At 67.3% G+C, this 55,981-nt stretch carries 53 protein-coding genes and 2 pseudogenes (1 of these 55 cut by a window edge); 33 read left to right on the forward strand and 22 right to left on the reverse strand.

The window, feature by feature from the left end; translation table 11 throughout:
* Positions 1–126: pseudogene (locus KBZ12_RS09705) on the reverse strand (transposase); the annotation flags it as partial.
* 820 nt (positions 127–946) lie between these two features.
* On the opposite strand from KBZ12_RS09705, the gene KBZ12_RS09710 reads away from it, so the two are divergent.
* The 3 genes from KBZ12_RS09710 (at position 947) to KBZ12_RS09720 (ending at position 3,381) form a co-directional block, all read left to right on the forward strand.
* Complete coding sequence (locus KBZ12_RS09710; protein ID WP_254957736.1) at positions 947–2,107, forward strand: Fic family protein; 1,161 nt, start codon at positions 947–949, stop codon at positions 2,105–2,107.
* 61 nt (positions 2,108–2,168) lie between these two features.
* A complete protein-coding gene (locus tag KBZ12_RS18505; protein ID WP_254957737.1) occupies positions 2,169–2,879 on the forward strand; it encodes a response regulator transcription factor in 711 nt (236 codons plus the stop codon).
* Between the two features lie 196 nt (positions 2,880–3,075).
* Positions 3,076–3,381 (forward strand): hypothetical protein, encoded by a 306-nt coding sequence (locus tag KBZ12_RS09720; RefSeq protein ID WP_254957738.1) that lies wholly within the window; start codon positions 3,076–3,078, stop codon positions 3,379–3,381.
* Here KBZ12_RS09720 and KBZ12_RS09725 read toward each other — a convergent pair.
* Positions 3,357–4,019, reverse strand: coding sequence for a cysteine hydrolase family protein (locus tag KBZ12_RS09725; protein WP_396100972.1), 663 nt, complete (start codon positions 4,017–4,019; stop codon positions 3,357–3,359). The genes KBZ12_RS09720 and KBZ12_RS09725 overlap by 25 nt on opposite strands.
* 27 nt (positions 4,020–4,046) lie before the next feature.
* Between KBZ12_RS09725 and KBZ12_RS18510 the strand changes: the two genes are divergently transcribed.
* Both KBZ12_RS18510 and KBZ12_RS18515 read left to right on the forward strand, forming a co-directional pair.
* A complete protein-coding gene (locus KBZ12_RS18510; protein ID WP_254957739.1) occupies positions 4,047–4,307 on the forward strand; it encodes a hypothetical protein in 261 nt (86 codons plus the stop codon).
* A pseudogene (locus KBZ12_RS18515) lies at positions 4,280–4,528 on the forward strand (glutamine synthetase); the annotation flags it as partial. The gene KBZ12_RS18510 and the pseudogene KBZ12_RS18515, both read left to right, overlap by 28 nt.
* 180 nt (positions 4,529–4,708) lie before the next feature.
* Here KBZ12_RS18515 and KBZ12_RS09740 read toward each other — a convergent pair.
* The 3 genes from KBZ12_RS09740 to KBZ12_RS09750 are packed head-to-tail and all read right to left on the reverse strand — an operon-like array spanning position 4,709 to position 6,112.
* Positions 4,709–5,107, reverse strand: coding sequence for a type II toxin-antitoxin system VapC family toxin (locus KBZ12_RS09740; RefSeq protein WP_254957740.1), 399 nt, complete (start codon positions 5,105–5,107; stop codon positions 4,709–4,711).
* On the reverse strand, positions 5,107–5,343 hold the full coding sequence (locus KBZ12_RS09745; RefSeq protein WP_254957741.1) for an AbrB/MazE/SpoVT family DNA-binding domain-containing protein: 237 nt from the start codon (positions 5,341–5,343) through the stop codon (positions 5,107–5,109). The genes KBZ12_RS09740 and KBZ12_RS09745 overlap by 1 nt, the downstream gene beginning before the upstream one ends.
* A gap of 46 nt (positions 5,344–5,389) precedes the next feature.
* Positions 5,390–6,112 (reverse strand): GGDEF domain-containing protein, encoded by a 723-nt coding sequence (locus tag KBZ12_RS09750; protein ID WP_254957742.1) that lies wholly within the window; start codon positions 6,110–6,112, stop codon positions 5,390–5,392.
* Positions 6,113–6,166: 54 nt separating this feature from the next.
* On the opposite strand from KBZ12_RS09750, the gene KBZ12_RS09755 reads away from it, so the two are divergent.
* The 8 genes from KBZ12_RS09755 to KBZ12_RS09790 all read left to right on the forward strand — a co-directional run bounded on the left by KBZ12_RS09755 (position 6,167) and on the right by KBZ12_RS09790 (position 13,272).
* Complete coding sequence (locus KBZ12_RS09755; RefSeq protein ID WP_254957744.1) at positions 6,167–6,586, forward strand: NUDIX domain-containing protein; 420 nt, start codon at positions 6,167–6,169, stop codon at positions 6,584–6,586.
* Between the two features lie 221 nt (positions 6,587–6,807).
* A complete protein-coding gene (locus KBZ12_RS09760) occupies positions 6,808–7,473 on the forward strand; it encodes a hypothetical protein (protein WP_254957745.1) in 666 nt (221 codons plus the stop codon).
* Between the two features lie 4 nt (positions 7,474–7,477).
* Positions 7,478–7,642 carry a hypothetical protein gene (locus KBZ12_RS09765; protein ID WP_254957747.1) on the forward strand — a complete coding sequence of 55 codons (165 nt, stop codon included), beginning with the start codon at positions 7,478–7,480 and terminating at the stop codon, positions 7,640–7,642.
* An 89-nt stretch (positions 7,643–7,731) separates the two neighbouring features.
* The gene (locus KBZ12_RS09770) at positions 7,732–8,559 is read left to right on the forward strand and encodes an MOSC domain-containing protein (RefSeq protein WP_254957751.1); all 828 of its coding nucleotides are present in this window, start codon (positions 7,732–7,734) and stop codon (positions 8,557–8,559) included.
* A 379-nt stretch (positions 8,560–8,938) separates the two neighbouring features.
* A complete protein-coding gene (locus KBZ12_RS09775; RefSeq protein WP_254957752.1) occupies positions 8,939–11,836 on the forward strand; it encodes a diguanylate cyclase in 2,898 nt (965 codons plus the stop codon).
* A 93-nt stretch (positions 11,837–11,929) separates the two neighbouring features.
* The gene (gene moaD / locus KBZ12_RS09780; protein ID WP_254957753.1) at positions 11,930–12,217 is read left to right on the forward strand and encodes a molybdopterin converting factor subunit 1; all 288 of its coding nucleotides are present in this window, start codon (positions 11,930–11,932) and stop codon (positions 12,215–12,217) included.
* 3 nt (positions 12,218–12,220) lie between these two features.
* Positions 12,221–12,682 (forward strand): molybdenum cofactor biosynthesis protein MoaE, encoded by a 462-nt coding sequence (locus KBZ12_RS09785; RefSeq protein ID WP_254957754.1) that lies wholly within the window; start codon positions 12,221–12,223, stop codon positions 12,680–12,682.
* Positions 12,683–12,702: 20 nt separating this feature from the next.
* The gene (locus tag KBZ12_RS09790; RefSeq protein WP_254957755.1) at positions 12,703–13,272 is read left to right on the forward strand and encodes a pyridoxamine 5'-phosphate oxidase family protein; all 570 of its coding nucleotides are present in this window, start codon (positions 12,703–12,705) and stop codon (positions 13,270–13,272) included.
* A gap of 1 nt (position 13,273) precedes the next feature.
* Here the strand turns inward: KBZ12_RS09790 and KBZ12_RS09795 are convergent, their stop codons facing one another.
* From KBZ12_RS09795 to KBZ12_RS09810, 4 genes are read right to left on the reverse strand one after another with little or no spacing between them, the layout of a single operon-like run.
* Positions 13,274–14,509 (reverse strand): molybdopterin molybdotransferase MoeA, encoded by a 1,236-nt coding sequence (locus KBZ12_RS09795; RefSeq protein ID WP_254957756.1) that lies wholly within the window; start codon positions 14,507–14,509, stop codon positions 13,274–13,276.
* On the reverse strand, positions 14,502–15,017 hold the full coding sequence (gene moaC, locus KBZ12_RS09800) for a cyclic pyranopterin monophosphate synthase MoaC (RefSeq protein WP_254957757.1): 516 nt from the start codon (positions 15,015–15,017) through the stop codon (positions 14,502–14,504). Before moaC ends, KBZ12_RS09795 begins: the two co-directional genes overlap by 8 nt.
* A gap of 21 nt (positions 15,018–15,038) precedes the next feature.
* Positions 15,039–15,848 carry a uroporphyrinogen-III C-methyltransferase gene (gene cobA, locus KBZ12_RS09805; protein ID WP_254957758.1) on the reverse strand — a complete coding sequence of 270 codons (810 nt, stop codon included), beginning with the start codon at positions 15,846–15,848 and terminating at the stop codon, positions 15,039–15,041.
* Positions 15,849–15,855: 7 nt separating this feature from the next.
* Positions 15,856–16,491, reverse strand: a complete 636-nt coding sequence (locus KBZ12_RS09810) for a CbiX/SirB N-terminal domain-containing protein (protein WP_254957759.1) — start codon at positions 16,489–16,491, stop codon at positions 15,856–15,858.
* A gap of 40 nt (positions 16,492–16,531) precedes the next feature.
* Between KBZ12_RS09810 and KBZ12_RS09815 the strand changes: the two genes are divergently transcribed.
* Complete coding sequence (locus KBZ12_RS09815; RefSeq protein ID WP_254957760.1) at positions 16,532–17,707, forward strand: anthranilate phosphoribosyltransferase; 1,176 nt, start codon at positions 16,532–16,534, stop codon at positions 17,705–17,707.
* On the opposite strand, the gene KBZ12_RS09820 is transcribed toward KBZ12_RS09815, so the two are convergent.
* Complete coding sequence (locus tag KBZ12_RS09820) at positions 17,652–18,410, reverse strand: type 1 glutamine amidotransferase (RefSeq protein WP_254957761.1); 759 nt, start codon at positions 18,408–18,410, stop codon at positions 17,652–17,654. The two genes, KBZ12_RS09815 and KBZ12_RS09820, sit on opposite strands and share 56 nt — an antisense overlap.
* Positions 18,411–18,473: 63 nt before the next feature.
* On the opposite strand from KBZ12_RS09820, the gene KBZ12_RS09825 reads away from it, so the two are divergent.
* The 5 genes from KBZ12_RS09825 (at position 18,474) to KBZ12_RS09845 (ending at position 23,066) form a co-directional block, all read left to right on the forward strand.
* Positions 18,474–18,695, forward strand: coding sequence for a hypothetical protein (locus KBZ12_RS09825; RefSeq protein WP_254957762.1), 222 nt, complete (start codon positions 18,474–18,476; stop codon positions 18,693–18,695).
* A gap of 3 nt (positions 18,696–18,698) precedes the next feature.
* Positions 18,699–18,998 carry a DUF924 family protein gene (locus KBZ12_RS09830; RefSeq protein WP_254957763.1) on the forward strand — a complete coding sequence of 100 codons (300 nt, stop codon included), beginning with the start codon at positions 18,699–18,701 and terminating at the stop codon, positions 18,996–18,998.
* 8 nt (positions 18,999–19,006) lie between these two features.
* A complete protein-coding gene (locus KBZ12_RS09835; RefSeq protein ID WP_254957764.1) occupies positions 19,007–20,071 on the forward strand; it encodes an oxygenase MpaB family protein in 1,065 nt (354 codons plus the stop codon).
* Positions 20,072–20,142: 71 nt separating this feature from the next.
* The gene (locus tag KBZ12_RS09840; RefSeq protein ID WP_254957765.1) at positions 20,143–21,459 is read left to right on the forward strand and encodes an APC family permease; all 1,317 of its coding nucleotides are present in this window, start codon (positions 20,143–20,145) and stop codon (positions 21,457–21,459) included.
* On the forward strand, positions 21,456–23,066 hold the full coding sequence (locus KBZ12_RS09845; protein WP_254957766.1) for a glycine betaine ABC transporter substrate-binding protein: 1,611 nt from the start codon (positions 21,456–21,458) through the stop codon (positions 23,064–23,066). Before KBZ12_RS09840 ends, KBZ12_RS09845 begins: the two co-directional genes overlap by 4 nt.
* Here the strand turns inward: KBZ12_RS09845 and KBZ12_RS09850 are convergent.
* Entirely contained in the window at positions 23,027–23,545 is a 519-nt protein-coding gene (locus KBZ12_RS09850; protein ID WP_254957767.1) for a universal stress protein, read from the reverse strand. The genes KBZ12_RS09845 and KBZ12_RS09850 overlap by 40 nt on opposite strands.
* 138 nt (positions 23,546–23,683) lie before the next feature.
* On the opposite strand from KBZ12_RS09850, the gene KBZ12_RS09855 reads away from it, so the two are divergent.
* From KBZ12_RS09855 to KBZ12_RS09865, 3 genes are all read left to right on the forward strand, one after another.
* Complete coding sequence (locus KBZ12_RS09855; RefSeq protein ID WP_254957768.1) at positions 23,684–24,292, forward strand: histidine phosphatase family protein; 609 nt, start codon at positions 23,684–23,686, stop codon at positions 24,290–24,292.
* 65 nt (positions 24,293–24,357) lie between these two features.
* Entirely contained in the window at positions 24,358–25,956 is a 1,599-nt protein-coding gene (locus tag KBZ12_RS09860; protein WP_254957769.1) for a glucose-6-phosphate isomerase, read from the forward strand.
* A complete protein-coding gene (locus KBZ12_RS09865) occupies positions 25,953–27,881 on the forward strand; it encodes a transketolase C-terminal domain-containing protein (protein WP_254957770.1) in 1,929 nt (642 codons plus the stop codon). The genes KBZ12_RS09860 and KBZ12_RS09865 overlap by 4 nt, the downstream gene beginning before the upstream one ends.
* A 31-nt stretch (positions 27,882–27,912) precedes the next feature.
* On the opposite strand, the gene KBZ12_RS09870 is transcribed toward KBZ12_RS09865, so the two are convergent.
* Positions 27,913–29,748 carry an alpha-amylase family glycosyl hydrolase gene (locus KBZ12_RS09870; RefSeq protein ID WP_254957771.1) on the reverse strand — a complete coding sequence of 612 codons (1,836 nt, stop codon included), beginning with the start codon at positions 29,746–29,748 and terminating at the stop codon, positions 27,913–27,915.
* Between the two features lie 203 nt (positions 29,749–29,951).
* On the opposite strand from KBZ12_RS09870, the gene KBZ12_RS09875 reads away from it, so the two are divergent.
* From KBZ12_RS09875 to KBZ12_RS09885, 3 genes are all read left to right on the forward strand, one after another.
* Positions 29,952–30,173, forward strand: a complete 222-nt coding sequence (locus KBZ12_RS09875) for a hypothetical protein (protein WP_254957772.1) — start codon at positions 29,952–29,954, stop codon at positions 30,171–30,173.
* 145 nt (positions 30,174–30,318) lie between these two features.
* Positions 30,319–32,751, forward strand: coding sequence for a phosphoketolase (locus KBZ12_RS09880; protein ID WP_254957773.1), 2,433 nt, complete (start codon positions 30,319–30,321; stop codon positions 32,749–32,751).
* Positions 32,748–33,833 (forward strand): acetate/propionate family kinase, encoded by a 1,086-nt coding sequence (locus tag KBZ12_RS09885; protein ID WP_254957774.1) that lies wholly within the window; start codon positions 32,748–32,750, stop codon positions 33,831–33,833. The genes KBZ12_RS09880 and KBZ12_RS09885 overlap by 4 nt, the downstream gene beginning before the upstream one ends.
* 4 nt (positions 33,834–33,837) lie before the next feature.
* On the opposite strand, the gene KBZ12_RS09890 is transcribed toward KBZ12_RS09885, so the two are convergent.
* Positions 33,838–34,581 (reverse strand): succinate dehydrogenase/fumarate reductase iron-sulfur subunit, encoded by a 744-nt coding sequence (locus KBZ12_RS09890; protein ID WP_254957775.1) that lies wholly within the window; start codon positions 34,579–34,581, stop codon positions 33,838–33,840.
* A 155-nt stretch (positions 34,582–34,736) separates the two neighbouring features.
* Between KBZ12_RS09890 and KBZ12_RS09895 the strand changes: the two genes are divergently transcribed.
* A complete protein-coding gene (locus tag KBZ12_RS09895) occupies positions 34,737–36,500 on the forward strand; it encodes an EAL domain-containing protein (protein ID WP_254957776.1) in 1,764 nt (587 codons plus the stop codon).
* Here the strand turns inward: KBZ12_RS09895 and KBZ12_RS09900 are convergent.
* Positions 36,472–38,397, reverse strand: coding sequence for a fumarate reductase/succinate dehydrogenase flavoprotein subunit (locus KBZ12_RS09900; protein WP_254957777.1), 1,926 nt, complete (start codon positions 38,395–38,397; stop codon positions 36,472–36,474). The two genes, KBZ12_RS09895 and KBZ12_RS09900, sit on opposite strands and share 29 nt — an antisense overlap.
* Positions 38,394–39,041: a succinate dehydrogenase gene (locus KBZ12_RS09905; RefSeq protein WP_254957778.1), complete on the reverse strand. Its 648-nt coding sequence runs from the start codon at positions 39,039–39,041 to the stop codon at positions 38,394–38,396. The genes KBZ12_RS09900 and KBZ12_RS09905 overlap by 4 nt, the downstream gene beginning before the upstream one ends.
* Before the next feature lie 991 nt (positions 39,042–40,032).
* Here KBZ12_RS09905 and KBZ12_RS09910 point away from each other — a divergent pair.
* From KBZ12_RS09910 to KBZ12_RS09935, 6 genes are all read left to right on the forward strand, one after another.
* Entirely contained in the window at positions 40,033–40,503 is a 471-nt protein-coding gene (locus KBZ12_RS09910) for a glycosyltransferase (protein ID WP_254957779.1), read from the forward strand.
* A 50-nt stretch (positions 40,504–40,553) separates the two neighbouring features.
* Complete coding sequence (locus tag KBZ12_RS09915; RefSeq protein WP_254957780.1) at positions 40,554–41,813, forward strand: MFS transporter; 1,260 nt, start codon at positions 40,554–40,556, stop codon at positions 41,811–41,813.
* Positions 41,814–41,869: 56 nt separating this feature from the next.
* On the forward strand, positions 41,870–44,011 hold the full coding sequence (ppk1, locus tag KBZ12_RS09920) for a polyphosphate kinase 1 (protein WP_254957781.1): 2,142 nt from the start codon (positions 41,870–41,872) through the stop codon (positions 44,009–44,011).
* 117 nt (positions 44,012–44,128) lie between these two features.
* Positions 44,129–45,136: a sigma-70 family RNA polymerase sigma factor gene (locus tag KBZ12_RS09925; RefSeq protein ID WP_254957782.1), complete on the forward strand. Its 1,008-nt coding sequence runs from the start codon at positions 44,129–44,131 to the stop codon at positions 45,134–45,136.
* A gap of 20 nt (positions 45,137–45,156) precedes the next feature.
* A complete protein-coding gene (locus tag KBZ12_RS09930; protein ID WP_254957783.1) occupies positions 45,157–45,834 on the forward strand; it encodes a diacylglycerol/polyprenol kinase family protein in 678 nt (225 codons plus the stop codon).
* Complete coding sequence (locus KBZ12_RS09935) at positions 45,834–47,297, forward strand: mechanosensitive ion channel family protein (protein ID WP_254957784.1); 1,464 nt, start codon at positions 45,834–45,836, stop codon at positions 47,295–47,297. Before KBZ12_RS09930 ends, KBZ12_RS09935 begins: the two co-directional genes overlap by 1 nt.
* 40 nt (positions 47,298–47,337) lie before the next feature.
* Here KBZ12_RS09935 and KBZ12_RS09940 read toward each other — a convergent pair whose 3' ends face one another.
* A complete protein-coding gene (locus KBZ12_RS09940; RefSeq protein ID WP_254957786.1) occupies positions 47,338–47,691 on the reverse strand; it encodes a hypothetical protein in 354 nt (117 codons plus the stop codon).
* A gap of 125 nt (positions 47,692–47,816) precedes the next feature.
* Positions 47,817–48,890, reverse strand: a complete 1,074-nt coding sequence (locus KBZ12_RS09945; RefSeq protein ID WP_254957787.1) for a 3-deoxy-7-phosphoheptulonate synthase — start codon at positions 48,888–48,890, stop codon at positions 47,817–47,819.
* 192 nt (positions 48,891–49,082) lie between these two features.
* On the opposite strand from KBZ12_RS09945, the gene acnB reads away from it, so the two are divergent.
* A complete protein-coding gene (acnB, locus tag KBZ12_RS09950; protein WP_254957788.1) occupies positions 49,083–51,704 on the forward strand; it encodes a bifunctional aconitate hydratase 2/2-methylisocitrate dehydratase in 2,622 nt (873 codons plus the stop codon).
* 60 nt (positions 51,705–51,764) lie between these two features.
* Here the strand turns inward: acnB and KBZ12_RS09955 are convergent, their stop codons facing one another.
* From KBZ12_RS09955 to KBZ12_RS09975, 5 genes are all read right to left on the reverse strand, one after another.
* On the reverse strand, positions 51,765–52,490 hold the full coding sequence (locus KBZ12_RS09955; protein ID WP_254957789.1) for a hypothetical protein: 726 nt from the start codon (positions 52,488–52,490) through the stop codon (positions 51,765–51,767).
* A 243-nt stretch (positions 52,491–52,733) separates the two neighbouring features.
* Entirely contained in the window at positions 52,734–54,146 is a 1,413-nt protein-coding gene (locus KBZ12_RS09960) for an ATP-binding protein (protein WP_254957790.1), read from the reverse strand.
* 979 nt (positions 54,147–55,125) lie between these two features.
* Positions 55,126–55,497 carry a HEPN domain-containing protein gene (locus KBZ12_RS18415; RefSeq protein WP_261359962.1) on the reverse strand — a complete coding sequence of 124 codons (372 nt, stop codon included), beginning with the start codon at positions 55,495–55,497 and terminating at the stop codon, positions 55,126–55,128.
* On the reverse strand, positions 55,484–55,903 hold the full coding sequence (locus KBZ12_RS09970) for a nucleotidyltransferase family protein (RefSeq protein ID WP_254957791.1): 420 nt from the start codon (positions 55,901–55,903) through the stop codon (positions 55,484–55,486). The genes KBZ12_RS18415 and KBZ12_RS09970 overlap by 14 nt, the downstream gene beginning before the upstream one ends.
* A 69-nt stretch (positions 55,904–55,972) precedes the next feature.
* Positions 55,973–55,981, reverse strand: the 3' portion of a protein-coding gene (locus tag KBZ12_RS09975) for a calcium/sodium antiporter (protein WP_254957792.1). The gene runs 1,083 nt beyond the window's last position; only the last 9 of its 1,092 coding nucleotides appear in the window; the start codon falls outside the window, past its right edge — the gene reads right to left on this strand; the stop codon is at positions 55,973–55,975.

Below are 55,981 nucleotides of genomic sequence, written 5' to 3' on the forward strand. Positions count from 1 at the left end.
CGAATACCACTGCTGCAGGAGATGAACCCGCAGCATGGTGGCCAGCGGATAGGGAGGCCTGCCGCCCTTCTTGCTGGTCTTGGGGTAAAAGGGCTCGATCAGAGCGATCAAGGCGTCCCAGGGAACGGTGATGCACTGCGCACTCTCAAGGCTCTTCCTCAGAAGCTGGCCTACCAGGCCTTTCTTGCTGCCCACCAGATCGGGCCAAGAGAGGCTTCGCTCTACCTCCGTCTCTCTACGGCACCTGAAACGATCTATCGTGAAGGCCCTGCTGGTAGCAGCCTCAAAGACATCGCCAACCAGCTCAGCAGCGTCAATACGAAAAAAGCCGACGAGCATTCAGCTTTCGTCCAACGTCTGGTCGGCACCCCAGCCAAGCCGGTCCAGCAACGTTCAACGGCGGTCTACACCCGTGACGATGACGACGACCAGGTCGAGGCGATGCGTGAAAGGGCCAGATTTGGGTATCTGACCTGACTACCCAGCCCTTTCGGACGTGCCGGATCCTGCCCCCCCAGTCCGCCGGTTGTCCGTTGGGCTGGCTTCTGCTCAGCTTCATCAGGTAAGGCGTGCTGCTTGTTGGGCCTGTCCTGCTTTGTCTGGACGATCCCTGAAGCGGCAGTCGCCGGATGCTGGAAGACCTGGTCAGGGATGGAATCCCGATCAACTGCCGACCACACGCGAAACCCCGTGTGACGCAGGGCTTGGAGCTGCCAAGCAGGGCCATGCCTTATCAGATCTGCGCTAGAAAGTGCGCTAGACCTGACCGGTCACCAGCCAGTTTGCTTGCACAGCAAGGGAAGTGGGCTGCCTGACCTTTTGCCTTACAAGCAGGATGTCGCTGGTTCGAAATCGGCATCGGGCATTCCGAGACAGGCTTGCTAAAGGAAGTGCCGGTTCGCTTGAATAGTCCTGGCGCTTATTCAAGGTTGGGGCGTCTCCAGCGATGCAACGGGACACCACAGGCCACTACGAGATCACCAGCACCGCCGGAGAGGCCGTCAGAGCCTTCGTGCCGGAGCCGCTGCCACCCCATCCCCCGCTCGACCTTGGCCGGCTGGGGCTGGCCCTGAAGGATCGCGCCCTCCTCGCCTGTGGGCGTCTCGATGGCGTTTCAAGCCTCCTGCCCGATCCAGACCTCTTCCTGTATGCCTACGTCCGTCGGGAGGCCCTGCTCTCGTCCCAGATCGAGGGAACCCAGTCTTCCCTGTCAGATCTGCTGTTGTTCGAGCTTGAAGAGGCTCCCGGGATTCCCTTCGACGATGTGGTGGAGGTGTCGAGCTACGTGGCGGCCCTTGATCACGGCCTGGCCCGGCTCGCCAGCGGTTTCCCCCTCTCGTCCCGCTTGCTGAAGGAGATCCACGCCGTGCTGCTGGCCCGCGGTCGGGGGGCCGATCGGCAGCCGGGGGAGTTCCGTCGCAGCCAGAACTGGATCGGCGGGACCCGGCCGGGCAATGCCCGCTTTGTGCCACCACCTCCGGGACAGGTGGAAGGCTGCATGGCCGAGCTGGAGAGGTTCCTCCATGCCGAGGACGATCTGCCCCTCCTGGTGAAGGCAGCCCTTGCCCACGTGCAGTTCGAGACGATTCACCCCTTCCTGGATGGCAATGGCCGTCTGGGGCGCCTGCTGATCGTGCTGATGCTGGTGGATGGCGGCATCCTGCGCCAGCCGCTCCTCTACCTCAGCCTGTTCTTCAAGCAGCACCGCAGCCGCTACTACGAACTCCTCGATGCGGTGCGCCGCGATGGGGACTGGGAGGCGTGGGTCACCTTCGTCCTGGAAGGCGTCGACAGCACAGCTGCCGCCGCGGTGAACGCGGCCCAACGGCTGCTGGAGCTGTTCCGGGCCGACGAAGCCAAGCTCACGGGACTGGGGCGATCGGGCACCAGCGTGCGGCAGGTTTATGCAGCACTGAGACAACGCCCCTTGATCGGGATTCCCCAGCTCGCGGCCCGGGCCCAGTTGAGCTTCCCCACGGCAGCCAAGGCGCTGGAGAGCCTGGTGGCTCTGGGGATCGCCCGGGAAATCACCGGAGGTCGGCGCAACCGGGTGTTCGCCTACGACGCCTACCTGGCGATCCTCGGCGAAGGGGCCGATCCTCTCTGAGCCAGGCGGACCCAGACGCACCCGGACCAAGCGATCATGAACGCCGCTTGTTCCGCCAGCTGTGGACCTCACGGATCTCATCCCGGGGATCCCCGCCCTGCTGGAGGAGCTGGAGGGGATCCTCGCCGGGCTCACCACGGTCGCCTGCCTGGAGCACATGAAATGGCTGGGGGCCTTCATGTGCATCACCCCGGTCCAGAAGAGCCTGGTGGGGGCCGCCACGATCGAGGAGGAAGGTTTCCGGCTGGTGGAGCGGCAGCGGCCGTCCCTGCTGGTGGTCAGCCAGAAGCTGCAGGAGGGCACCGGGCTCTCCCTGGTTGAGCGCACGAAGGCGATGGACCCCGCCATCTGGACCCTGCTGGTCGCCGACGACGCCAACGAGACCCTGGTGCGGGAGGCCCTGGCCCGTGGCTGCAACGGCATCTGCTTCGAATCGGGCCTGTTCATGCCGGCGCTGCGGGTGGTGGCCGGCGGCGGCATCTACTACCCCGAACCGGTGGCGGCGGTGCTGCGGCAGCAGCCGCCCGTGGCCCCGATCGAACCGCTGACCGATCGCGAGCGGGTGGTGCTGAACCACCTGATGCTGGGCCTGACCGACCAGCGGATCAGCCAGGAGCTGGTGGTCAGCCCTGAGACGGTCAAAACCCACATCAAGCACATCTTCCAGAAGCTCCAGGTCGACAACCGCACCAAGGCCGTCGTCAAGTCGATCGCCGCCGGTCTGATCAGCCTGGAATCGGCGCTGGAGGGCCGCTCGGCGGTCACGGGCTGAACCGTCTGGTCGGCAAGCAATCCCCCGTTCTGGGGATGCGAGCCGAGGGTGCTTCGGGAGAGGGTGGTGGGGCGTGGGCGTGGCCCGAGCGGCCTCCCGATGCCAAGCCGGGACGCCCGCACCCCGCAAGACCTCAGCAGCCGATCCGCCCACCATGGCCGTCCAGCTCTGCTTCGCCGCGGCCGGGCACTCCCGCGTGTGCGAGGTCATCCTGGCCGGCCGCACCGGCTACTGGCTGTGCGACCCGGACCGGGTCCTGGCCCATGGCGTCGTCAAGCTGTACGTGCGTCACCCCGATGATGGCGACTTCGATCTCAACGACAACGTCGTGGGCCCCTGGGTGGCGACCCTGAAGGTCACCGGCGCCGCCCGGGTGCAGTGGCTCGACCGGACCCGGACGATCATTGCCTTCGACCCCGCCACCCTGACGACGGAGTACATCTCCACCGTGCCCACGTTCAACGCCTCCGGCGTCTACTACGACCCGGAGCCGATCGCCTGAGAGCGGGGCGCTGCGTTCAGAGCCGCCACGAACTCCCCGCTGCTGATCTGCTCGCCATAGCCGGCGAAGCAGTCCAGGGCGGCGGCATGGCGCTCCGGGGTCACCGCCAGGCAGGCGTCGTGGATGCACACCACCCGGTAGCCGCGGTCGGCGGCGTCCTTCACGGTGTGGTCGATGCACTGGTCGGTGAGCAGCCCGATCACCACCAGGGTGCGGATGCCCAGGTTGCGCAGCAGGTCGTCGAGGCTGGTGGAGCTGAAGGGCGAGGAGGAGCTCTTGGGGAGCACCAGCTCATCGGCCAGGGGCGCCAGCTCGGCGATCACCTCGGCGGCGCGGCTGCCGGGCGGGAAGCCCATGCCGCAGCGCTTGTCGTCAAAGCTGCGGTCGCGCCCGTCGGCGGTGAGGTTGGCGATCACGGTGTGGATCACCTCCAGAGCGCCGCGGCGGGCCGCCGCCAGCACCCGCTCGGCGTTCGGCAGGGTGGTGGCGCGGAAGCGGCGATCGAAGTCCGGATCCGGCCGGGGCTGGGCGTCACCGCAGGTGCCCTGCTGCAGGTCCACCAGCAGCAGCGCGGTGCCGCCCGGGTGGAGCCTCCGCGGGTGAGCACGACGGCATGCAGGCGGCGGCGATCCGTCCAATCATGGCGGCAGATGCTTGCCGGGCCCGTGTCCTCTCCCCCCGCCCCCATGGCCGCGGCGCTGGCCGCCCAGGGGATCCGCTGGGTGGCGATCACCTGGGTGAACCACGCCGGGGCGCCGCTGGTGAAGGTGGTCCCCCTGGCCGATGCCTTCGACGCCAACGGCGCCATCGCTGCCGCCCATCGCCTGGCCCGGCCCGACGGCGACCTGCGCCTGCGGGCGGATGGGGCGGCCCTGGCGCCGCTGGAGCCCGGCAGCGGGTGGGCAACGGCGGCCACCTGCACCTGAGCCTGCGGCGCGACGGGGCGGCGCTGCTGGAGGGCGGCGACGGCGAGGCCGGTCTCAGCGACGCTGGCGCCGCGGTGCTGGCGGCCCTGCTGGCGGTGTCCTACCGGCGGCTGGCCCCGGGTTCCTGGTCGGCACCGTTCCAGGTGTGGGGGGTGGAGAACCGGGAAGCGGCCCTGCGGCTGGTACCCGCCGCAGCCGATGGCGCCCCGGCCCACCTGGAGCTGAAGGTGGCGGACCTGGCCGCCAATCCCTACCTGCTGCTGGGGGCGGCGATCCGGCCCGGTTGCCCGCCGGGACGGTGGCGGGCTGCAGTGAGGCGGAGCTGGTGGCGGCGGCGGCCTGGTGGCCGGTGGTGGGGGGGATCGGCTGAGGGGGCAACAACCCCGTCGTGGTCGCGACGCTCAGGGGATGATCAGATCCAACCCCGGGAACGCCTGCCGGTAGCGGCGCTGATCCCTGGTGAGCAACGGCATGCGCTCCACCAGCGCATGGGCGCCGATCAGGAAATCCGGCAGGATCGAGCGCCGCTCTCCGCCCCGGCTGCGGTACTCCGCATGGGCCCGGGCGGCCAGGAAAGCCGCCTCCCGTGGCAGGGCCCGATAGTCGAACAGATGGGGAGGCAGCAGCGCATCCACCGACTCAATCGTCTCGCAGGCAAAGGCAATCTCTCCATACACGATGGCGTTGATCGCCACCGGTCCGCGATCCAACCAGTGATGAAGCTGATGGGCGCTCCAGCCACTCCAGCGGGGATCGTCCGTGGCGACGTCCAGGATCACGTTGGAGTCGACCAGCACCATCAGCCGGCATCTCCGCGGGTGAGGGCGAGCAATTCATCGGTGCTGAGGCGAGTGCGCAGCCGCGCCTGGCGCAGCCGCTGGATCGCCTCGGCCCCGGGCTCCTGCTGCTCAGGGGCCTTCTCCAGCAGCACGCGCCCCTCCTCGACACGGAAGACCACCTCGGTGTGGGGCAGAAGCCCGCACTGGCGCCGGATGTCCAGAGGGATCGTCACCTGGCCCTTGGACGTGATCCGCATGGACGTACCCGCGCGCAGAAGCAGGTAAGAATCTTACTGACACCCGTCAGCCCGCCAGCATCACCCGGTTCCGCCCGGCGGCCTTGGCGGCGTAGAGGGCGCCGTCGGCGCTGCGCAGGCCGTTCTCCAGCGCGGCCAGACCCAGCCCCTGCACCGGCGCCAGGCCGGCCGAAAGGGTGACGCGCCGCTCCGGCGCTCCGGGGTGGGGCACCATCGCCGCCACCGCCCGCAGCCGCTCGAGCAGATGTTGGGCCGCCTCGGTATCCACGCCGAGCAGCAGCAGCGCGAACTCCTCGCCGCCGACGCGGGCCAGCACGTCGCCTGGGCGCAGCACGCCACGCATGGCCGTGGCCACCTCCCGCAGCACCGCATCACCCGCCGCGTGGCCCCAGCCGTCGTTGATGGCCTTGAAGTGGTCGATGTCGAGCATGGCGCCCACCACCGGCCGGCCGACGCGCGCCACGGCGGCGAGCGCCGCGCTGGCCGCCTCGGTGAAGCCCGTGCGGTTGGGCAGGCCGGTCAGCGGGTCACGGTGGGCGGCGGCGACCAGCTCGGCCTCCAGCCGGTCGCGCTGACGCAGGGTGGCCAGCGCCGCGATGACCTGGGCGGGGATGGAGAGATCCAGCAGCACCCACAGCCAGCTGCGCCAGCCGATCGGTTCACCCGGCTGGCCCAGCGCCACAAGCAGCCCGTCCTCGAAGGCAAACACCCCCAGAGCCAGCATCACCGCCGCCGCAAGGCCGGCCCCCGGCCCTCCCAGCGCGCCCATCCCCAGCCAGACTCCCCCCACCCAGGCCCTTCGCTCAATGGCGTCCCTCCGCCCATGACCTTCGCGGTGGCGCTGGGGATGCTGGAGCGGGAGGGCCGCTGGCTGCTGCAGCTGCGGGACGACATCGAGGGGATCGTCCATCCGGGCTGCTGGGGCCTGTTCGGTGGCCACCTCGATCCGGGGGAGCGGCCGGAGCAGGCGGTCCTGCGGGAGCTGCAGGAGGAGATCGGCTGGGGGGCGCCGCCGCTGTCGCTCTGGTTCGAGCACCACGACGCCCAGCTCAGCGCCTACTACTTCCGCGGCCCGCTCACGGTGCCCCTGGAAGCGCTGCAGCTGAACGAAGGGCAGGACATGGTGCTGGCCGGCCTCGAGGCGCTGCGGAGCGGCCAGATCTGGAGCCCCCGACGGCGGGAGTGGCGCGGATTGGCACCTTCCCTGGAGCGGGCCGTGCGGCGGCTTGGGTCAAAGAACTAAGAACTGGTGAGTGATGCCTTAAGCTCCGAAGTATCAGAGGGCTCTCCTGCGTCTCATGGTGGATGCGGATGCACTTCCCGGCAAGATTCGCGACAATTGCCCGGAGCTCACGCTCAGAGGCTGTTATGGCAGCCGGCCCTCCATGGCCCCACCAGGGCTGCCCTCCCGACCCTCTTTCCTCCCATGAGCCGCGCCTGGCAGGGGCCCCCCGGGGTGCAGCAATGACCAACGTCTGGTGCGTCCGCGCGGGCGGCGGAATGTATGCAGACAATTTCCTCAGGGGCGGCTTCGTCGGCATCGGCTGGAGGGAGATCCTGCTCTCCAATGACGTCAATGAGATCCACCGCTTTCTGATTGAGATCCAGCCCAACGATCACGTCATCATTCCGTCGGCGAATACCGACCTTCTGATCCACGGCGTCGTGGACGAAGCCACGCCCTATTACGACCCCAGCGGAGACGACGGCTGCCCCCTTCGCCATCGGCGTCCCGTCACCTGGGCGACCGAACCCATCCGGCTGGACCTGTTCTCCACCCTGTTCCGGGATTCCATCCGCACCCTCCTCACCGTCCCGGCCCACAACCGGATGCGGTCGCTGCTGACGGTGTTCATGGTGGAGCACGAGGCCGAATTCATCCGGGCGATCGGCCCGAACGACAGGGTGGCCTCTGCCCCGCCGGCGACCTGGAAGGAGTCCCACCGCATCGTGCTGGAACAGCTGATGCAGCTGACCCCGCCCGAATTCGAGCGGCTCGTGGTTCATCTGCTCGATGCCCTCGGGTTCGAGGACTGGGAGCGGGCCGACCTGATCTCCCGCCACTGGAGCCACCTGCCTGGTGAGCTCCGGGATCGTCTATCGCTCGAACAGGCGCTGGTGAGGAACTGAGGCCATGCCACCGCGATCCCGCCGCCAGCCCCCACAGCCCGGCAAGTCCAGGCTCACTGAGGAGAGCGGCGGCCTGCGCCAGCGCCTGCAGATCCTGGCGGGGTTCCTGCTGCCGCTGCTAGTGCTGAGCCTCTGGCTCAACTCCCGCGGCTTCTTCGGGAGCCCCTGAGCTCAGGAACCCTGGGCGGACGGTAGGTCCTGCTACCGGAGCTGGCCCGCCCCGCCCCGCAGAGTGGCCGGCAACAACGGGTCTCGGGCGTGCAGGAGCTGGTGGGGACGGTGCAGACGCTGTGGCGTTACCCGGTCAAATCGATGCTCGGGGACTCGCCCCAGCAGCTGGACGTGGAAGCCCGCGGCATCCGGGGCGATCGGGCCTACGCCCTGTGGGACCACACCAGCGGCCGGGTGGCCAGCGCCAAGAACCCCCGCCTCTGGAGGGATCTGCTCGACTACCGCGCCCGCTTCCGGGAGGAACCCGGACCATCGGCGCCCCTGCCTCCGGTGCTGATCGGCCCGCGGCAGGGGGATGGGTCCAACGAGCTCTGCAGCGATGACGCCGATGTCGGCGCCTTCTTCAGCGAAGTGTTCGGGCGCCGGGTGAGCCTGCTGGACACCCCTCCGGACGGCGCCAGCCTCGACCAGTACTGGCCCCCGGTGGAAGGCCGCGCCTTCCAGGACGAAACCAACGCGCTGGACTTACCCGCGGGCACCTTCTTCGATGCCTGCCCCATCCACGCCATCACCACCGCCACCCTGGAGCGGCTGCGGCAGCTCGAACCCCAGTGCGATTTCGCCGTGGAACGGTTCCGCCCCAACCTGCTGATCCGCACGCCGGAGGGGGCCGAAGGCTTCGTGGAAGGGGCCTGGAGCGGCCTCTGTCTGCAGATCGGCGGGCAGCTGGTGCTGCGGGTCGACGGCGGCTGCCCCCGCTGCGTGGTCACCACCCTGGCCCAGGGCGGCCTCAGCGAAGACCTGGAGATCCTGCGGGCCACCGCCCGCCACAACGGCGTGGTGGCCGGCCTCCGCCTCAGCGTGGTGACCCCCGGCCCGGTGGCCGTGGGCGATCCGGTGCGGCTGTTGCCTTGAGCGGCAGCGGCCCATGGGTCGACGCCGGCCAAGCCCTCCCCCAGCAGGGCCTCGGAGATGGCGAACGATCAAGCCATGCTGTGCCGGTAGAACCAATGACCTCCTGATGGATGCGGCGCCCTTGGGCTGAACAAGGGACGTACGAAATGCTGGAGGATGGAAGCAATCCTGTGAACGTCAAAGTATCGGACAAAGGGAAGATGACGGGTGAAATCCAACCGGAACGGGTTTGGCCGATCCGACAGCCACAACCCTCCCGCATCCCCGAATCACGGAAGAATCGGGACCTTGGCCGTTGAGTGAATCGCCCGTCGGGCCGCCCGGGACCGTTGAGTAAGGTGATGACGGAGAAAGCAGCATGCGTACAAGCCGTCCATTCATGCTCATCAGTGGAGCGCTGCTTTCGGGCGCCTCATTTCTGATCGTCACGGCTGTGCTGGAACAACGCAGCTCCCACGAACTCCATCGTCTCAGTGATCCAGTCGGCACCCGGCATTGTGGGGCCGCGGAGCCCAGTGTCGCTGGCTACCGGCCGGGTCCGGCCGCCGGCACACCCAGACCGCCCGGTCTCGCCTCCCTGAAGGATCCTGCACGCCCCTGCCCGCCAGCGACTCTGGCGGCGGTGCTTGCCGCCAGCACGGATCGCGCGAAGCCGGCGACGCCATCGCAGAGGGATGGCGCCCACTCCCTTGCCCTGATCCTCGGGCTCGCAGGAGTCGGGCTGGGCACCCTCATCGTCTGCCGTGACAGCCGGAACAGAAGGAAGGGTCCCAACGTGGTCGCGGCCGGCCGCCAAGACGGCAAAACGTCGTTTCTGTCGCACTATGCCTTGCTGAAGGATCTGGAGGATTCAGCGCAGAGCACACAGGCGGACCCCGGTGACGTTGGCTTCCTGGTCACAATTGACTTTCGCTATCTGGAGCGGCAACGGGGCTATCTCAGCGAAGTGGAGATCAATAACATTCTGATCAAGGCTTGTCGTGCCATTGAAAAAGGTTGGGCCTTGCAAGCTGGCTTCGACTTTTATCACATCTCAAAATCCAAGATCGCCCTGCTTGTTCGCGATTCGGGGGGAATCCCCATCGCCGACATCGACGACTGTGAAGCCATTGTGGCGCGACTTCTCGGCATTGTCTGCGGTTCAATTCAGATTTCTAGTCATTCCGTTCTGGCCTGGGATGATGTCATCATTACCGGCCAGCAGTTCCCGCTGGATGCGCCACCCAAATCCCTACTGGAGATGCAAGCCTGCGGAGAGATGCTGGCGGCCGAAGACAGGCGATCCTACAGGCTGGTGAAGAGCGGCGATGACCTGCTGGTCAAGGACAGGGGCGAGATCAGAAGCCAACTCACCGGCTTGAAAGCCAGTGATCTCGAGTTGCGCTTTCAACCCATTCTTCAGCTGTCCAACCCTGGTCATTTCGGCCTCGAGTTGCTGATTCGGTTTCGTCCTCCAGCACTGAACAAGCTCGGCACGGGCAAGGTCATCCAGCTCGCCCACGACATCGGCATCACCCACAACATCGACGCCCTTGTCATTAGCAGGCTGGCAGAAGTTCAGCAGCAGCTCATTCAATCGGAGTTTCTTCGTCAGCGTATCGAATACATCGCGATCAATATCAGCTCCGATTCCGTGTCCACCGACCAACGGCTGAATCAACTGATCAGTCTCTTCAAGCAGTATGCCATCGACAGCACCATCTTCTGTATTGAGATCACCGAGATGGCTGCGACTGACATCCTGGCGGGTTCGGAGGGCGTGACAACGGCGTCAGAACGGCTGATACGGGAATTAGGCTTCAGGATCTTCATCGATGACTTTGGATCTGGACTTTCAAATTACAAACGCATCAGCGAAGCCTGGTATGACGCGATCAAACTTGATATTGATCTGATCAAGGGGATTGATCGTTCCTTCAGATTGCAGCGCTATGTTGGCTCCTTCATCGATACGGTCCATGCGCTCGGGAAAACCGTTGTCTGCGAAGGCGTCGAAAATCACAATGAACTGACCGCCGTCATCCGGCTGGGAGCCGATGCCTTGCAGGGCGTCCTCATCTCGCCTCCCATCACTCTGGCAGAGATGGAACCCTTCATCCGATCTTCGGAGTGGGCAGATCGCGACTCCCTGCTACAAACCCTGGACACGATCCACGCCACATCACGACTGCAGGCTTCCGTCCTCAGCGACGAGATCAAAGCCTCCGGGAAAAGAATTCCTCTGGAGCGCTATATTATCGACAACTGGTCAAGACTGCGCAGTTTTGAGGAGTTCGTGCTTCTCTTCGTCAACGAACTGAAGTCCTGGGGCCTGGAGATCCACCGGTTTTCCCTGGCCTTTCTCCCCGATCAAGATGACGTTGATTGCAGTCAGTATGTCTGGCTCAACTCCAAGCCAGGCCTGGTCGACACCCTGCGGATGGAGCGTGACTTTCTGGAACAGGAAGAGCACCTATGCAGTCCGCTGCATTTCATCGCCACGCGAAGCAAGCTATTTCGGCAACAACTGAACTCAACAAAGGACGTCGCCTTTCCGTTTCTGGAATCCTTGAAGGAAATGGGCTGCAGCGACTACTTGGGCATCCGGCTGGACTCCCGAGGCATTTCGATCCCGGTCCTCACGATTGCCCTTCGTGACGGCAATGTATTCAGTGACCACGAGTTGCAACGTATCGAGGCCATGAGCAGCCTTCTTAGCCTGCTGTTCTATGTCTTTGAGAGCGAGCGCTCGAAGCGTCTGGCGATGCTGGATCCCCTCACACACCTCGCCAATCGCCGCAGCTTCGACTCCTTCCTGAAAAGCAATGTCTCGGCGTCGAAAACCTCCCAGGCGCACCTGTCCCTGGCCATGATCGATATCGACCAGTTCAAAGTGGTCAATGATGTGCTGGGCCACGCCTATGGCGACCGATGCCTCAAGGAGATCGCCGATGCCCTCAGGACCTGTCTGCGAAGGAAAAGCGACTTCGTGGCCCGGCTGGGCGGGGAGGAATTCGTGATCATCCTGCCCAATACAGATGCCGAGTCTTCCTTGCACCTGTGCGAGAAGCTACGTCAGTCGATCCTTGACAAGGGCATCTATCACCCTGAAGCCGCCACGGGCAACGTCGTCACCGTCAGCATCGGCATCGCCGTGTGGGATCCCCTCTCCATGGCCGAGTGCGACGCCGACAGGCTTCTGCAGCTGGCTGACGACTGCCTTTACGAAGCCAAGAACCGCGGCCGTAATCGGGTGGTCTGCCAGTCCCTGCTCAGCGAGGTCGGCCACTCCCCCTGAGGGGCAACGCCGTCGTTGCTGTCTCAGGGGGCTCCTGGCCGCCTTCACCGCTGCCCCCGCGGCCATGCTGAAGAACCAGCGACGGGAGACCCCATGGGCCACCAGGCCGCTCCCCCCGACAACCAGGTTCGCGTGCGTCTGTTCGCCGCCCTGCGGGAGCAGGCCGGCTGGGGCGAGCGGGAGATTCGCCTCGACACCGGCAGCGCCAGTGCGGCGGATCTCTGGCGGCAGCTGGCCCTGGAGGCCGCCCCTCCCGGCTCCACCGCCGTCGACCTCCCGCCGACCATCCGCGTCGCCATCAACCAGGCCTTCGCCACCGCCGACACCCCCCTGCGCCCCGGCGACGAGGTGGCCTTCCTGCCCCCGATCACCGGAGGCTGAGCGATGCCGACCCCCAGCCCGAAACACCCGATCGTGGTGCAGCTCCTGGAGGCACCCTTCGAGCCGCTGGAGCTGCTGGCCGCCTGGCAGCGGAGCCTTGGCGCAGCCGGTACGGCCGCCGAAAGCCACTTCATCGGCCGCGTGCGGCCCACCACCGCCAGCGGCGAGCCCCTGGAGGCCCTGGAACTGGAGCATTACCCCGGCATGAGCGAGGCCCAGCTGCGGGCCCTCGCCGGGGCCTGCGCGGCGCGCCATGGCGCGGGAGCGGTGCTTGTGGCGCATCGGGTGGGGCGGATCGCACCGGGGGAGGCGATCGTGCTGGTGGCCGTCCAGGCCGACCGCCGCGGCCCGGCGCTGCGCTGCGTGCAGGAGCTGCTGGAGGATCTCAAGCACCACGCACCCTTCTGGAAACGGGAGTGGAGCGGCGGCAGCGGCACCTGGGTGGCCGGCAACACCCCCCTCTGAACCTCTCACCCCCCCATCCCATGGGCCAGTCCTGCAGCGCCCTCACCGCCGACCAGATCGCCTTCATCGCCGCCCAGAAGCTGTTCTTTGTCGGCACCGCCACGGCGGACAGCACGGTGAACGTGTCCCCCAAGGGACGGGATGCCCTGCGGGTGCTCGATGGGCAGCGGGTGGTCTGGCTCAACCTCACCGGCAGCGGCAATGAAACCGCTGCCCATGTGCAGCTGTGCCCGCGCATGACCCTGATGTTCTGCGCCTTCGAGGGCCCGCCCCAGATCCTGCGGCTCTACGGCACCGCCCGCACCATCCAGTGCGGCGAAGACGACTGGGAAGCGCTCTACGGCCTGTTCAAGCCCCTGGCCGGCGCCCGCCAGATCTTCGAACTGGCCATCGACAAGGTCCAGACCTCCTGCGGCATGGCCGTGCCCAGATACGCCTATAAGGGCGACCGCACCGCCCTCGACAGCTGGGCCCGCCGCAAGGGGAGCGAAGGTCTGGAGCGCTACTGGCAGCGCAAGAACCGCCGCAGCATCGACGGCCTCCCCGCCCCGATCCCCGCCCCCCGGCCCAGCGGCGACGGGGCGGCCTGACTCAGAGCAGGGGCAGCCGCAGCAGCTGGGCCCACAGTTCCTCACCAGCCTCCAGGGCGCCCCTCTCGGCGGGGATCTCCAGCAGCAGGTCGGCCCCCTGCAGCGAGCCGATGCGGGAGGAGGCCTGGCTGCCCTCCACCAGCGCCAGCAGGGCGCCGTCGCCATCCACCTGCAACCGGGCCCGGGCCAGTTCGGGCCGGCCGGCGGCCCGTTTCAGCGGCGACCCCAGACGCACCTTGAGCCGCGGCAACAGCACCACCTCGCCCCCTTCCAGGCGTTGCAGGGCCGGCCAGAGCAGCTGCAGGGCCGTGATCGCCGCGGCCACCGGATTGCCGGGCAGGCCGAAGAAGGGCCGCGTCCCCAGCCGGCCGAAGGCGAAGGGCCGGCCCGGCTTGAGGAACAGCTTCCAGAAGCCCACCGTCCCCAGCTCGGCCAGCAGGGGCCGGATCCAGTCGCTGTCGCCGGCCGACACCCCGCCGGTGCTGACCACCACGTCGCAGCCGCTGGCCAGCTCCAGCAGCGCCCGGCGCAGGGAGGCCGGATCATCGGCCACCACCCGCTGCTCGCTCACCCCGTAGCCCAGCCGCTCCAGCAGGGCCCGCAGCAGGGTGCCGTTGCTCTCCCAGATCTGGCCCGGCCCCCGCGCCGCTCCGGCCGCCACCAGCTCATCGCCGCTGATCAGCAACCCCACCCGCGGCTGGGCGCTCACCAGCAGTGCCGCCACACCGCAGCTGGCCAGCCGCCCCAGGGCGGCCGGGCCCAGGCGCACACCGGCCGGCAGCAACTCGTCGCCGGCGGCGGCCTCCTCCTCGGGGGCGCGGATCCAGGGGTTGGCGCCCGCCTCGCCGGTGAGCAGCAGGCTGTCGGCCTCGGGACGCACCAGCTCCTGGGGCAGCACCCGCTGCGCCCCCTCAGGCAGGGGGGCGCCGGTGAGGACGCGGATCGCTTCCCCCTCCGCCAGCACCGTGCCGTAGGGGGCCCCGGGGGCGGAGCGTCCCACCAGGCGCCAGCGGCGCCCCGGGCCGGGGGCGCCGGCTTCGGCGATGGCGTAGCCATCCATGATCGACGCCCGGAAACCCGGCACCGCCTCGGCGGCCCGCACCGGCTCGGCACTCACCCGGCCCAGGCACTGCCCCAGGGGCAGCCGCTCACGGCCCGTCAACGGGGTGATCGCCGCCAGCACCCGGCTCCGCGCCTCCTCCAGGGGCAGGCCTTCGCGGGGGAACGGTTCAGCCATCGCTGTCCCCTGCCGGGCCTGGGACAGCGGGATGCACCCAGGGGCCCCGGCGCCCCCCTTCCTTGCGCAGCAGCCGCACCGGCCCGATGGTCATCGCCGGATCGGCCGACTTGACCATGTCGTAAAGGGTGAGCAGGCCCACCTGCACCGCCGTCAGCGCCTCCATCTCCACGCCGGTAGCGCCGTTGGTGCGGGCGCTGGCCTGCAGCCGCAGGCCGCTGCCGTCGGCGCTGGGCTCGATCCGCACCTCCAGGCCCGTGAGGGCGATCGGATGGCACAGGGGAATCAGCTCCCAGGTGCGCTTGGCGCCCTGGATCGCCGCCACCCGGGCCACCGCCAGCACGTCGCCCTTGGCCGCCCGACCCTCCAGCACCAGGGCCAGCACCTCGGGCGCCATGGTGATGTGGCCCTCGGCCACGGCACGGCGGTCGCTGGCGGGCCGGTCGCCCACCTCCACCATGTGCACCTGGCCGGCGGCGTTGAGGTGGGAGAGGCCGGGCTGGCTCATGCCGGAGCGGAATCGGCGGCCTCAGAAGGGTATCGGCATCGCCACATCGGCCGGCGAGGGCGCGCAGGAGGGCACCCGCTCCTCCACCACCGCCCCCACCACCACGATCGACGGTGAGGCGAACGCCTCGGCCTCCACCCGGTCGGCCAGCACCGCCAGGGTGGCCACCAGCTGCCGCTGGCCCCGCACGGTGCCCTGCTGGATGACGGCGGCGGGCGTGCTGGGGGCCAGGCCCCCCGCGATCAGCTCCGCGGCGATGTGGCGCAGGTTGTGCAGGCCCATGTAGATCACCAGGCCGTCGCTGCTGCGGGCCAGGCCGCGCCAGTCGACGCCGGGGCGGCGCTTGTCGATCTCCTCGTGGCCCGTCACGAAGGTGACGCTCGAACCCGCCCGCCGGTGGGTGACGGGAATGCCGGCGTAGGCGGGAGCGGCGATGCCGGCCGTGACCCCCGGCACCACCTGCACCGGAATGCCATGGGCGGCCAGGTGCGCCGCCTCTTCACCGCCGCGGCCGAACAGGAACGGATCGCCGCCCTTGAGGCGCACGATCAGGCGGCGGCGGCCGGCCAGTTCGCGCAGCACGGCGTTGGTGCTGGGCTGGGGCACCGAGTGGTGGCCGCGGCGCTTGCCCACGAAATGGCGCTCGCACCCCTGGGGCACCAGATCCAGCAGGGCGGTGGGCACCAGGGAGTCGTAGACGAGGGCGTCGCACTGCTGCAGCAGCCGGTGGGCCCGCAGGGTGAGCAGTTCGGGATCTCCGGGGCCGGCCCCCACCAGATACACCGTCCCGGGGCCGTCGTTCGCCGTGGGGGCCAGGGTCTCGTCCGTCATGGCTCCGTCATGGCAACGCCATCAAGGCCTCCAGCACCACGGCCCGGAACCGGGGCCGCTGCAGCAGCGGCACGCCGAGCGGCGACGGCAGGGCGTCGGTGAGCCGGTTGGCCGCCAGGGCCAGGGGCAGGGCAGGGCCAGGCAGGGGCAGCGGAGCGTCCTCGGCATTGGGGGCACTGTATGGAGTGGCGCGGCAACGGCCACCGGTGACGGCCTCCAGGTGGGCCAGGAAGGCCGCCCCCAGGGGCCCCTCCAGGGGGTGATGCAGCAGCCAGGGCCCCACCTCCGCCTGGCCCTTCAGGGCTGCCAGCTCGTCGGCCAGGGCGCCCTGCCAGGCGGGCCAGGAGCCCAGGAAGGGCAGGCGCCGCAGCGGCCCGCGACGACGGCATCGCGCCGCGATCTGCGGCACGTCCAGGCGAACATGGCTGCCGGGCAGAAGAAACAGGGGCACCAACAGGAGGGGGGCCGCGGCGCTGCCGGCCGGCAGGGCCGGGGGTTCCCCTGCGGTGAGGGCCTCCAGGGCCACGGGCGCCCCGCGGCCCCCTTCCAGCTCCCTGGCCAGGTCCTGCCATTCGGAGGGAATCACCCCACCGGCACGGCCATGCACCACCAGCAGGAGGGGGCTTGCGATGATCCGGCGCATGTCCCTCACCCTAGGGATCACCCTATGGAGGCCGCCGCGCATGTCGACGCCGAGCTCCCGTGAGGCCTGGACGCCGCAGCGGCGTCAGCAGCATGGCGACGCCCTGGGGGCCTACCGCCGCCGTTTCCGCGAGCTGATCGCCGCCCTGGGCAGCGGCGAACGCAGCGGCCGGGCCCTGAGCCGGACCGAGGCCGGCGAAGCCCTCGATCTGCTGCTCGACGGTCGCTGCAGCGACGCCCAGGCCGGCGCCTTCCTGATCGCCCATCGCCTGCGTCGCCCGGAGCCCCAGGAGCTGGCCGGCCTGCTGGACAGCTACCGACGGCGGGGACCCCGGCTGGCGGCGACGCCGCGCCGGGTGCTCAGCTTCGGGGTGCCCTTCGACGGCCGCAGCCGTTCCGCCCCGCTGCTGCCCCTGGTGGCCCTGCTGCTGGTGACGGCGGGCGTCGGGGTGGTGCTGCACGGCGGCGGACCGATGCCGGTGAAGTACGGCTTCACCACGGCCGAAGCCCTGGCCGCCCTCGACCTCGACCGCCGCGACCTTCCCTGGGGCGCGGTGAACCGCCACTTCGCCCAGGAGGGGCTGGCCCTGCTGCACCAGCCGGCCCACTTCCCGGCGGCCGAGCGGCTGGTGCCGGTGCGGGAGCAGATCGGCAAGCGCCCGCCGATCGCCACCCTCGAACTGCTGTGGAGCTGCCACGACGGCCCCCACCTACAGGTCAGCGGCTTCGTCCACGCCCCCACCGAGCGGCTGGCCCGCCTGGCCCTTGCCGCCACCGGCCAGGACGAGCTGCTGCTGATCAAGGGGATGGAGGGGGGCGCGGAGCTGCCCACCAACCGGGTGGCGATCGCCTCCCACCGGCAGGCGGAGGCAGGGGGAGAGTCGGAGCGGCTGATCCTGCGGGCCCGCGACCACGGCCTGGGGGCGCCCGAGGTGCCGCTGGAGAGCGTGGCCCAGTGGCATGGCCAGGCCCGGGACGCCCTGGCCGCCTCGGGGCCCCTGGTGGCGGGGCTGATCTGGAACGGTGGCTTTCTGCTCTGGCGCGCCGGGATCAGCGAGAGCCTCCAGGCGGGGCTGACCCTGGCGGAGCGGCTGCTGGAGGATGGGGAGGTGGAGGACCGCCGCCGCCAGCTGGCCGGCGAGCTGGCTGACGGACTGGCCCTCACAGCAGGGGATACCCCCCCAGCAGGGCACTGGCCCGATCCAGCAGGTTGTTGATCAGCCGGCGCCCCTGGCGCTCCCCTTCCTCACCCCAGCGGGCCTGGCCGGCCCGCAACTGCTCCACCCCGTCGGGTCCGAGGGCCTGGCGCACGTAGTCACCGTCCTCGTCGAGCCAGACCTCCAGGGCGGCGTCCGTCACCTCCGCGTGGAACTGGAGCCCGTGGGCGTGGTGGCCGATGCGGAACAGCTGCTCGGCGCAGAGGGGCGTGGACCCCAGCAGGGTGGCCGCGGCCGGCAGCTGGATCCTGTCCCCATGCCAGTGCAACGCCGGCAGGGCATCGTCGAGCCCGGCCAGCACCGGTTCCTGCCCCTGCGGCCGGGTCCAGGCCACCGGCCCCCAGCCCACTTCATAGGCGCGCACCGACGGGTCCCCCGTCGTCAGCGGCACCACCTGGCCCCCGGCGGCGAAGGCCAGCAGCTGGGCCCCCAGGCACAGGCCGATCACCGGGCGCTCGCACTCCAGGCATTCCCGCAGCAGGGCCACCTCCGCCGCCAGCCAGGGGAAGGCCTGCGAGCCGATGTCGCCCACCCCCATCGGTCCGCCCAGCACCAGCAGGGCCTGGTCGGGGCCGAGCCGGGGCATCGGCTCCCCCCGGTCGGGCCGGCACACCGTCACCGTCCAGCCACGGCGGTGGGCCTCCTCGGCGAAGCGGCCCGGTCCTTCCCGCTCCAGGTGCTGGAGCACCACCAGGTGGGTCATCGGTGGGCAGGACGGCGATGGGAGCCCCAGCATGGGGGCGTCCGCCGCTCCGGGCCAGGATCCATGCGCAGCGATCCGAGCCTCGGCCAGGTGTTGGCGCTGGTGATCGGGTCGATCGGCCTGGGTTACGCCTTCTATGGGAAGAAACAGGCCCATGCGGTGGCCCTGGGCTGTGGGGTGCTGCTGATGGTGATCCCCTACGGCCTCAGCAACGTGACCGCGCTGCTGATCGTGGCGCTGACGCTGATGGTGCTTCCCTTTGTTCTGAACCGTTTCCTCGCCTGACCCATGCCGATCCCGGAGGAGGTGCTGCGCTTCTGGTTCGAGGAGACCCCCGCCGCCGCCTGGTTCAGGCCCGGAGCCGAGGGCGACAGGGCGGTGCGGGAGCGGTTCGCTGCGCTCACCGACCAGGCCCTGGCCGGCGGTCTGGAGGCCTGGGGCGGGAGCGCCCCGGAAGCCCTTGCCCTTGTTTTGGAGCTCGACCAGTTCCCCCGTCAGATCTGGCGCGACCAGGCCCGCGCCTTTGCCGGCGATGGCCAGGCCCAGGCCCTCACCCTGCGGGCCCTGGAGGCCGGCTCCCGCTTCTGAGTCCCCCGATGCGCTCCCCCACCGACCCTGCCGACGCCGACGCCACCTTGCGGGCCGCCGAAGCCACCGCCCACCGGCTGGCGGGGGAGCTGTTCCCCTGGGACCTCACCCGGGCCCTGGAGCTGGCCCTGCTCAAGACCTTCTGCGTGCCCTCCATCTCCGGGCTGCTGGCCCGCACCGGCGAGTTCGAGCACCGGCCCCGCAAGCGCTACGACGACACGGGCCTGATGGTGGCCGAACTGCTGCGCCATGGCCTGGATAGCCCGGCAGGAGCGGCGGTGATCGCGCGCATGAACCGGATCCACGGCCACTACGCGATCGGCAACGACGATTTCCTCTACGTGCTCTCCACCTTCGTGGCCGAGCCGATCCGCTGGCTGGCCCGCTACGGCTGGCGGCCCCTGACGCCCCTGGAGCAGGAGCACCTGTTCCTGTTCTGGCGCGGGGTGGGCGCGCGGATGGGGATCGCAACGCTGCCGGACACCCTGGCGGACCTGCTGGCCCTGAACGAGCGGGTGGAGCGGGAGGTCTTCGCACCGGCGGCCACCAACCGGCGCATCGCCGACGCCACCCTGGCCATGCTCCTGGCCGACTGGCCCGCCCCCCTGCACCCCGCCCTGCGCCGAGGGCTGCTGGGGCTGCTGGACCGCCAGACCTGCGACGCCCTGGGCTGGAGCACCCCGCCCGACTGGCTGCAGAGGCTGGTGCTGCAGGCCCTGCGGACCCGCAGCCGGGCCGCCGCCCTGGTGGCCAGCGGTCGACGCCGCCTGGGCCGGCCGGCCGCCGCACGCTTTTACTCCCAGCAGCCCACCCCCAGCTACGGCGCCACGTTCCGGCTCGAGCAGCTGGGCCCACCGCCGCTGCTGGCGGATCTGGCTAAGCAGGAGGTACCGCTCCATTCCCGCCAGCCCATGGTCGCCCCCTTCCAGTCCCCCCACTTCGCCGTCGCGCGTACGGAGGACGGCTGGATCATCGAGGCCCGCGTCACCAAGGATCAGCAGGGCGACTGGCTGCTGAGCCGCCACGAACTGGAGGAGCTCCAGGCCCTGCTGGAACGGGTGATCGCCTCCTGACCCGCTCCGCTCCCCCCGATCCGGCGCCCCCGGAGCTGGCGTCGCCGGGCCGTCTGCTCAACGTGCTGGGGGTGACCTTCGGCATCGCCGGCGCCGTGGGCGGCACCATCGGCGCCGGCATCCTGCGCACCCCCGGCCTGGTGGCGGCCCAGCTGGGCAGCGGCCCCTGGGTGGTGGCGGCCTGGCTGGCCGGCGGCCTCTACGCCCTGCTCGGCGCCAACGCCGTAGCGGAACTGGGGGCCAGCCTGCCCCTGGCCGGCGGCTGGTACGTCTACGCCAGGCGCTGCTTCGGCGATGCCGCCGGCTTCACCGTGGGCTGGATGGATTGGATCGGCCACTGCACCGGCATCGCCTGGGTGGCGGTCACCATCGGCGAGTACGTGGCCTTCCTGCTGCCGGGGCTGGAGCCGCACGGAAAGCTGGTGGGGCTGGCGGTGGTGGCCCTGTTCACCGGCATCCAGCTGCTGGGGGTGGAGGCCGGCAGCGGCAGCCAGAAGCTGCTCAGCCTGGCCAAGGCGATCGCCTTCCTGGCGGTGGTGGCGGCCTGCTTCCTGCTGGGCGGCCCCGACACCCGCGCCGCCGCCAGCGCGGCGATCCCCACCACCGCCACGGCCCTGGCCACCCCGGCGGGCTGGACGGGGATGGCGGTGGCGCTGGTGTTCTCCCTGCAAGCGATCGTCACCACCTACGACGGCTGGCACAGCCCCATCTATTTCTCCGAGGAGTTCAGCGAGCCCCAGGAGGACCTGCCCCGCTCCCTGATCGGCGGCGTGCTGGCGGTGATCGTCCTTTACACCCTGTTCAACCTGGCCCTGCTGCGGGTGCTGCCCCTGCAGGTGATCGCCGTCTCCACCCTGCCGGTGGCGGACGCGGCTGCCCTGCTGTTCGGCGCCTTCGGCGGCCAGGCGATCACCATCCTGGCGCTGGTGTCCCTGGCGGGCCTGATCAACGCCTCGATCATGGGCGCCCCCCGCATCCTCTACGGCCTCAGCCGGGACAAGCTGTTCAGCCCCCTGGTCGACCGGGTCAACCGGGGCGGCACCCCCACCGTGGCCCTGGTGCTCACCAGCCTGGCCTCGGCCCTGCTGGTGCTCGCCGGCGACTTCACCATCCTGCTCGGGCTGGCGGCGTTCCTCTACGTGAGCCTCTATCTGATGGGGATCGTCTGCCTGTTCGTGCTGCGCCTACGGGAGCCGGAGCGGCCACGGCCATTCAAGGCCTGGGGCCACCCGTGGAGCACCGCCATCGTGCTGGTGGGTTCGATCGCCTTTCTGGTGGGCGCCCTGCTCAACGACACCGCCAACAGCGGCTGGGCCCTGCTGCTGATCGGCGTCAGTGTGCCCCTGTTTCAGGCCACCCGGGCCCTGACACCGGCCGAAGCGCCATGAGCGGCCCGTGGCCGCCGGCCTGGTGGGACGGCGCCCTGGCGGGGGAAATCCTGCAGCGCAGCGGCGAGCACCTGCTGCTGGTGGGCACCGCCATCGGCCTGGCCCTGGCGATCAGCCTGCCGCTGGGCCTGTGGATCAGCCGCCGGCCCCGCTGGGCCGGGCCCGTCCTGGCGGTGGCCAGCACCGTGCAGACGGTGCCGAGCCTGGCGATCTTCGGCCTGCTGCTCACCGTGCCGCTGCTGGGGGGCATCGGCACCAGCCCGGCGATCGTGGCCCTCACCCTTTATGCCCTGCTGCCCCTGCTGCGGGGCCTGGTCACCGGCCTGGCCCAGGTGCCCCCGGGGCTGAAGCAGGCCGGGCAGGCCCTCGGCCTCAGCGACCGCCAGGTGCTGCTGCACGTGGAGCTGCCCCTGGCCCTGCCCACCCTGATGGCCGGCCTCCGGGTGGCCACGGTGATCGGCGTGGGGGTGGCCACGATCGCCGCCGCCATCGGCGCCGGCGGCCTGGGGGTGTTCATCTTCCGGGGCATCGCCACGGTGAACAACGGTCTGATCCTGGCCGGGGCCCTCCCGGCCGCCGCTATCGCCCTGCTCGCCGACGGCGGTCTGGGGTGGCTGGAACGGCGGCTGGCCCAGCCCCGTGCCAAGGGTCCGGGCGGCGGGCGGCGACGGCTGCTGCGGCTCGCCTGGGGTCTGGCGGGCCTGGCCCTGGGGGCCGTGCTGGCGCTGCGGCTGCTGCTGCTGCCGCCCGCCGGCGCCGGCACGGTGCGGATCGGCAGCAAGAGCTTCACCGAGCAGCTGATCCTGGGGGAACTGCTGGCCCAGCAGATCGAGGCCGCCACCCCGTTGACCGTGAAGCGGGACTTCGGCCTGGGGGGCACCGGCCTGATCCACGCCGCCGTGCGCAGTGGCCGCATCGACGGCTATGTGGAGTACACCGGCACCGCCTGGACCACGCTTCTTGACCAGTCCCCACCTCCGCCGGAGACTCCCGAGCCGGGGCGGCGGGTGTTTGAGGAGACGCGCCGGCTGTACGACGAGCGCTTCGGTCTGACGGTGTTCCCCTCGCTGGGGTTCGAGAACAGCTTCGCGATCCTGGTGCGCCGCGCGCAAGCGCGCCGGCTGGGAATCGCCACGATCAGCGAGGCGGCCCCCCACACCCCCGGCTGGCGGGCGGGCTTCGGCTACGAATTCCTCAACCGCCCCGATGGCTTCGCTGGCCTGGCCCGGCGCTACGGGCTGCGCTTCGCCCAGCCGCCGGAGGCCATGGATCTGGGCCTCACCTACCGGGCCCTGGCCGAAGCTCGGGTCGACCTGATCGCCGGCGACACCACCAACGGCCTGATCCCCGCCCTCGACCTGCAACAGCTGCAGGACGACCGCCACTACTTCCCGCCCTACGACGCGGTGCCCGTGTTCAACGCCGCAACCCTGCGGCGGCGCCCTGAGCTGGTGCCCGTGATCGAGGCGCTGGCCGGCCGCATCCCCGCCGCCACCATGCAGCGCCTCAATGCCCAGGTCGACCTCGACGGCCTGGCTGTGGCGGAGGTGGTGCGCCGCTGGCGCCTTCAGCAGGCCGGTGCGGCCGGCGCCGAGGCAGCCCCCTGATCGCTGCCGGCGGCGGGCTCGGGGCGCCGAAACACCAGCACGGGCAGGTCGGTGTGGGTCAGCACCTGCTGGGTCTCGCTGCCCAGCAGCAGCCCGGCGAGGCCGCGGCGGCCGTGGGAGGCCATGAAGATCAGGTCGCAGCCGTGGCTGGTGGCGGCTTCGATGATCGCCTCGTAAACCACCGGGTGGTCGCCCACGGCCGTGTCGCAGGGGACGCCGGCCTTCTCGGCCAGGGCCCGGGCCCGCTCCAGCAGAGCGGCGGCATAGGACCGCTCCGCCTGGCTGAACTTCGCCACCACGGTCGGATCAAGCAGCACCGGATCGCCGTAGAGGGAGCCCTGGGGGGGCATCGCCAGGTTGGCGAGCACGTGCAGGAAAGTGATGGAGGCCCCCGCCTCGCGGGCGAAACTCACCGCCCGGCGGATCGTGCCGTCGGAGAGATCGGAGCCGTCGGTGGGCACCAGCAGGTGACGGAACATCGGCCTCGCCTCACGCGCGCTGGGGTGGATCCATGATCGCGCCCCTGCGAGGTGTCGAGGGCTGCCGTGCTGGCTCAGCTTGGTGACAAAGCCTCGTTGAACCCCAATCCTTGGGATCAGATCCGTGTCGACCAATCCATGACGACGATCCAGAACGCTCCCACCCCCGCCCGCGAGGTGGTCCTCATCCGCCACGGAGAAACGGCCTGGAGCCTCTCGGGCCAGCACACCGGCAGCACCGACATCCCCCTCACCGAGCGGGGGGAGGCGGCCGCCCGCGGGCTGGTGCCGCTCCTGGCGGCGAGCCCGTTTTCCCTGGTGCTGTGCAGCCCCCTGCAGCGGGCCCGGCGCACCTGCGAACTGGCGGGCCTGGCCGCCCAGGCCTGCCTCGAGCCCGATCTGGTCGAGTGGAACTACGGGGCCTACGAAGGTCTAACGAGCACGGAGATCGAGCGGGATCGGCCGGGCTGGCTGGTGTTCCGTGATGGCTGTCCCGACGGGGAGAGTCCCGCCCAGGTGGGGGAACGGGTCGACCGGGTGATCGGTCGGCTGCGGCAGGAGGGCGGCCGGGTGGCCCTGTTCGCCCACGGGCATCTGCTGCGGGTGTTCGTGGCGCGCTGGATCGGGCTGCCGCCCAGCCACGGCGCCCATTTCCTGCTCGACACCGCCACGCTCACGATCCTGTCCGACTACCGCGGCCTGCCGGCGGTGAAGTGCTGGAACGCCCCCCTGGCTCCGGGCATCTGATGGCTTCGCCGCCTTCCTTTACCTGCGCCGGGTAGGAACGTTTCAAGACATCGGCAGTCGAAACCATGGGATCCCTCTGGAATCGTTTCCAGGAATGGCTGTACGTCCACCCAGGCCTGCAGCTCCACCTGGATGTCAGCAGGATGGGCTTCGACGCTGGGCTGCCGGAACGGCTGGATTCCGCCTTCACCGCGGCCTTCGCGGCCATGGAGGACCTTGAGGCGGGCGGCATCGCCAATCCAGACGAGGAGAGGATGGTGGGTCACTACTGGCTTCGCCAGCCCGACCTGGCCCCCAGCGAGGAGATCCGAACGGAAATCATCGCGGTGATCGAGCGGATCGAGGGCTTCGCCAGGAAGGTACACGCGGGCACGATCCATCCGCCGACGGCCCCCCGCTTCACCGATCTGCTGGCCATCGGCATCGGCGGCTCGGCCCTGGGACCCCAGTTCGTGGCCGCCGCCCTGGCCCCCGACCAGGCCCCCCTGGTCATCCACTTCATCGACAACACCGACCCCGCCGGGATCGATCGGGTGCTGGCGGGGCTGCGGGACCGGCTGGGCAGCACCCTGGTGATCGACACCAGCAAGTCCGGAGGTACCCCCGAACCGCGCAACGGCCTGCTGGAGGTGCAACAGGCCTTCGCCGCCCAGGGCCTGGACTTCCCCAGCCATGCCGTGGCGATCACCATGCCCGGCAGCCGGATGGACCTCCTGGCCCACGATCAGCACTGGCTGGCCGAGTTCCCCATGCATGACTGGGTGGGTGGCCGCACCTCCGTGCTCTCGGCGGTGGGCCTCCTGCCTGCGGCCCTTCAGGGCATCGACATCCGGGCCCTGCTGGAGGGAGCCCGGGTGATGGACGAGGCCACCCGTGTGCCCCGGGTGCGTACCAACCCCGCCGCCCTGCTGGCCCTCAGCTGGTTCCACGCCGGAGAAGGCCGCGGCAGCAAGGACATGGTGGTGCTGCCCTACAAGGACAGCCTGCTGCTGTTCAGCCGCTACCTGCAGCAACTGGTGATGGAATCCCTCGGCAAGGAGAGGGACCTCGACGGCAAGGTCGTGCACCAGGGGATCGCGGTGTACGGCAACAAAGGCTCCACCGACCAGCATGCCTACGTTCAGCAGCTGCGCGAAGGCATCCCCAATTTCTTCGCCACCTTCATCGAAGTGCTCGAAGATCGCTGCGGCGATTCGATCGAGGTGGAGGAAGGAGTCACCTCAGGCGATTTCCTCTCCGGCTTCCTCATGGGGACCCGCCAGGCGCTGTACGACAACCAGCGCGATTCGATCACCATCACGATCCACCGCGTGGAGCCCCGCAGCGTCGGGGCTCTCATCGCGCTCTACGAGCGGGCCGTTGGACTGTATGCCTCGCTGGTGAACATCAACGCGTACCACCAGCCAGGCGTGGAAGCTGGCAAAAAGGCCGCCGCTGCCATTTTGGATCTGCAACGCCGGGTGGTCCGGGTGCTGCAGGCCGCCGACCACCCCCTCCCCCTGGAGGACCTGGCCCGCCAGGCCGACGCCGGCGAAGCGGTGGAAACCGTCTACCAGATCGTGCGCCATCTGGCCGCCAATCCCCGCGGCATTGTCCTCGACGGCGATCCGGCCCAGCCCAACACCCTTACCGCGTCCCTCCGGCAGCTCGTTCTCCAGTCATGACTCTCTCCCAGCCCGGTGTGACCAACGCCTTCCCGATCGATCTGGCGGCCTACCAGCCCCTGAGTCTCGATCCCACCCAGCCCAGGCTGAGCCCGTTGCAGAGGGACGCCCTGCGCTCCAACATCCAGCTCTGCAGGGACGCCATTGTCTTCTTCACCGCGACTGGCGCCGCCCGGGGGGTGGGCGGCCACACCGGCGGCCCCTACGACACCGTGCCGGAGGTGATGATCCTTGATGGCTTCTTCCGCGGCGCGCCGGAGCGGTTCGTGCCGGTCTTCTTCGACGAGGCCGGCCACCGCGTCGCCACCCAGTACCTGATGGGGGTGCTGCGCGGCCATTTGCAGGCCAACGATCTGATGAACTACCGCGCCGCCCATTCGCGTCTCCCCGGCCACCCCGAGCTGGGCCTGACCCCCGGAGTGGAGTTCAGCTCCGGCCGACTGGGACATCTGTGGCCGTTCGTGAACGGGGTGGCCCTGGCCCATCCGGGTCGCATCCTCTTCTGCCTGGGCTCCGATGGTGCCCAGCAGGAGGGGGATGACGCCGAAGCGGCCCGCTTCGCGGTGGCCCACGGCCTCGATGTGAAGCTGGTGATCGACGACAACGACGTCACCATCGCCGGCCATCCTTCCCAGTACCAGAAGGGCTTTGACGTGGCCCGCACCCTGGCCGGCCAGGGCCTGGCCACCCTCAGCGGCGATGGCGAGGATCTCGACGACCTCTATGGCAGGCTCTGTGCCGCCGTGGCCACCGCAGGCCCAGTGGCCGTGGTCAACAAACGACCCATGGCGGTGGGGATCGAGGGGCTGGAGGGCTCCACCCACGGCCACGACGTGATTCCCGTCGACCTGGCGATCACCTACCTGGAGCAGCGAGGCCAGGTCGCCGCCGCCGCCTGCCTGAAGGCAATCGAGAAACCGGTCAATCCCACCATCTACCTGGGCTCCAGCCGCACCACCGCGGCCAACCGCAACGTCTTCGGTGACACAGTGGTGGAGGTACTCTCACGGCTGGAGCCCAGCGAGCGCAAGGACACGGTGCTCTGCGTCGACTCCGACCTGGAAGGCTCCTGCGGACTCAGCCAGATCCGCAAGGCCTATCCGGAGATCTTCATCAGCGGCGGGATCATGGAGCGGGCCAATTTCTCCGCCGCCGCCGGATTCGGCATGCAGAAGGGCCGCCAGGGCCTCTTCGCCACCTTCAGCGCTTTCCTGGAGATGTGCATCTCCGAGATCACCATGGCCCGGCTCAACGGTGCCAACGTGCTCTGCCATTTCTCCCACGCCGGTGTGGATGACATGGCCGACAACACCTGTCATTTCGGCCTCAACAACTGCTTCGCCGACAACGGCCTCGACGATGACCACCACCCCACCCGGCTCTACTTCCCCGCCGATGCGGGGCAGATGAAGGCCTGTGTGGAGGCTGTGTTCCATGATCCCGGCCTGCGCTTCATCTTCTCGACCCGCTCCAAGGTGCCCAACCTGCTGGATGAACAGGGCCACGACCTGCATGGGGATGGCTATGTCTTCGAGCCCGGCCGCGATGAGGTGGTGCGCGAGGGTGATGCCGGCACGATCATCAGCTTCGGTGACTGCCTGTACCGGGCCCTCGATGCGGTGGAGCGCCTGCGCCAGGAGGGCACCACCGTGCGGCTGATCAACAAGGCCAGCCTCAACGTCGTTGATGAAACGATGATGGAGACGATCGGCACATCCCCCTTCGTGCTGGTGGTGGAAGCCTTCAACCGCCGCACCGGCCTCGGCAGCCGCTTCGGCACCTGGTTGCTGGAGAGGGGCTACCACCCGAAGTATGCACACCTGGGCACCTGGCGTGAGGGCTGCGGCGGCCTCTGGGAGCAGGCTCCCCACCAGGGCATCGACAGCGAGGGCATCCTGGCCCACGTCCGCAATCTGCTGGGCTGAGTGGAAGTGCCGTCGGCTTTCGGCCCACGTCCTATTGGCGGTCCCAGTCCAGATCCAGCTTCACCGAGCCACCCCTGGGGAGCAGGAAGGTGCGACAGACCAGATTCTCGAAGACGGGTTGCTGGCCCGAGGGGCGCAGCACCACGAATTTGAAGCGAATCGGCCGACCCGCCGATTCGTGGAACCCCACCTCGGCAAACCAGACGTCCCCATTGATGTATTCCAGCTTGGGGCAGAAATCGACATCCCAGGCACCCAGTTCCGGGGCATCGCCGCAGACAGCCATGACCTCACCGGGGTGGGTGATGTAGTCGTTGATCTGAAACTTGACCACCGTGGTGGCCTTCAGTGGCTCTCCCTGGACCGCCAGGACGCAGGCGCCCTTGCCCTGGATGGAGAGCTGCCGGATCGCCCCCTGCTCTACAACAACGTCCTGACCGGTGAGCAGGCAGGTGTGGGGCCCGTCAGGGAGGTCGGAATGCTCGATGTCGAGGGATGCGGAATCACCCTTGTTGACGATGACGAAGACACGATTCTTGCGATAACGCCGGGTGAAGGCATAGAGGCCGTCGGAGATGTACTTCTGGCCGTGCCTGCCGTAGGAAAGGGCCCGGTTGCTCTTGCGCAGGGACGCCAGGGTGCGGATGATCCCCGAGAGTCTTGTTCCCGTCTCCCATGCGTCCATCATGGGCCGGTTGTAGGGGTCATGGCCACCGTCGGAATCGTTCACCAGGTACTGCTCAGTTCCATAGAACAGACAGGGAATGCCGCGAAGCGTCAGCAGCAGCACCGTGGCCAGCTCCAGATCCCCATGGCTGGGGCAGATGGAGAGGAAACGGGGCATATCGTGATTTTCGATGAACGTCACCAACGCGGTGGAACGCCGGTACACCGGATCCATCGCCAGCACCCTCTCGATCAGGTGGAAGCCGCCAGGCTCATGGCCGCTGAAGGCGGAGCGGATGGCTCCCGCCAGCGCGAAGTCAAGCACCGAGACTCCCGTGTTGTTGGCATAGTTCAGATAGCGTCCATCCCAGGGCGAACCAAAGCCATACTCCCCGAAGAGAAACGTGTCAGGTTTGTGGGCCTGAATATCCGCGACAAACTCCTGCCAGAACCACACCGGCATGTGCTTCAGGGTGTCGATGCGCAAGGCGTCAAAGCCGAGATCAAGCCAGGCCTTGATGGCACTTTTGATGTAGTTCCTGAAGTTAATGTTACTCTCATTAAAAGTGGCCAGGCCGAGCATTTCATGATGAATAAGCTGAAACTCATCATCCCAGTCATTGATGTCCGGATAATGGTAATAAAAGCCATTGATATCCTGATGGAAATCCGCCAGAGGTTCGCCGTCATCCGTTACAACTCCCTTACTGCCATTCAACTCGGGAGAACTATGATTGCAAACAATATCCAGAACGATCTTGATGCCTCGTTCATGCAGGGCATCGACCATCCTTCGCAGGGTGTCGCATGATTTTACCGATGTCGCATCACCCAGCTTCACGAAATGGGGATTGACTCGCTTGAAATCCTTTGTCCAGTAGCCGTGCATGGGGCCATGGCCATGCTCGATGGCATCCACCTGCTCGAACAGCGGGGAAAGCCAAACTGCTGTGATACCAAGTTGTTTGAGATAGTCTGCCTTCTCGATGATCCCTTCGAGATCGCCACCCCAATAGTGCCCCCATTGGCTCCTGCTCGGGTCATAAAGCCCCTTCTTGCTGACGCCGTCGTTGGCCCTGTCGCCATTGAAAAAGCGATCAATCACGATGAAGTAGATTGTCTCCTTGCGGAATTCCGCCTCCTGCTCGAACAACTGATGGGCGGAGACGGGAGCGTACCCATCCGGGGTGCTGACAACCATGACGGGACCGCGCTCTCGGCGTAAGGGCTCCAGCTTGCTACGCGCGGGAGATCAGGGGGTTAAGAGCGGCAGGGCAGCACCCCGATGCGGGGGGCGGATCCCGGCATCTGGCACCAACCATCACCAGGGCTGATGCTCCCGCCCACGGCCCTCGACATGACCCGAGCACCGTGGCGTCATGGGGCTGGCTCTCCAGATGATCCATGCCACTGTTTCTTCTGCGCGACGGTTCGATTCGCCGCTTCAGCGTCCTTCCTGAAGGAGTGAACACCTTCCTCTACAGAGATCGCCATCAACGCAAGGTTCACGCGCTGCTGGAGGCACGTCAGGAGGCAATCCTGCTGGCAGCTCAGCCGACGCCGACCAGGACGCATCGGCATCGAGCCCCCCAGGCGAGCTCCGCCAGGCCGCCGCTGGCCGCCTGAGGACGGCGCATGGTTGCACGACGCTTAAGGCCCCTGCACCGCGCATGTCGAATCCCTGACATCGGCACTGCAGGGTTGAGAACTTACCGCCCGTTTAACGCAGCCGGGCGAGAGTCTTTCCTACAAGCCTCTGCAGGTGACGGTGATGTCCTCTTCGATGATGGCCCCCTTCGAGACCCACGCCTCGACACCCGATCCCTCCCAGGAACTGTCCCTGATCGATGCCTGGTGGCGCGCCGCCAACTACCTGGCCGTAGGGATGATCTACCTGCGCGCCAACCCGTTACTGGCCCAGCCGCTGCGTCATGAGCACGTCAAGGCGCGGCTGCTGGGGCACTGGGGCTCCTCTCCCGGCCAGGCCTTCCTCTGGGCCCATGCCAACCGGGTGATCCGCCGCCACGACCTCGACATGATCTACCTCTCCGGGCCCGGTCACGGCGCCCCCGGAGTGCTCGGCCCCACCTACCTCGACGGCAGCTACAGCGAGGTCTACCCCGACAAGAGCCAGGACGCCGAAGGGATGCGGCGCTTCTTCAAGCAGTTCTCCTTCCCCGGACACATCGGCAGCCACTGCACCCCGGAAACCCCCGGGTCGATCCACGAGGGGGGCGAGCTGGGCTACGTGCTCTCGCACGCCTGCGGAGCGGTGTTCGACAACCCCAACCTGATCGCCCTGGCCTGCGTGGGGGATGGCGAAGCCGAGACCGGCCCCCTGGCCACCTCCTGGCACATCAACAAGTTCCTCAATCCGATCGGCGACGGGGCGGTGCTGCCCGTCCTGCACCTCAACGGCTACAAGATCGCCAACCCCACCCTGCTGGCCCGCATCCCCCGCGACGAGCTGGCCAGCCTGATGCGCGGCAACGGCTGGGAGCCGATCTTCGTCGAAGGCCATGAGCCGATGGCGATGCACCAGGCCATGGCCGCCGCCATGGACCAGGCGATCGCCCGCATCCTGGAGATCCGCGCCGAGGCTCGCGCCAGCGGCGAGGCCGTCCGCCCCGCCTGGCCGATGATCGTGCTGCGCTCGCCCAAGGGCTGGACCGGACCGGCCTCCCTGCACGGCAAGAAGCTGGAGGGCTTCTGGCGGGCCCACCAGGTGCCCCTGGCCGCGCCGAACACAGATCCCGAACAACTGCAGTTGCTTGAGGAGTGGCTCAGGAGCTACCGGCCCGAGGAGCTGTTCGATGCCAACGGCACCCTGCGGCCCGAACTGCAGGCGCTCTCGCCCCTGGGAAATCGGCGGATGGGCTCCAACCCCCACGCCAACGGCGGCCTGCTGCGCCGCAAGCTGCAGTTCCCGCCCCTCGAGGACTATGCGGTGGACGTGCAGGCACCGGGGGCCACCGAGGAGGAGAACACCTACCCCCTGGGCGAACTGCTCCGCGACATCATCCAGGCAAATCCCTATTCCATGCGGGTGTTCGGCCCCGACGAAACCGCCTCCAACCGTCTGCAGGCCATCTATGAAGTGAGCAAGAAGGTGTGGATGGAGGAGTTCCTGCCGGAGGACCTCAACGGCAGCGAACTGGCCCGCAGCGGACGAGTGGTGGAGATGCTCAGCGAGCACACCCTGGTGGGAATGATGGAGGGCTACCTGCTCACCGGGCGCTACGGCTTCTTCCACACCTATGAGGCCTTCGCCCATGTGATCGCCTCGATGTTCAACCAGCACGCCAAATGGCTGGAATCCTGCCTCCTGCACGCCCCCTGGCGGGCCCCGATCGGCGCCTGGAACTGCCTGATCTCCTCCACGGTGTGGCGGCAGGACCATAACGGCTTCACCCACCAGGATCCCGGCTTCATCGACCTGGCCGGCAACAAGAGTGGTGACGTGGTACGGGTGTATCTGCCGGCCGATGCCAACTGCCTGCTGGCGGTGGCGGAAGAGGCCCTGCAGGAAACCAACGTCTGCAACATCATCGTCTCCGACAAACAGAAGCACCTCCAGTACTTCACCCTGGAGCAGGCCAGGCGCCACGTGGCCAAGGGCATCAGCATCGTCGGCTGGGCCAGCAACGACGACTGCGGCACCGAGCCGGATGAACCGGATGTGGTGATGGCCTGTGCCGGTGACATCCCCACCAAGGAGACGCTGGCGGCGGTGGAGATCCTGCGCCGGGAGATCCCGAATCTGCGGATCCGGGTGATCAATGTGGTGAAGCTGTTCGCCCTCACCGAGCCGAACGAGCATCCCCACGGCCTGAGCGACCGGGACTTCGACACCCTGTTCACCACCGACCGGCCGGTGATCTTCAACTTCCACGGCTATCCCTGGCTGATCCACCGGCTCACCTACCGCCGCACCAACCACGCCAACATCCACGTGCGTGGCTACAAGGAGAAGGGCAACATCAACACGCCGCTCGAACTGGCGATGAACAACCAGATCGATCGCTTCAACCTGGTGATCGATGTGGTCAACCGGGTCCCCTTCCTGCGCTCCCGCGCCGCCCACGTCAAGGAGCGGATGCAGGACGCGATCCTGTCCCACCGGGCCTACGCCCACACCCACGGCACCGATGCCCCGGAAGTGACCGATTGGCGCTGGACACTGCCGATCGCCGGGCAGGGATGACATCACCGTCCACAGCGACGCCCCCGGAGGCGGGGGAAGTGCTGGTGCTGAATGCCGGCAGCTCCAGCCTCAAGGTTTCGGTGCACACCCGCTCAGGGGACTGCCTCTGGAGGGACCAGCGCAACTGGAGCATCGGCGCCGCCGAAGACACCGAGGCGGTGCTGGACGCCTGGCTGCCCGAGGCCCTTTCGGCCTGGGGGGAGGGTCTGATCCGCGCCGGCCATCGGGTGGTCCATGGTGGCGAGCGCTTCACGGCCCCCGTCCGGCTGGATGCGGAGGTGCTGGAGGGGCTGGAGGGGCTGGTGCCCCTGGCTCCGTTGCACAACGGTCCGGCCCTGCGGGTGATGCGCTGGCTGGCCCGCTGGAAGCCCGCGATCGAGCAATGGGCCTGCTTCGACACCGCCTTCCACGGCACCCTGCCTGCGGCGGCCCGTACGTATGCGGTCCCAGCCCGCTGGCGCGCCGAGGGCCTGCGCCGCTTCGGTTTCCACGGCCTCAACCATCAGCACGTGGCCGAAAGCGTGGCCCGCCGCCGCGCCGATCCCAAAGGCCGCGAGGAGCTGCGACTGATCAGCTGCCACCTCGGCGCCGGCTGTTCCCTCTGCGCCATCCGGGGCGGGCGCAGCATCGCCACCACGATGGGCTACACCCCAATGGAGGGTCTGGTGATGGCCACCCGCAGCGGTTCGGTGGATCCGGGGCTGTTGCTGCACCAGCTGCGCCGGGGGGCCACCGTCGAAGAGCTCGCCCATGATCTGCAGCAGGAGAGCGGCCTGCTGGGTCTCTCCGAGCTGAGTCCGAGCATGAAGGACCTGCGCCTGGCCGCCACCGACGGCCATGGCGGCGCCCAGCTCGCCATCGCGGTGTTCCGCCACCAGCTGCTGCAGGGCATCGGCGCCATGGCCGCCTGCCTGGGGGGGGTCGACGTGGTGGCCCTCACCGGCGGCATCGGCGAACACGATGGCGCGCTGAAGCAGGAGCTGGAGCAGGCGCTGGCCTGGCTGGGGCCCTTCGAGCTGCTGCAGGTCGTGGCCGATGAGGAGGGTGTGATCGCCCGCCACTGCGCCGCTGCGGGCGCCTGAAGCCTCAGGCTCGCCGCCAGGATTCGCGGTGCATCCAGCTGATCCAGTCGGCGGAGACCTGCTTGGGGCAGGTGGCCTCGCATTCCAGGTGGCTGCTGCAGCTGCCGAAGCCTTCGCTGACCATCTGCGCCTGCATCACCCGGGCCCGGTGGCGCCGCTCCGGCTGGCCCTGGGGCAGCTGGCCCAGGTGCGCCAGCTTGGCCGCCACGAACAGGCTGGCGGAGGCGTTACGGCAGCTGGCCACGCAGGCGCCGCAGCCGATGCAGGCCGCCGTGTCGAAGGCCTGGGCCGCCTGCTCGCGGCCGATCAGCAGGGCATTCGCCTCCGGTGCACTGCCGATGTTGGTCGAGCAATAGCCGCCGGCGGCGATGATCCGGTCGAAGGCGGAGCGCTCCACGGCCAGGTCCTGCAGCACGGGAAAGGCCCGGGCGCGGAAGGGCTCCAGCGTCAGCACGGCGCCGTCGCGGAACTGACGCAGGTAGAGCTGGCAGACGCTGGTGGCCCGCTGGGGCCCCTGGGCCTGGCCGTTGACGAGAAAGCCGCAGGACCCGCAGATGCCCTCGCGGCAGTCGTGCTCGAACCCGACGGGACGGTCCCCGGCGGCGATCAGCCGTTCGTTGAGCAGGTCGAGGGCCTCCAGGAGGGAGAGGTCGGTGGAGACCGCGTCCAGCCCAAAAACCTCGAAGCCGCCGGGCTCGCCAGGTCCGTCCTGGCGCCAGATCCTCAGGGTGAGCGAAAGGGTTCCCATGGGGACCCATTGTGCTGCCGAAGCGTCGGTGATGGTGTCATTCCGCATCATCCGGGTGGCCTAATGCCAGGAAGCGAGGGAAAACATGCAAAAATAGATAAATTTTTTCAAATACAATCGTCTGATCCCATGACCGTTCCGGTCTTCGCCGCCGCGTGAACGGCGAACGCAAGCTGGTAGAGGAGCTGCGCCGGTCGATGGGCAGGCTTGAGGCTGCCCTGGGCACCATCAGCGATGCCCTGGTGATCACCAGTTGCGACGGGCAGGTGCTCTGGTGTAACGCCAGCTATTCCCAGTTGGTGGAGCGGCCCCCTCCGGATCTGCTGGGCGAATCGATCTACGACCAGCTCCCCCGTGACTGCGAGGGTGCCCCCCTGGTGAACACCGAACAGGTGCTCGCCGGCGGCGAGCTGGGGGGACAGTTCACCAAGGTGCTGAACCGCAATAAACTGCGCGCCATCGAGGTTGAGTGGAAGCCCATCCGCAGCGAGTGGCTGCGCCCCCTGATCTTCTGCTTACGGGACGTCAGCGCCCTGCTCTCCTACGAACAGCTGCGGGTCGAGGCCGAGCGGCTCGAGCGCCGCCGCCAGCAGACCGAGAACCTGAACCGGGCGCTGGAGCTGGAACGCCTCGCCCTGGCCACCAAGGTGATGGAGTGCCCGGTCACCGGCCTGCCCAACCGTCGGGGACTCCACGTCAGCATCCGTGCCGCCCTCAATACCCAGCGGGAGAACGGCGGCCGGATCAGCATCCTGTTCTGCGATCTCAACTCTTTCAAGGAAATCAACGACCTTCACGGCCACCAGATCGGCGACGACCTGCTGATCGAGATCGGTCGACGGCTGAAGCGCTCCCTGCGTTTCGGTGACATCCTCTCGCGCCTTGGCGGCGACGAGTTCGTGGTGCTCACGATGGGCATTTTTGATGAGAACGATGCCTTCCAAATGGCGATGCGCCTCAATGACGCCGTAGGCCAGGCATGGTCGGTGGAAGACCATACGATCCGCCCATCGATGAGCATTGGCATCACCATCTCAGACGATCCTGAGATCTCCGTCAATGAGTTGATCCGGAGGGCCGATCTTGCCATGTACGAAGCCAAGACAAACGGTGATCATCACATCTCTTTCTACCACCCCTCCATTGACAAGAAGGTGAGAAAGAACATCCAACTGCGCCATCAACTGGAGGGAGCTCTCCAGAATGAGGCCATGTTCCTGGCCTATCAGCCGATCGTCGAGCTGGGCAATCACATGGTGGTGGGTATGGAGGCGTTGTTGCGGCTGGGAGCCATCGCCTCGCCGATTGCCGCCCCGTCGGAATTCATTCCCCTGGCGGAACGAACGGCCCTGATTCTGCCGATCGGCCGCTGGGTGATCAGTCAGGCCCTGAAGTGCCTATGCAAGCTTCGCTCCGAGGGATCGGATGTCACCATGGCGGTCAACGTGAGCCCCATGCAGCTGAAGGAGAGTGGCTTCAGCGACTTCTTCCTCAGCCAGGCGGAACGGGCCGGTATTGATCCCTCCTGGACGGTGATCGAGGTCACTGAGAGCATCCTGATTGAACATCCGTACCTGGCCACATCCGAGCTGAGCCGATTACGGGACGCTGGCGTCAAAGTGCATCTCGATGACTTCGGCACCGGTTACTCCAGCATGTCCTGGCTGGCACGACTGCCGATCGACACCATCAAGGTGGATCGAAGTTTCATCTCCGATTTTCTCCACGATCACCGCAAGGCCGTGGTGCTTGAGGCCATGATTCGCCTCTCCCGCGACCTGGGCATGGGCCTGATCGCCGAAGGCATCGAGACCATCGAGCAGCATGCGGGTCTGCTCGCCATGGGTTGTGTCCGGGGTCAGGGCTATCTCTTCGGCCGTCCCGAACCTCTCAGCCATAGCTGCGCGGTCCCGGCGTGATGGATCGGAACACGAGCGGCTCGCTGTGCCGGATGGGAGTGGCTCCGGGCCGGTGCTCCCAGGCGGCGATGTGGGCGAAGCGTTCATCATCCCGCTGGGCTTCGCCGGCCGGGGTCTGATGGTCCTCGCGGAAATGGGCGCCGCAGGATTCCTCCCGGGCCAGGGCATCGCGCAGCATCAGATCCGCCAGTCCGAAGAAATCCTCCAGCCGCAGGGCCTTGGTCAGCTCACCATCGAGGAGGCCGTCCTCCTGGGGAATGCCGACCTCTTGCAGGAATTTCTCCCGTAGCGCCTCCAGCTCATCGACCGCCGCCGTGAGGCGATCCGGCCGGCGGCTGATGCCGCAGGCGTCAATCATCAGGTGGCCGAGGCTCCGGTGGAAGACATCGACGGGTTGGGAGCCACCCACGCGGCGCAGGGCCTCAAGGCGTGCCCCCACCGCCGCCAGCGCCTCGCGGCAGGCCGGGTGGTCGGCCGGCAGGGGGCCGCCGCTGGCCCGCTCCGCCAGCCAGCCCGTCACCGTTGCCGGGGCGATGAAATAGCCATCAGCCAGCGCCTGCATCAGGGCACTGGCCCCCAGCCGGTTGGCGCCATGCTCCGAGAAATTGGCCTCGCCGAGCACGAAAAGCCCCGGCACCGTGCTCATCAGGTGGTAGTCCACCCACAGCCCGCCCATCGTGTAGTGGGGCGCGGGATAGATCCGCATCGGCGTGGTCCTGGGGTCGTCGCCGGTGATTCGCTCGTACATCTCCAGCAGGTTGCCGTAGCGGGCCTCGATCGCTTCGGGACCGTCCCGGGCGATGGCCTCGGCCAGGTCGAGATACACCGAACGTCCCCCGGGCCCAACGCCCCGGCCCTCCAGGCAGAGCTCACGGGCGCGGCGTGAGGCCAGATCCCGGGGCACCAGATTGCCGTAGCTGGGGTATTGCCGCTCGAGGAAGTAATCCCGCTCCGCTGCCGGGATCGCCGCCGGCGGCCGGTCGTCGCCGGGGCGCAGCGGCAACCAGATCCGACCGTCGTTGCGCAGGCTCTCGCTCATCAAGGTGAGCTTGCTCTGATGGAGATCACCGCTGGGAATGCAGGTGGGGTGGATCTGGGTGAAGCAGGGGTTGGCGAAGCAGGCCCCCCGCCGATGGGCCTGCCAGATCGCCGTGGCGTTCGACTTCAGGGCATTGGTGGAGAGGTAGAAGACGTTGGAATAGCCACCGGTGGCCAGCAGCACGGCATCGGCGCTGAGCACCTCCAGCGCACCGGTGAGCTGGTGCCGGCAGACCACCCCCCTGGCGACTCCGTCGTGGACGATCAGGTCAAGCATGTCGCGGCGGCAGAGCAGTTCCACCCGGCCGGCGGCCACCTGCCGCAGCATCGCCTGGTAGGCGCCGTAAAGCAGCTGCTGCCCCGTCTGGCCCCGGGCATAGAAGGTGCGGCTCACCAGGGCCCCGCCGAAGCTGCGGTTGGCGAGGGTGCCGCCGTACTCCCGCGCGAAAGGCACCCCCTGGGCCACGCACTGGTCGATGATCGAGCCACTGATCTCCGCCAGCCGGTGGCAGCCCGCTTCCCGGGCGCGGAAATCACCGCCCTTCACGGTGTCGCGGAAGAGGCGCTCGACGCTGTCGCCGTCGTTGGCGTAGTTGCGGGCGGCGTTGATGCCCCCCTGGGCCGCCACCGAGTGGGCCCGGCGCGGGCTGTCGTGGTACGTGAGCACCTGCACCCGGTAGCCCTGCTCGGCCAGGCAGGCGGCAGCCGAGGCCCCCGCCAGACCACTGCCCACCACCAGGATCCGCAGCCCCTGCTTGCGGTTGGGGCTGAGCAGCGGCAAGCTCTCCCGGCAGCGCTGCCAGGCGGTGGCGATGGGGCCTTCCGGCAGGCGCGGATCCAGACGCGGATTGGGGCTCATCCGCCTGCCAGCAGCGGGACGGCGGGCCGCAGCACCAGGGCGAGGGGAAGCAGCGTGAAGCCCGCGCCCAGCAGCAGGGCCAGCCCCCGACCACCCAGGCGCAGGGCCGCCGCATGGGCGGGATCGAGCAGACCCAGCCGGCGCACGGCGCTCTCGGCGCCATGCAGCAGGTGCAGACCCGCCGCCAAACCGGCAGCCCCATAGAGGGCCAGGCACCAGGGCGCCTGCAACACGGTCAGCACCGTGGCCAGTTCAGCGCCGGCTGGCGGCCGGTGCCAGCGCAGCTGGACCAGGTGGACGGCAAGGAACAGCAGCAGCAGCGATCCACTCCAGGGGATCAGCCGGGCCGCCAGGGCCGTCAGCGACTCCCATGGCCCCTGGCGGCGGCTGCGCAGGGGGCTGGCCGCCGGGCCGCGGGCCTGGCGGTTGACGCGGGCCCGGTGCAGCGAGAGCAGGGGATGGCCCAGGCCGGCCGCCAGCAGGCCCACCTCCAGCCAGGGAAGCCAGGCCTGCTGGTGCAGGGAGGTGGCGAAGCGTTCGAACCCCAACGGATCCAGCAGGGCCATCCCAACGCCACCCAGGTGAATAGCCAGAAAGAGCACCAGAGCCAGGCCGGTGACGGCGATCCAGAATCCGACGATCATTCAGCTGAAGGTGAGCCCCTTTGGAGGCAAGGTGACAGAAAGCATCCGGTGGGTCGGGTGATGGTCACCGGAAGGGCGGCCTCCATGCAGAGGTCTGACCCGTTCCCTCACCGGAATCGATCTTACTCACCTGAAACCATGACGCCTCGCCGGACGATGGCCTGACGGCAGTTCGGGAGCAGCTGAAGGTCTACCCCCACCAGCCTTCTGGGACGCGTCCTGCTCAGGTGAGGCAACGCGCTCATCACTTCCAGTGGTGGAGTGTGCAGCAAGTTTGATGACGCTCTTCTTCAAGCGCTGGGCCCACCGCCAGCCCTCCATCACGGCACCTGTGCCTGGTTCCTCTGAAGCCACGATCTGTTGCGACGAGTTAGACCAGAAAGCTTCGAGTCTGATTTTGGGAAACCATACGATCCGTCGTCCGCTCCTCCTCCGTCGCATCGCTTCTGCCGATCCTCAAGCCATGACCTCAAGTGGAGGCTTGCGTGACAACGGCCCAGCAGCGGAACCCATCACGTTGTCCGAAGGTAGGGTCCAGGTTCGCGGCTATCGTTCCAGTTCGAACACCACGGACGTGTGTTGAGAGTCGCCTTTGCCCATTACAGTCAGGCGCATGACATCAGCGGCGTCACCACCTGGGTTCTAGGCCTCGCCAGACGATTGTCAGCAGGTGGCGTCCCCGTCGCCATCCATTTTGTTATCTCCCGGTGATCCACCCATCTTCGAAGAGTTACGCCAGCAGGGAATTGAGGTGTTCTCGGCACCAAGACGGTCTTGTTTGAAAGAAGATGTCCAGGAAACGCTCGCCTTTCTCAACGACTGGCAACCAACGGTATTCCTGCCCCAATGCAAACCGGCCCACTTTGCGGCGGCGGCCCAGGCGGGCTCGCGGGGTCTTCCCTGGGCGCTCACCCTGCATTCGGATGACCCGGATTACTGGGCCACGGTCGGGGCCTTTGGGGGACCCAGCCATGGGTGCTCCCTGGTCTGTGTGTCCCGCCACATCCGCGACGAACTGACTCCCCGAACGATCGGGGGGACGGCCAGCGTCATTCCCTGTGGCATTCCCGAGCTCGTGGATCACGAGCGCACCGGCCTGCTGGTGTCGGAGGATCCGGCCGAAGCGGCCCGAGCCCTGCGGCGACTGGCCGACGATCCCGACCTCTGGCGGCGTTGCTCAACGGCGGCCAGGGATCTCGTCGCCCAGCACTACAGCGCCGAAGGGAGTGACCGGCAGTGGCTCCAGCTGCTGGAGGGCCTGGACCGTCAGTTCAACAACGCCCCATCCGGCCCCTATCCAATCGACAGCCGCCGGATCGACAGCCTGCACCGGATCGATCCCAGCTTTCACAAGGACTATGTCCAACCTGTGCCGCCGTCCATCCCGCTGCGTCAGACCCTGCGCACTGCCATCGCCCGGGCCAAGCATCGGATCAAGCGGTTGCTGAGCCGTCACCCCTGAGTCGCCACCCGGCATGGGAGGGTGCCCTGGATCCTCGGCTGCAGGCCGCCGTGCGCCTTTCGCGCCCCTCCACCCTCTTCTGCGCCTTCCTGACGCTGCTGAACGACCGGCTGGGGGAGAGCATCGTCTTCCCGCTGCTGCCGTTCCTGCTGGCGGGGTTCACCACCGACGGCCGCACCCTGGGCCTGCTGGCCGGCAGCTACGCCCTCGCCCAGTTCGCCTTCACCCCCCTGATCGGGGCCCTCAGCGACCGCTACGGCCGCAAGCCCGTGATCACCGCCTGCGTGGCCGGTTCGGTGCTGGGCCTGGGGATGTTCGCCGTCACCGTGATCCTGCCCTGGAGCCGCCTCTGGCCGGCGGCCGCCGCCAGCGGTCTGCCCCTGGCCCTCCTCTTCGCCGCCCGCCTGATCGACGGGGTGAGCGGCGGCACCGCCGCCACGGCGGCGGCCGTGCTGGCCGACATCTCAACCCCGGAGCGGCGGGCCCGGGCCTTCGGCCTGATCGGTGTGGCCTTCGGACTGGGATTCATCCTCGGTCCGGCCCTGGGCGGCCTGCTGGGCCGCATCGACGTGAGCCTGCCGCTGCTGCTCGCCGTGGGTTTCGCCGTGCTGAACCTGGTGGTGGTGGTGACCCTGCTGCCGGAAACCCATCCGCCCGAGGCTCGTCTGCCCCTGCCCAGGCAATGGGAGCTGCAGCCCTTCGGCCAGCTGCAGCGGGTGTTCGCCAATCCCCGGGTGCGGCGCCTCTGCGCCGCCTTCTTCCTCTTTTTCCTGGGGTTCAGCGGCTTCACTGCCCTGCTGGTGCTCTACTTCAAACAGGTGTTCGGCTGGGGTCCGGGCCTCTCGGCCGGCGCCTTCCTGGTGGTGGGTGTGGTGGCCACGGTGGTGCAGGGCGGTCTGATCGGTCCGCTGGTGCAGCGACTGGGGGAGTGGCGTCTCACCCAGATCGGCCTGGGCTGCGTCATGGCGGGCTTCCTGCTGGTGCCCCTGGCGGAGCGCCAGAACGCCGTGCCCGTGGTGTTCACGGCGGTGGCGATCCTGGCCCTGGGCACCGGTCTGGTGACCCCAAGCCTGCGCAGCCTGGTGTCTCGGCGGCTGGCCGACAGCGGCCAGGGCGCCGCCCTGGGCAGCCTGCAGGGTCTGCAGAGCCTGGCCAGCTTCCTGGGGCCGCCCCTGGCGGGGTTGGCCTACGAGACCATCGGCCGCCGCAGCCCGTTCTGGCTGGGGATTCTCCTGATGGCGATCGTGGTCTGGCTTGTGGCGGCTGGATCCCACTCGGAATCCCAGCGTCAAGCAGAGGCGACACCCTGAGGGCGGGATCGCCATTGCTACGTTGCGTTTCCCCTATGCCCGCGGAGCTCCGCCGTATGTCGTCTCAGCCGGTCGTCGCGCCCGATCTCTACATCAATCGCGAGCAGAGTTGGATCGATTTCAACCATCGGGTGCTGGCGCTGGCACTCGACGAGCACACCCCCCTGCTGGAGCAGGCCAAATTCAGCGCCATCTTCAGCAACAACCTCGACGAGTTCTTCATGGTGCGGGTGGCTTCGCTGAAGTCCCAGGAGGAGGCAGGGGTCACCAGCCGCAGTGACGACGGCCTGACCCCCCAGGAACAGCTGGAAGCGATCCACACCAAGCTTCGTCCCCTGCTGGAGATGCAGCAGCAACACTACCGCCATTCCCTCAAGACCCACCTCGCCGAATACGGCGTCCAGCTGCTCGACTACCTGAGGCTCAACGAGGCCCAGAAAGCCTGGGCCGACGACTACTTCCGCAAGGCGATCTTTCCGGTGCTCACGCCCCTGGCCGTCGACCCGGCCCACCCGTTCCCGTTCCTGAGCAACCTGAGCCTCAACGTGGCGGCCCTGATCCGCGACCCCGACACCGGCCGGCAGCAGTTCGCCCGGGTGAAGGTGCCCCAGAAGATCCTGCCCCGCTTCGTGCCGATCCCCACGGAGCTGAGTGGCATCGTGCCCACGCCGGGATTCACGGCGGTTCCCCTGGAGCAGCTGGTGGCCTTCAACCTGTGCTGGCTGTTCCCCGGCATGACCATCGAGGGGCACTACTTCTTCCGCATCACCCGCGACGCTGATCTGGAACTGCGGGACCTGGAGGCCGACGACCTGATGGAGGCCCTGCAGGAGGGACTGCGCAAGCGCCGGGTCGGCGGCGAGGTGGTGCGTTTGGAGGTGGCCAACGAGATGCCCGAGGAGGTGGTGCACCTGCTGATGGAGGGCACCGATGTGGAGCCGGAGGACGTCTACCGCACCAACGGGCCCCTCGGCCTCGACGATCTGATGAGCCTGATGGCGATCCCCCTCAGCCAGTTGCGGGACGCCCCCCACCAGGGCCGCACCGTACCGGCCCTGGTGCGGGCCCAGCGCAGCCAGCTGGAGGATGGGTCGATCAAGCAGGAGGAATTCGAGAGCATCTTCTCGGTGCTGCGCCGCGGCGATGTGCTGCTGCACCATCCCTTCGACCTCTTCTCCACCTCGGTGGAGGAGTTCCTCAGGCAGGCCGCCGACGATGCTTCGGTGCTGGCGATCAAGATGACCCTCTACCGCACGTCGAAGGACTCACCGGTGGTGGCCTCCCTGATCCGGGCCGCCGAGAACGGCAAGCAGGTGATGGCCCTGGTGGAGCTCAAGGCCCGCTTCGACGAAGACAACAACATCCAGTGGGCACGCCAGCTGGAGCGCTCCGGAGTGCACGTGGTGTATGGGGTGCTGGGGCTCAAGACCCACACCAAAGTGCTGCTGGTGGTGCGGCGCGAGAAGGGAGCCCTGCGCAGTTACGCGCACATCGGCACCGGCAACTACAACTCCAAGACCTCCTCGCTCTACACCGACATCGGCTTGCTCACGGCCCGGGAGGATTTCGGCCAGGACCTGGTGGAGCTGTTCAACTACCTCACGGGGTTCTCCAAGCAACAGAGTTTCCGCAAGCTGCTGGTGGCGCCAGTCACCCTGCGCAAACGGATGGAGGGGTTGATCCGCCGGGAAATCGACCATGCGAGAGAAGGTCGCGGAGGACACATCCGGGCCAAGATGAATGCCCTGGTCGACCCCGCCATCATCGCCCTTCTCTATGAAGCGTCCGCTGCCGGTGTGCGGATCGAACTGATCATCCGCGGCATGTGCTGCCTGCGCCCAGGGGTCGAAGGGGTGAGCGAGGGCATCAGCGTGGTGAGCGTGATCGGTCGCTTCCTGGAGCATTCCCGGCTGTTCTGGTTCGCCAACGGCGGCCAGCCGGAGATGTTCTTCGGCAGCGCCGACTGGATGCCCCGCAACCTGGACCGGCGCGTCGAGGCGGTGGCACCGATCGAGGATCCGCGTCTGCAGAAGCAGATCGAGGCCTTGCTTGACCTTTACCTGACCGATACGGGTGCCTGGCACATGCACAGCGATGGACACTTTGCCCAGCGTCAGCACTCCGGTGAGGCAAAACTGACGCAGATGCTGCTCATGGAACGCTGGCGTGGCGGCCTCGGCGCCGGGGCCAAAGCGTAGCCATCACGACATAAGCAACATTTTTCAGTCAAACTACATACAATCTACTGCTTGATCCTGGTTTCATCCATCCTGTGGTGCTAAATTCCGGCAAAATTCATTCGGGAGCCTGGGGTGATGGGGACACCTCTGCATTCCGCCCTCTCGCTGCTGAAAAGCAGTGCAGATGGGGCTTCGCCTAGCAGGGCGAAATCCAGCGGCGGTTCAGTCAGTACCAAGACAACAGCCCGCCAGGGGGGGCGGCTCAGCGCCGATTCCATTGGTTGGTATCTCAGCACCATCGGCCGTGTGCCGCTTCTTACACCGGCTGAAGAAATCGAACTGGCCCACCACGTTCAGGCCGGCAAGAAATTGCAAGCCCTCGTCGACGGGGAACTCACGGCGCGGCAGAAGCGGCAGTTGCGCATGGGGCAGCGGGCCCGCGACCGCATGATGGCCGCCAATCTCAGGCTGGTCGTGAGCGTGGCCAAGAAATATCAGAATCAGGGCCTGGAATTGCTGGATCTGGTTCAGGAAGGGGCCATCGGTCTGGAGCGGGCCGTCGACAAGTTCGACCCCGCCATGGGCTACAAGTTCTCCACCTACGCCTACTGGTGGATCCGCCAGGGCATGACCCGGGCCATCGACAACAGCGCCCGCACGATTCGTCTGCCGATTCACATCAGCGAGAAGCTCTCGAAGATGCGGCGCATCACCCGCGAGCTCTCCCACCGGCTCGGGCGCCAGCCCAACCGGCTCGAGCTGGCCCACGCCATGGGGATGCGGCCCGAGGAGCTGGAGGAACTGATGACCCAGAGCGCCCCCTGCGCTTCCCTCGATGCCCATGCCCGGGGCGAAGAAGACCGCAGCACCCTGGGGGAACTGATTGCCGACCCGGCCAGCAACGAGCACTTCGATTCGATGGATCGCCATCTTCAGAAGGAACACCTCGGTGCCTGGCTCTCCCAGCTCAACGAGCGGGAACAGAAGATCCTGCGGCTGCGCTTCGGACTGGAAGGCGCCGAGCCGCTCACCCTCGCGGAGATCGGCCGCCAGATCAATGTCTCCCGGGAACGGGTGCGGCAGCTGGAAGCCAAGGCGATCATGAAGCTGCGCCTGATGAGCAATCTCCACCAGGCCGCCTGACCCCACCTTCCCCGCTGGCGATGGTCCTTCCACCGCAACAGGGCGGGGTTGCCCAGCTCACCGGGGTGCTGGTGGTGGCAGGCTGGCTGGCCCTGCTCAGCGGTGCGGCCCTGCTGCTGCGCCACCGCTGGCCCGAGCAAAGGGAATGGAGCCGCAAGCTGGTGCACATCGGTGCCGGGCCGGTGGTGCTGATCGCCTGGGCCTTCGGGGTGGATCAGCTGATCGCGGTGCCCGCCGCTGGCGCCATCACCCTGCTGGCAGCCCTCAATCACCGGGTGCGGGTGCTGCCGGCCATCGAGGATGTGGAGCGGCGCAGTTACGGCACGATCGCCTACGGCGCCTCGATCACCCTGCTGCTCTGGCTCTGGTGGCCCGCCCATCCCGCCACGGTGGCGGCCGGTGTCCTGGTGATGGCGTTCGGTGACGGCCTGGCCGGTCTGCTGGGGCCCATGATCCCTTCGCCCTCCTGGACGGTGTTCGGGGAGCGGCGCTCCCTGGCGGGCACCGGTGCGATGGCCCTGGCCAGCCTTGCTGTCCTGCTGGCCCTGGGGCAGTTGGGCGGCGGAACCGCGCCCGCACCGGCGGAGATCGTCCTGATCGCCCTGGTCGCCACCGGGCTGGAGCAATGGGCCCAGTTGGGCATCGATAACTTCAGCGTGCCGATGGCGGTGGCCGGGCTGTGGCGGGTGCTGAGCTGATGGGGCCGATCGAGCGGATCCTGATCGGTCTGGCCCTGGTGGGGGCCCTGCTGGCGTTGCGGCTGGGCACCCGCCGCCTTCAGCTGCCGGACTCGCCGCTGCGCCTGCCGCTGGTGGCGGTTTTGCTGTGGGGCGTCCTCGGCACGACCGCCCGACCGGCCGGGGTGCAGTGGCTTGGCGCCGTGGACGAGCTCGCCACCGCCTATGCCCTCATCGCCCTGCTGTCCTGGCTGACCCTGGAGTGTCCGGCGGCCCTGGGCTGGTGGCGGCCCACGGCCAAGATCCTGCGCGACCTGCTCAACCTGGGCCTGTCGGCCCTGGCCACCGTGCTGGTGCTGCAGCGCCTGGCCAACCTCAACCTGGTGGGCCTGGTGACCACCTCGGCCGTGCTCACCGCCGTCATCGGCCTGGCGGCCCAGGAAACACTCAAGGATCTCTTCGCCGGCATCGAACTGCAGCTGGACCCGCCCTTCCGCGAGGGGGACTGGATCAGCGTCGGCGACGACAACGGCACGGTGGAATCGTTGCACCTGATGAGCACCCGCCTGCGCCGCAAGGATGGCTCCACCGTGAACCTGCCCAACAACACGGTGGCGGATCAACCAATGCGGCGAATCAGCCAGCACGAGCCGGTGGGCAACCGCTTCGAGATCGCCCTGGGCTACGAGATTCCGCCGGCCCGGGCCTGCCAGCTGCTGCTGCGGGTGATGAGCGACAACCCCCAGGTGCTCATCGAACCACCGCCGGAAGTGTTGATCCTCTCCTACGAGGACTCCCTCATCCGCTACGAATTGCAGGGGTACCAACGGGGGGCCTCGGAGGGCGAGCGGCTGCGGTGGCGCAGCAAACTGCTGGAGCAGATCTGGTATGCCCTGGAGCGGCAGGGCTGGGAGCTGCCCTACCCGGTGCGGACGCTGAAGCGCCACCAGACCCATCGTGATTCGGCCCACCCCACCGGTGTGGATGCGTCGCTGACGGCGGAACTGCTGCGGCGCAGTTGGCTGTTCGCCCAGCTGGATCCCGAGCAGGTGAACCGGCTCGCTCCTGAGGTGCGCTGCCTGCGCTTCGGCTCCGGGGAAACGATCGTGGGAGAAGGGGAGGAGGGCGACGCCCTGTTCCAGGTGGTGGATGGCGAGGTGGAGGTGTTCAAGGCCGACGGCACCCCGTTGGGGAGATCCGTGGCGGTGCTGGGCCGGGATCAGATCTTCGGGGAGATGACCGTGTGTACAGGCGAACCCCGCACGGCCACGGTGCGTTCGCGGGGGGAATGCGTGCTGCTGGAGGTGGAGCGGGACGACTTCATGCCCCTGGTGGAGGACGACGCCGGTGTGCTGGAGGCCCTGGCGGCGATCGTGGGCCAACGGCGCTCGGAGCTGGAGAAGCTCTCCTCGCCGGATGCGGCCCGGCGCCAGACCTCGATCCTGGAGCGCATGCGGCACCTGTTCGGCATCCAGGTCGACTGAGCCGGCCGCAGGCCCAGGACAGCTGCGGCCGAGCTGGAGCTCAGGCCCGCAGCAGCTGCTCGCAGCGGAACTCCCAGTCGCGCTGGGTGCCGATCCCCGCCACCAGCATCCGCCCGGCCGGCTCCTCCCGCAGCCGCAGCTGCCACTGGCGGATCACATCGGCCCGCTCCATCCAGACTTCGAGCACCAGCCGCTGGATGGCCTCGCCGTCCCAGCAGCGGCCCGTGGCGGTGTCGAGGGCCCAGCCCAGCAGATCATCCAGCTGGAACGGGCGGAAGCCGCCGTAGATGGGGCCTGGTGCGGCGTTGCCGGAGGCGGGGGCAGCGGAATTCTGTTCGAGGTAAAACAGCTGCAAGGGATCAGACAACCCGCAGAACTGCAGGAGATAGGACATCAGCGAACCTCGTTGATCTTTCCGCCCCAAACGTACCCAGGGTGCGCCAGTCAGCTGTTCATCAAGAACAGTCTGTTGCAGACGATCGAATCAGCACTCGCAGCATCAGAGTGCTGATTCGCCCCTCAGGCCAGCGCAAGGCTTCGGGCCTGGGCCTGTTGGACGGCCTCGGCGAGTTCAACCAGCAGGCCCAGGGTGGTGTCCAGATCGATGCAGGCATCGGTGATGCTCTGGCCGTAGGTGAGGGAGGAAAGATCGGCGGAGATCTTCTGGTTTCCTTCCACCAGATGGCTCTCCACCATCACCCCCATCACATGGACAGAACCCTGGCGCACCTGGTCGGCCACCTGGCGCAACACCTCCCCCTGGCGGCGGTAGTCCTTGTTGGAGTTGCCGTGGCTGCAGTCCACCATCAGCCGGGCCGGCAGACCGTCCTTGGCTAGCAGGGCCGCCGCGGCCTCGACGGCTTCGGCGTGGTAGTTGGTGCCGCTCTTGCCGCCGCGCAGCACCAGGTGGCCATCCGGGTTGCCTGTGGTGGAGACGATCGCGGCCTGGCCCTCCCTGTTGATGCCCAGGAAATGGTGCGGCCGGGCGGCCGCCTCCATGGCATTGATGGCGGTGGCGGCACTGCCGTCGGTGCCGTTCTTGAAGCCGATCGGCATCGACAGGCCCGAGGCCATCTCCCGATGGGTCTGGCTTTCGGTGGTGCGGGCGCCGATGGCGGTCCAGCTGATCAGATCAGCGAGGTACTGGGGCACCACCGGATCAAGCACCTCGGTGGCCGCCGGCAGGCCCAGCTCCGCCAGGTGCAGCAGCAGCGAGCGGGCGCGGCGCAGGCCGGTGTTGATGTCGTAGCTGCCGTCGAGGTGGGGATCATTGATCATTCCCTTCCAGCCGACGGTGGTGCGGGGCTTCTCGAAGTAGACCCGCATCACGATCTCGAGCTCGCTGCGGTGCCGGCGCTGGGCCTGGGCGATGGCGCCGGCGTACTCACGGGCGGCGGCCACGTCATGGACCGAACAGGGGCCAACGATCACCAACACCCGCTGGTCGCCGGCGTGCAGGATGGCCTTGATGCGCTCGCGTGCCTGCTGCACCGTGCGGGCGGCCTGCTCCGAAAGGGGCAGCTCGGCGTGCAACACCGCCGGCGGCACCAGCGGCCGGGTTTCCACCACGTGGAGGTCGGAGGTGGGGATCATGCGCGGCGGCCGGCGGGGATTGGTCAGACCCTCCAGCCTACGAACTGGCGTTCCAAACTCCCTTCGCCACCCTGGCGCCAACGTTGCAGCACCGACTTCTGCAGCCGTCGTCACCAGAGGGCGGCCCCGCGGGGAAGAACAATGGGGGTCATGCCCATGCCAGCCGGGGGTACGACCCGGACCCACGCCCCCATGTCCCTCTCGCCAGCCGACCTGCTCCCCTCCTACCGCGAGGCCGCCGCCGCCCGCGACGCCCTCGGCGTGCCGCCCCTGCCGCTCACGGCACCCGAGGCCCAGGCCCTCACCCAGCTGCTGGAGCAGCCACCCGCCGGCGAGGAGGCGTTTCTGCTGCACCTGCTGAGCGAACGCATCCCACCGGGGGTCGATGAGGCCGCCTACGTCAAGGCCACCTGGCTGAGCGCGATCGCCCAGGGCAGCGCCACCAGCCCCCTGGTGAGCCCCCTGGAGGCCACCCGGCTGCTGGCCACCATGATCGGTGGCTACAACGTTGGCGCCCTGATCGCGCTGCTCTCCAGCCCGGAGCCCGCCATCGCCACCGAGGCCGCCCGGGGGCTGAGCCGCACCCTGCTGGTGTACGACGCCTTCCACGACGTGCTGGAGCTGGCCGAGACCAACCCCCTGGCCCGCCAGGTGGTGGACAGCTGGGCAGCGGCCGAGTGGTTCCACGCCCGGCCGCCCCTGCCGGAGGCGATCACCGTCACCGTGTTCAAGGTGACTGGGGAAACCAACACCGACGACCTGTCGCCGGCCACCCACGCCACCACCCGCCCCGACATCCCCCTGCACGCGATGGCGATGCTGGAGACGCGGATGCCCGAAGGGCTCGGCCTGATCGCCGAACTGAAGGCCAAGGGCCACCCGCTGGCCTACGTGGGCGATGTGGTGGGCACGGGCAGCTCGCGCAAATCCGCCATCAATTCGGTGCTCTGGCACATCGGCACCGACATCCCCCACGTGCCCAACAAGCGCAGCGGCGGGGTGGTGCTGGGCAGCAAGATCGCGCCGATCTTCTTCAACACCGCCGAGGACTCCGGCGCCCTGCCGATCGAGTGCGACGTGAGCGCCCTCAACAGCGGCGACGTGATCACGATCCGGCCCCACGCCGGCACGATCGAGCGGGCCGCCGGCGAGCCGGGCGCCGGGGAGGTGCTGGCCCGCTTCGAGCTCAAGCCCAGCACCATCGCCGACGAGGTGCGGGCCGGCGGCCGCATCCCCCTGCTGATCGGCCGCTCGCTCACCGACAAGGTGCGGCTGCAGCTGGGCCTGCCCGCCTCCGAGGCCTTCATCCGCCCGGTGGCCCCGGTCGACACGGGCAAGGGCTTCACCCTGGCCCAGAAGATGGTGGGCAAGGCCTGCGGCCTGGCGGGCGTGCGCCCCGGCACGAGCTGCGAACCGCTGATGACCAGCGTCGGCAGCCAGGACACCACCGGGCCGATGACCCGCGACGAGATGAAGGAGCTGGCCTGTCTGGGCTTCTCCGCCGACCTGGTGATGCAGAGCTTCTGCCACACCGCCGCCTACCCCAAGCCGGTCGACCTCAGGACCCACGCCGAACTGCCCGACTTCATCAGCTCCCGGGGCGGCGTCGCCCTGCGCCCGGGCGACGGCATCATCCACAGCTGGCTCAACCGCATGCTCCTGCCGGACACGGTGGGCACCGGCGGCGACAGCCACACCCGCTTCCCGCTCGGCATCTCGTTCCCGGCCGGCTCCGGTCTGGTGGCCTTCGCGGCCGCCATCGGCGCCATGCCCCTCGACATGCCGGAGTCGGTGCTGGTGCGCTTCTCCGGTTCGCTGCAGCCCGGCGTCACCCTGCGGGACGTGGTCAACGCCATCCCCTATGTGGCCATCCAGCAGGGCCTGCTGACGGTGGAGAAGGCCGGCAAGAAGAACATCTTCAGCGGCCGGATCATGGAGATCGAAGGGCTCCCCGACCTGAAGCTGGAGCAGGCGTTTGAGTTGACGGACGCGACCGCCGAGCGCTCCTGCGCCGGCAGCACGATCAAGCTGAGCGTCGAGACGGTGAGCGAATACCTGCGCAGCAACGTGGCGCTGCTCAAGAACATGATCGCCCGGGGCTACAGCGATGCCCGCACCATGGCGCGCCGGATCAAGGCGATGGAGGCCTGGCTGGCCGATCCGGTGCTGATGGAGGCCGATGCCGACGCCGCGTACGCGGCGGTGATCGACATCAACCTGGACGAACTGAGCGAACCGATCCTGGCCTGCCCCAACGACCCGGACAACGTAAAGCTGCTCAGCGAGGTGGCGGGCGACCGAATCGACGAGGTGTTCATCGGCTCCTGCATGACCAACATCGGCCACTACCGCGCCGCCGCCACGGTGATGGACGGGGCCGGCACCAGCGCCACCCGGCTGTGGGTGTGTCCCCCCACCCGCATGGACGACGAGGTGCTGCGGGCCGAGGGCTACACCGCCAAGTTCGAGACCGCCGGCGCCCGCATGGAGCTGCCCGGCTGCTCCCTGTGCATGGGCAACCAGGCCCGGGTGGAGGACAACACCACCGTGTTCTCCACCAGCACCCGCAACTTCAACAACCGCCTCGGCAACGGCGCCCAGGTGTACCTGGGCAGCGCCGAACTGGCGGCGGTGTGTGCCCTGCTGGGCCGCATCCCCAGCCCGGCCGAGTACCTGGAGATCGCGGCGGCCAAGATCGATCCCCTCTCCGACCAGCTCTACCGCTACCTCAACTTCGACCAGATCGATGGCTTCGAGGATGCCGGGCGGGTGGTGAGCGTGGCGGAGGAGGAGAAGGTGCTGGCGGAGGTGTAGGGGGCGAAAAGGATGTAGAACCGCGATTCACGGCTCGATCCCCCACCATGAACTGAGGCCTCAGCCCCCCACCACCAGGGCGTCGACGATCTCATAGCGCTCAAAGTTCTCCCCAAGCAGCAGCACCGACACATCGCCGCGCTGCTGCACGGAGAGCTTCTCGGGCTGATCGGAAGCAACAGCCTTGCCCTTCACGAACAGGAACTGACGCTTCTGGCCCTCGGGGTTCATCACCACCACCGTGGCGCTGTTGTTGGCCCGGCGGATCACGGACGCCTTGCAGCTGGTGCCCTTACCGCTGCTCCCAGACCCACAGGGCACCTCCGCAGAGGCGTGGTACGGCGTGCCTGGGATCAACGCATCGCGGGACGCGGGCACGGGGGCGAGGGGAGCACCGCTGATCCCCACCTTGAGGCTGTAGGTGCTCGTTTCGTTGCGGCGCGCCGCCGGCCGCATCAGATACACCCTCACCCTGACATCGCCATCGCTGGGCAGGAGGCCCCGGAAGCGATTGCCGGAGCTGCTGCCGATGAACAGGGCCGTGTCGGTCCCGGCCGCCATCACGTTGAAGTAATTCTGCGGGTTGGAACCCTTGAGTTCCACGGTCAGGGTCTGACCGGCGCCGGCGCGCAGTTTGTAATCGACGGTCTGGTCGCCCTTGAGCTGGCCCTTCAGCAGGGTGGAATCAACTCCGGCTCGAAACGTGACCCTTTGACTCTCGATCGCGGTCTGGGCCAGTCCGACTCCAGCCGGGAGGCTTATGGCCAGAAGGCCAGCGACAGCCAAGGAGAGTGGGGCACGCATCGGTAATTCGCTCAGGGCCAAGGAAAACCCTACCTGGCTTGCTCCCGGGGACATTTCTTACCGCCTACGCAATGGCTGGGTGGGCCGTTCCGGTCGGTTGAGAAATGTGAAGTGAACGCTTGAGCTAACGCTCCAGATCAGAAGCGGGCAAGGATCTCAGCATAGAAATCAGCATCAGCTACCGTCTTCTGAATCTGGTTGTTGTACGGCTCGGTGCCAAACTGATTACTTGTACTTCTCAACTTCTTGTCTACCCTTACTGGTAAGTTGCCACGCCGACTTTGCTGCGGCCAAGCCAGGTATCCGTTCCAGGATCCCTGCGTCCCGAAGCTTGTAAAACTCAATCTTGACAAGATTCTCAGACTTGATCCCAGTTATCTCACGAGCCTGCTTATTGGTAATCCGGTCGTGGCTTGCCAGAAAGCTCAAAATAGCTTCAGTTGGCTTTGCCAATGGTGTGTGGGGAAGAATAACCTTTACATAATTTCCATCTTCAGAAATAATTGGCTCTTTAAGCCCCCACTCTTTCATTTTTTGAAACGCAGTATTCAACCCTTCGCCCAAGTCCTTATTTGGCGCATCTTTGTAGCGATTTAATGTCCGCACGATCTTGGGATTTCGGGAGAATCTTGCGTCCAGGATATTGTCAACTGTCACATAGCCCGGCAGGCGTCCGGGACTCAGAATCTCGATACGATTGTCGAATATGAAAACTTGTATATCATCAGATATAGAATAATCCCTATGGATGACTGCGTTGACCAACACTTCCCATATCGACTCAGGGGGATATTTGGCACTCTTTAGACCATCTGGGGTCCATATCTGCACTGATTCCATTAGCTTAACTACTCCCGCTGTTGCCTGATGAATTTGTTGATACAATGGCCCTTCGACGGTGATCTGTTCCGCCAAGTGATCTCTCTCTGGGTCATCTTCTTTTGTCTCATATCGAGTGATTTTGATCCCGCACTTCCGAGGGACTGAACCACTTGGGGCTGGATGGAAGAGAAGAGTGCTCGCAACACGGGGTAGCCAGCTCTTAAAGTCAAGAAGATTTTGGTTAATACAGAATTCAAGAGGATCGATCTTGGGCGCATACTCGACAAGAAAGCTTTCCAGCTCCGAGGAGTCGACGATTAATTCGGCTGGAATCTCTTTGAGAATGACATCTTCATAGGACGAGGCTCCTTTAGCAAATGCAAGCTCAGCAATCTTTTGGGGATCCTTTATGGGCAGAGACTGTGCTCCATATCTTTGGTAGACTGTATTGTCTGCAGTGCTATGAACATTGCCGGACTTCTCAATGCTTACAGCCAGAACATGACCAGGAAAGCCGCATGCAACCAGGATCTCGTATCTTAGTTCAAGGGATGGCTTGATTTCAAATATTGCTTGTAGTGCGCTATTTATTTCTTCTATGGATCCATACCCATTCCATCTTTTGATGGGGTCAGGCTCCTCCTTGTCATCCGAAACTCCAATTACAAACTCCCCTCCATCCGCATTTGCAAGCGCAACAGATATCTTTTGCACCTTTGCGCCCCGAATCCCGCATGCCTTCCTGTCAAAGAAATGAGATTCTTCCCGAGTGCAGATTGCATAGACTTCTTGCTCGGATATCTCTCGTACGCGCATTGGATCGCAAGTTGGTTGAGAATTGCTTGATGAATTGTGCGATTGCTCGCGGCCGATCAGATGACTATTTTAGGCCACGAACTTCCAGCGCGCAAGCGAAGGGCTATGGGTTCGAGCATTGACGCTAAGTGGCTTCGCTGATGGTTTGCAGCTGCCTTGGGCCCGTACAACGCTAATTGGATGGTTTCCGAGAACCACGGCGGCGCTCCTGCTTTTGTCCGATAACCACCTCCGTGTTGCCAAGCTAACTCTAGCCACCGCAGTCAGTTCATGGCAGATGTGTTCGTCGTGAACAGTGGTTATCGGACCCGATATCTACATGTAGCAGTTGCTACAAACTGCCCTACGGGGCGAGATGATGGCCGGCCCTGAAAGGCAGGAAACGCAGAAGCCATAGATGTAACGCTACGGCAAATTAACCTTGGCCACTACTTCTATGCCGGACTTGAGAACGCTAGGATAAGCGAGATCTAGGGCTTATACTCACGAGCATAGTGTCAGCGTGCCGACAACATAGCCCGAATATCTACATATCGTCCAAATACCTTCGCCGATTTGGGTAATCAATCAGAGAAATTCAAGATATGTCAATCAACACTTGAAAGAGTTTCTGGCGAATCTTCGCATGGCCTTGGCTTGGTTTTCCGATCCTTCGAACGCTTCTTAGGCGGAACCATCTAAGCCCCGAATCTTCCTCCGTCGGAAGCATAAGTTCGAGTTGCCCTGAGGCCAACGCCGCAAAACCCTTGACAAGGCCTGGGTTCACTTTCATCGCCACATAACCCCTTCGACTTAGGCAGACCAGGAGGAACATTTTGCTGCCGTAGCCCAACCTCGCGACCCGTCAGCGCTCCATCCAGGGAGTGGTTGAACCCAATCTCGCCGGATTGGGGCCGGTTTGGACGGAAAAGCCTGGTCACGAAGCTCCTTTCAGCGTCACCCTTGAAGCGCTGAACCCGGGTACCCGCGGGCTGGCCGATCAGCCGATCCCCCCCACAGCCCGCTCGCAGCGTTCCAGTTCGGCCTCCAGCAGAGCCAACAGCTCCGATCGCTCGGCCGGCAGCGGGAAGGGACCTGCCTCGTAGCGGGCCTCCACAGCGAACTCCTGCAGCGCCGCCAGGCGCGGCTCCAGAACCTGTCCCGCCACAGAGGCCAGGTCGCTCAGTTCGTGCACCCTTGGAGGCCGGCGATCGCTCAGCACGATCCAGGCCTTGAGCAGCTCGTCCACCACCTGCTGGGCGGTGAAGCCCCAGTCCTCCTCCGGATACTCAGGATCGAGCCCGATGCGCAAGGTGCGCAGATGGCGGCGCACGATCGCCAGCAGCAGGACCGCGTCCTCAGCCGGCGACATAGAGCACCTTCCCCTCGCGGGCCACATCGCCGAACACATGCCAGCGCGAGCCACTCAACCGTTCGGCGTCGGCGGCCCCGGCCACCACCAGGTCGACCCGCACACCGAGGGGCCCGAGGGCCTCTCGAAAGCGCTGCCAGCAGGCAGCCTTCTCGGCGGGGGTGAGCTGGGCGCGACCCACGATCACCGCCAGGTCAAGGTCGGAATCGGGGCGCGCCTCGCCCCGGGCCCGCGAGCCGAACGCCAGCACCGCGATCACCTCGGCGTCGGCACAGAGGCGTGCAAGGGCCTGGGTACAGTCCTCCGGATCCAGGCCGGGGCCGAGCTTCGGCAGCGGCGACAGCGCTTGGGGATCACGCCAGGGAATCGCGGGCGGTACGAACGGCTGTGCGGAGGCGGAGACCATGGCCAAACGCTACCGCCGCTGACCGCAAGGGCCCAGCGACGCGAGCACACGGCCCGAGCCTCCCCGTTCCTAGTCGCC

Origin of the sequence: Cyanobium sp. Cruz CV13-4-11, assembly GCF_024346055.1 — a bacterium.
In the GTDB taxonomy this organism is placed as follows: Bacteria; Cyanobacteriota; Cyanobacteriia; order PCC-6307; family Cyanobiaceae; genus Cyanobium.

Coding starts and splice junctions, on each gene's coding strand:
- KBZ12_RS09900 (WP_254957777.1), bottom strand. CDS start 38,397: ATGAGCCCCAATCCGCGTCTGGATCCGCGCCTGCCGGAAGGCCCCATC.
- KBZ12_RS09820 (WP_254957761.1), bottom strand. CDS start 18,410: ATGACCCACCTGGTGGTGCTCCAGCACCTGGAGCGGGAAGGACCGGGC.
- KBZ12_RS09830 (WP_254957763.1), top strand. CDS start 18,699: ATGCCGATCCCGGAGGAGGTGCTGCGCTTCTGGTTCGAGGAGACCCCC.
- KBZ12_RS09760 (WP_254957745.1), top strand. CDS start 6,808: ATGACCAACGTCTGGTGCGTCCGCGCGGGCGGCGGAATGTATGCAGAC.
- KBZ12_RS09835 (WP_254957764.1), top strand. CDS start 19,007: ATGCGCTCCCCCACCGACCCTGCCGACGCCGACGCCACCTTGCGGGCC.
- KBZ12_RS09810 (WP_254957759.1), bottom strand. CDS start 16,491: ATGCGCCGGATCATCGCAAGCCCCCTCCTGCTGGTGGTGCATGGCCGT.
- KBZ12_RS09870 (WP_254957771.1), bottom strand. CDS start 29,748: ATGGTTGTCAGCACCCCGGATGGGTACGCTCCCGTCTCCGCCCATCAG.
- KBZ12_RS09850 (WP_254957767.1), bottom strand. CDS start 23,545: ATGTTCCGTCACCTGCTGGTGCCCACCGACGGCTCCGATCTCTCCGAC.
- KBZ12_RS18415 (WP_261359962.1), bottom strand. CDS start 55,497: ATGTCGCCGGCTGAGGACGCGGTCCTGCTGCTGGCGATCGTGCGCCGC.
- cobA (WP_254957758.1), bottom strand. CDS start 15,848: ATGACGGACGAGACCCTGGCCCCCACGGCGAACGACGGCCCCGGGACG.
- KBZ12_RS09890 (WP_254957775.1), bottom strand. CDS start 34,581: ATGGGAACCCTTTCGCTCACCCTGAGGATCTGGCGCCAGGACGGACCT.
- KBZ12_RS09930 (WP_254957783.1), top strand. CDS start 45,157: ATGGTCCTTCCACCGCAACAGGGCGGGGTTGCCCAGCTCACCGGGGTG.
- moaC (WP_254957757.1), bottom strand. CDS start 15,017: ATGAGCCAGCCCGGCCTCTCCCACCTCAACGCCGCCGGCCAGGTGCAC.
- KBZ12_RS09945 (WP_254957787.1), bottom strand. CDS start 48,890: ATGATCCCCACCTCCGACCTCCACGTGGTGGAAACCCGGCCGCTGGTG.
- ppk1 (WP_254957781.1), top strand. CDS start 41,870: ATGTCGTCTCAGCCGGTCGTCGCGCCCGATCTCTACATCAATCGCGAG.
- KBZ12_RS09925 (WP_254957782.1), top strand. CDS start 44,129: ATGGGGACACCTCTGCATTCCGCCCTCTCGCTGCTGAAAAGCAGTGCA.
- KBZ12_RS09710 (WP_254957736.1), top strand. CDS start 947: ATGCAACGGGACACCACAGGCCACTACGAGATCACCAGCACCGCCGGA.
- moaD (WP_254957753.1), top strand. CDS start 11,930: ATGGGCCACCAGGCCGCTCCCCCCGACAACCAGGTTCGCGTGCGTCTG.
- KBZ12_RS09940 (WP_254957786.1), bottom strand. CDS start 47,691: ATGTCCTATCTCCTGCAGTTCTGCGGGTTGTCTGATCCCTTGCAGCTG.
- KBZ12_RS09790 (WP_254957755.1), top strand. CDS start 12,703: ATGGGCCAGTCCTGCAGCGCCCTCACCGCCGACCAGATCGCCTTCATC.
- KBZ12_RS09825 (WP_254957762.1), top strand. CDS start 18,474: ATGCGCAGCGATCCGAGCCTCGGCCAGGTGTTGGCGCTGGTGATCGGG.
- KBZ12_RS09845 (WP_254957766.1), top strand. CDS start 21,456: ATGAGCGGCCCGTGGCCGCCGGCCTGGTGGGACGGCGCCCTGGCGGGG.
- KBZ12_RS09855 (WP_254957768.1), top strand. CDS start 23,684: ATGACGACGATCCAGAACGCTCCCACCCCCGCCCGCGAGGTGGTCCTC.
- KBZ12_RS09815 (WP_254957760.1), top strand. CDS start 16,532: ATGTCGACGCCGAGCTCCCGTGAGGCCTGGACGCCGCAGCGGCGTCAG.
- KBZ12_RS09970 (WP_254957791.1), bottom strand. CDS start 55,903: ATGGTCTCCGCCTCCGCACAGCCGTTCGTACCGCCCGCGATTCCCTGG.
- KBZ12_RS09885 (WP_254957774.1), top strand. CDS start 32,748: ATGACATCACCGTCCACAGCGACGCCCCCGGAGGCGGGGGAAGTGCTG.
- KBZ12_RS09795 (WP_254957756.1), bottom strand. CDS start 14,509: ATGGCTGAACCGTTCCCCCGCGAAGGCCTGCCCCTGGAGGAGGCGCGG.
- acnB (WP_254957788.1), top strand. CDS start 49,083: ATGTCCCTCTCGCCAGCCGACCTGCTCCCCTCCTACCGCGAGGCCGCC.
- KBZ12_RS09750 (WP_254957742.1), bottom strand. CDS start 6,112: ATGGGCGCGCTGGGAGGGCCGGGGGCCGGCCTTGCGGCGGCGGTGATG.
- KBZ12_RS09860 (WP_254957769.1), top strand. CDS start 24,358: ATGGGATCCCTCTGGAATCGTTTCCAGGAATGGCTGTACGTCCACCCA.
- KBZ12_RS09905 (WP_254957778.1), bottom strand. CDS start 39,041: ATGATCGTCGGATTCTGGATCGCCGTCACCGGCCTGGCTCTGGTGCTC.
- KBZ12_RS09960 (WP_254957790.1), bottom strand. CDS start 54,146: ATGCGCGTACGAGAGATATCCGAGCAAGAAGTCTATGCAATCTGCACT.
- KBZ12_RS09740 (WP_254957740.1), bottom strand. CDS start 5,107: ATGGTGCTGGTCGACTCCAACGTGATCCTGGACGTCGCCACGGACGAT.
- KBZ12_RS09875 (WP_254957772.1), top strand. CDS start 29,952: ATGCCACTGTTTCTTCTGCGCGACGGTTCGATTCGCCGCTTCAGCGTC.
- KBZ12_RS09785 (WP_254957754.1), top strand. CDS start 12,221: ATGCCGACCCCCAGCCCGAAACACCCGATCGTGGTGCAGCTCCTGGAG.
- KBZ12_RS09775 (WP_254957752.1), top strand. CDS start 8,939: ATGCTCATCAGTGGAGCGCTGCTTTCGGGCGCCTCATTTCTGATCGTC.
- KBZ12_RS09745 (WP_254957741.1), bottom strand. CDS start 5,343: ATGCGGATCACGTCCAAGGGCCAGGTGACGATCCCTCTGGACATCCGG.
- KBZ12_RS09765 (WP_254957747.1), top strand. CDS start 7,478: ATGCCACCGCGATCCCGCCGCCAGCCCCCACAGCCCGGCAAGTCCAGG.
- KBZ12_RS09880 (WP_254957773.1), top strand. CDS start 30,319: ATGTCCTCTTCGATGATGGCCCCCTTCGAGACCCACGCCTCGACACCC.
- KBZ12_RS09865 (WP_254957770.1), top strand. CDS start 25,953: ATGACTCTCTCCCAGCCCGGTGTGACCAACGCCTTCCCGATCGATCTG.
- KBZ12_RS09755 (WP_254957744.1), top strand. CDS start 6,167: ATGACCTTCGCGGTGGCGCTGGGGATGCTGGAGCGGGAGGGCCGCTGG.
- KBZ12_RS09935 (WP_254957784.1), top strand. CDS start 45,834: ATGGGGCCGATCGAGCGGATCCTGATCGGTCTGGCCCTGGTGGGGGCC.